This is a genomic window from Micromonospora sp. NPDC049204, from assembly GCF_040647935.1.
Classification (GTDB): Bacteria; Actinomycetota; Actinomycetes; order Mycobacteriales; family Micromonosporaceae; genus Micromonospora.
The window spans coordinates 1-54,927 of the sequence record NZ_JBEZDC010000019.1; the positions used below are offsets into that span (position 1 = coordinate 1).

Annotated in this window: 56 protein-coding genes (1 of these 56 only partly in view); 28 read left to right on the forward strand and 28 right to left on the reverse strand. The window is 72.2% G+C overall.

The genetic code is table 11. The features are described from left to right. Positions 1–218 precede the first annotated feature (218 nt). Together AB0A90_RS28690 and AB0A90_RS28695 are read left to right on the forward strand one after the other, a co-directional pair. Entirely contained in the window at positions 219–1,139 is a 921-nt protein-coding gene (locus tag AB0A90_RS28690) for an RNA polymerase subunit sigma-70 (RefSeq protein WP_357253989.1), read from the forward strand. A 55-nt stretch (positions 1,140–1,194) separates the two neighbouring features. Next, positions 1,195–1,527, forward strand: a complete 333-nt coding sequence (locus tag AB0A90_RS28695; RefSeq protein WP_357253991.1) for a hypothetical protein — start codon at positions 1,195–1,197, stop codon at positions 1,525–1,527. Positions 1,528–1,601: 74 nt separating this feature from the next. Here the strand turns inward: AB0A90_RS28695 and AB0A90_RS28700 are convergent, their stop codons facing one another. Further along, positions 1,602–2,486, reverse strand: a complete 885-nt coding sequence (locus AB0A90_RS28700) for a S41 family peptidase (RefSeq protein ID WP_357253993.1) — start codon at positions 2,484–2,486, stop codon at positions 1,602–1,604. Positions 2,487–2,595: 109 nt separating this feature from the next. Between AB0A90_RS28700 and AB0A90_RS28705 the strand changes: the two genes are divergently transcribed. Then, entirely contained in the window at positions 2,596–3,066 is a 471-nt protein-coding gene (locus tag AB0A90_RS28705) for a DUF3592 domain-containing protein (RefSeq protein WP_357253995.1), read from the forward strand. A 20-nt stretch (positions 3,067–3,086) separates the two neighbouring features. Beyond that, the gene (locus tag AB0A90_RS28710; protein WP_357253997.1) at positions 3,087–3,644 is read left to right on the forward strand and encodes a dihydrofolate reductase family protein; all 558 of its coding nucleotides are present in this window, start codon (positions 3,087–3,089) and stop codon (positions 3,642–3,644) included. 8 nt (positions 3,645–3,652) lie between these two features. On the opposite strand, the gene AB0A90_RS28715 is transcribed toward AB0A90_RS28710, so the two are convergent. Both AB0A90_RS28715 and AB0A90_RS28720 read right to left on the reverse strand, forming a co-directional pair. Further along, the gene (locus AB0A90_RS28715) at positions 3,653–3,838 is read right to left on the reverse strand and encodes a hypothetical protein (protein WP_357253999.1); all 186 of its coding nucleotides are present in this window, start codon (positions 3,836–3,838) and stop codon (positions 3,653–3,655) included. 37 nt (positions 3,839–3,875) lie between these two features. Further along, positions 3,876–4,058 (reverse strand): hypothetical protein, encoded by a 183-nt coding sequence (locus tag AB0A90_RS28720; RefSeq protein ID WP_357254000.1) that lies wholly within the window; start codon positions 4,056–4,058, stop codon positions 3,876–3,878. Between the two features lie 176 nt (positions 4,059–4,234). Between AB0A90_RS28720 and AB0A90_RS28725 the strand changes: the two genes are divergently transcribed. Further along, complete coding sequence (locus tag AB0A90_RS28725; RefSeq protein ID WP_357254002.1) at positions 4,235–4,744, forward strand: hypothetical protein; 510 nt, start codon at positions 4,235–4,237, stop codon at positions 4,742–4,744. A gap of 10 nt (positions 4,745–4,754) precedes the next feature. Here the strand turns inward: AB0A90_RS28725 and AB0A90_RS28730 are convergent, their stop codons facing one another. After that, positions 4,755–5,963, reverse strand: a complete 1,209-nt coding sequence (locus tag AB0A90_RS28730; RefSeq protein ID WP_357254004.1) for an MFS transporter — start codon at positions 5,961–5,963, stop codon at positions 4,755–4,757. A 245-nt stretch (positions 5,964–6,208) separates the two neighbouring features. Beyond that, entirely contained in the window at positions 6,209–6,589 is a 381-nt protein-coding gene (locus tag AB0A90_RS28735) for a hypothetical protein (RefSeq protein WP_357254006.1), read from the reverse strand. Positions 6,590–6,715: 126 nt separating this feature from the next. On the opposite strand from AB0A90_RS28735, the gene AB0A90_RS28740 reads away from it, so the two are divergent. Continuing rightward, complete coding sequence (locus AB0A90_RS28740) at positions 6,716–7,708, forward strand: RNA polymerase subunit sigma-70 (RefSeq protein WP_357254008.1); 993 nt, start codon at positions 6,716–6,718, stop codon at positions 7,706–7,708. Positions 7,709–7,756: 48 nt separating this feature from the next. Here the strand turns inward: AB0A90_RS28740 and bla are convergent, their stop codons facing one another. The 3 genes from bla to AB0A90_RS28755 all read right to left on the reverse strand — a co-directional run bounded on the left by bla (position 7,757) and on the right by AB0A90_RS28755 (position 10,274). After that, positions 7,757–8,671, reverse strand: a complete 915-nt coding sequence (gene bla, locus AB0A90_RS28745) for a class A beta-lactamase (protein ID WP_357254268.1) — start codon at positions 8,669–8,671, stop codon at positions 7,757–7,759. A gap of 75 nt (positions 8,672–8,746) precedes the next feature. Beyond that, positions 8,747–9,448 (reverse strand): DUF4396 domain-containing protein, encoded by a 702-nt coding sequence (locus tag AB0A90_RS28750; protein ID WP_357254010.1) that lies wholly within the window; start codon positions 9,446–9,448, stop codon positions 8,747–8,749. Positions 9,449–9,626: 178 nt separating this feature from the next. Further along, positions 9,627–10,274: an NAD(P)H-binding protein gene (locus AB0A90_RS28755; RefSeq protein ID WP_357254012.1), complete on the reverse strand. Its 648-nt coding sequence runs from the start codon at positions 10,272–10,274 to the stop codon at positions 9,627–9,629. 88 nt (positions 10,275–10,362) lie between these two features. On the opposite strand from AB0A90_RS28755, the gene AB0A90_RS28760 reads away from it, so the two are divergent. Continuing rightward, entirely contained in the window at positions 10,363–10,782 is a 420-nt protein-coding gene (locus tag AB0A90_RS28760; RefSeq protein ID WP_357254014.1) for a helix-turn-helix domain-containing protein, read from the forward strand. Positions 10,783–10,811: 29 nt separating this feature from the next. After that, positions 10,812–11,255 carry a DUF5990 family protein gene (locus AB0A90_RS28765; protein WP_357254016.1) on the forward strand — a complete coding sequence of 148 codons (444 nt, stop codon included), beginning with the start codon at positions 10,812–10,814 and terminating at the stop codon, positions 11,253–11,255. Between the two features lie 18 nt (positions 11,256–11,273). Here AB0A90_RS28765 and AB0A90_RS28770 read toward each other — a convergent pair whose 3' ends face one another. Together AB0A90_RS28770 and AB0A90_RS28775 are read right to left on the reverse strand one after the other, a co-directional pair. Continuing rightward, positions 11,274–12,365 carry a winged helix DNA-binding domain-containing protein gene (locus AB0A90_RS28770; RefSeq protein WP_357254018.1) on the reverse strand — a complete coding sequence of 364 codons (1,092 nt, stop codon included), beginning with the start codon at positions 12,363–12,365 and terminating at the stop codon, positions 11,274–11,276. A 59-nt stretch (positions 12,366–12,424) separates the two neighbouring features. After that, positions 12,425–13,132: a carbonic anhydrase gene (locus tag AB0A90_RS28775; protein WP_357254020.1), complete on the reverse strand. Its 708-nt coding sequence runs from the start codon at positions 13,130–13,132 to the stop codon at positions 12,425–12,427. Positions 13,133–13,292: 160 nt separating this feature from the next. On the opposite strand from AB0A90_RS28775, the gene AB0A90_RS28780 reads away from it, so the two are divergent. Beyond that, positions 13,293–13,961, forward strand: coding sequence for a HEAT repeat domain-containing protein (locus AB0A90_RS28780; protein ID WP_357254022.1), 669 nt, complete (start codon positions 13,293–13,295; stop codon positions 13,959–13,961). Between the two features lie 7 nt (positions 13,962–13,968). After that, complete coding sequence (locus AB0A90_RS28785; RefSeq protein ID WP_357254024.1) at positions 13,969–15,048, forward strand: MerR family transcriptional regulator; 1,080 nt, start codon at positions 13,969–13,971, stop codon at positions 15,046–15,048. 40 nt (positions 15,049–15,088) lie between these two features. Here AB0A90_RS28785 and AB0A90_RS28790 read toward each other — a convergent pair whose 3' ends face one another. Both AB0A90_RS28790 and AB0A90_RS28795 read right to left on the reverse strand, forming a co-directional pair. After that, positions 15,089–16,597, reverse strand: a complete 1,509-nt coding sequence (locus AB0A90_RS28790; protein ID WP_357254026.1) for a DUF1996 domain-containing protein — start codon at positions 16,595–16,597, stop codon at positions 15,089–15,091. 208 nt (positions 16,598–16,805) lie between these two features. Further along, a complete protein-coding gene (locus AB0A90_RS28795; RefSeq protein ID WP_357254028.1) occupies positions 16,806–17,852 on the reverse strand; it encodes a saccharopine dehydrogenase NADP-binding domain-containing protein in 1,047 nt (348 codons plus the stop codon). Between the two features lie 95 nt (positions 17,853–17,947). Between AB0A90_RS28795 and AB0A90_RS28800 the strand changes: the two genes are divergently transcribed. Continuing rightward, a complete protein-coding gene (locus tag AB0A90_RS28800) occupies positions 17,948–18,889 on the forward strand; it encodes a helix-turn-helix domain-containing protein (protein ID WP_357254030.1) in 942 nt (313 codons plus the stop codon). Positions 18,890–18,976: 87 nt separating this feature from the next. Here the strand turns inward: AB0A90_RS28800 and AB0A90_RS28805 are convergent, their stop codons facing one another. The 3 genes from AB0A90_RS28805 to AB0A90_RS28815 form a co-directional block, all read right to left on the reverse strand. Then, positions 18,977–21,028 (reverse strand): glycogen debranching N-terminal domain-containing protein, encoded by a 2,052-nt coding sequence (locus AB0A90_RS28805; RefSeq protein ID WP_357254032.1) that lies wholly within the window; start codon positions 21,026–21,028, stop codon positions 18,977–18,979. A 3-nt stretch (positions 21,029–21,031) separates the two neighbouring features. Next, positions 21,032–21,394, reverse strand: coding sequence for an SCP2 sterol-binding domain-containing protein (locus tag AB0A90_RS28810; RefSeq protein ID WP_357254034.1), 363 nt, complete (start codon positions 21,392–21,394; stop codon positions 21,032–21,034). A gap of 85 nt (positions 21,395–21,479) precedes the next feature. Further along, positions 21,480–22,493, reverse strand: coding sequence for a carboxypeptidase-like regulatory domain-containing protein (locus AB0A90_RS28815; RefSeq protein WP_357254036.1), 1,014 nt, complete (start codon positions 22,491–22,493; stop codon positions 21,480–21,482). Between the two features lie 230 nt (positions 22,494–22,723). Between AB0A90_RS28815 and AB0A90_RS28820 the strand changes: the two genes are divergently transcribed. Together AB0A90_RS28820 and AB0A90_RS28825 are read left to right on the forward strand one after the other, a co-directional pair. Further along, positions 22,724–23,674, forward strand: a complete 951-nt coding sequence (locus tag AB0A90_RS28820; RefSeq protein WP_357254038.1) for an SRPBCC family protein — start codon at positions 22,724–22,726, stop codon at positions 23,672–23,674. Positions 23,675–23,699: 25 nt separating this feature from the next. Further along, positions 23,700–24,872 carry a zinc-dependent alcohol dehydrogenase gene (locus AB0A90_RS28825; RefSeq protein ID WP_357254040.1) on the forward strand — a complete coding sequence of 391 codons (1,173 nt, stop codon included), beginning with the start codon at positions 23,700–23,702 and terminating at the stop codon, positions 24,870–24,872. Positions 24,873–24,893: 21 nt separating this feature from the next. Here the strand turns inward: AB0A90_RS28825 and AB0A90_RS28830 are convergent, their stop codons facing one another. Beyond that, on the reverse strand, positions 24,894–25,913 hold the full coding sequence (locus tag AB0A90_RS28830) for an LD-carboxypeptidase (protein WP_357254042.1): 1,020 nt from the start codon (positions 25,911–25,913) through the stop codon (positions 24,894–24,896). 366 nt (positions 25,914–26,279) lie between these two features. Here AB0A90_RS28830 and AB0A90_RS28835 point away from each other — a divergent pair, with 366 nt between their 5' ends. Beyond that, positions 26,280–26,666: a DUF2267 domain-containing protein gene (locus AB0A90_RS28835; RefSeq protein WP_357254044.1), complete on the forward strand. Its 387-nt coding sequence runs from the start codon at positions 26,280–26,282 to the stop codon at positions 26,664–26,666. A gap of 28 nt (positions 26,667–26,694) precedes the next feature. Here AB0A90_RS28835 and AB0A90_RS28840 read toward each other — a convergent pair whose 3' ends face one another. Then, entirely contained in the window at positions 26,695–28,173 is a 1,479-nt protein-coding gene (locus AB0A90_RS28840; protein WP_357254046.1) for a glutamate--cysteine ligase, read from the reverse strand. A gap of 182 nt (positions 28,174–28,355) precedes the next feature. Here AB0A90_RS28840 and AB0A90_RS28845 point away from each other — a divergent pair, with 182 nt between their 5' ends. Continuing rightward, positions 28,356–28,694, forward strand: a complete 339-nt coding sequence (locus AB0A90_RS28845) for a DUF3817 domain-containing protein (RefSeq protein ID WP_357254270.1) — start codon at positions 28,356–28,358, stop codon at positions 28,692–28,694. A 4-nt stretch (positions 28,695–28,698) separates the two neighbouring features. On the opposite strand, the gene AB0A90_RS28850 is transcribed toward AB0A90_RS28845, so the two are convergent. Both AB0A90_RS28850 and AB0A90_RS28855 read right to left on the reverse strand, forming a co-directional pair. Then, on the reverse strand, positions 28,699–29,559 hold the full coding sequence (locus tag AB0A90_RS28850) for an alpha/beta hydrolase (RefSeq protein WP_357254048.1): 861 nt from the start codon (positions 29,557–29,559) through the stop codon (positions 28,699–28,701). Positions 29,560–29,605: 46 nt separating this feature from the next. Next, entirely contained in the window at positions 29,606–30,154 is a 549-nt protein-coding gene (locus tag AB0A90_RS28855; protein WP_357254050.1) for a hypothetical protein, read from the reverse strand. Positions 30,155–30,296: 142 nt separating this feature from the next. On the opposite strand from AB0A90_RS28855, the gene AB0A90_RS28860 reads away from it, so the two are divergent. The 3 genes from AB0A90_RS28860 to AB0A90_RS28870 are packed head-to-tail and all read left to right on the forward strand — an operon-like array spanning position 30,297 to position 34,321. Beyond that, complete coding sequence (locus AB0A90_RS28860; RefSeq protein ID WP_357254053.1) at positions 30,297–31,421, forward strand: Vms1/Ankzf1 family peptidyl-tRNA hydrolase; 1,125 nt, start codon at positions 30,297–30,299, stop codon at positions 31,419–31,421. Next, a complete protein-coding gene (locus tag AB0A90_RS28865) occupies positions 31,414–33,168 on the forward strand; it encodes a thiamine pyrophosphate-binding protein (RefSeq protein ID WP_357254055.1) in 1,755 nt (584 codons plus the stop codon). Before AB0A90_RS28860 ends, AB0A90_RS28865 begins: the two co-directional genes overlap by 8 nt. A 49-nt stretch (positions 33,169–33,217) precedes the next feature. Then, on the forward strand, positions 33,218–34,321 hold the full coding sequence (locus tag AB0A90_RS28870; RefSeq protein WP_357254057.1) for an iron-containing redox enzyme family protein: 1,104 nt from the start codon (positions 33,218–33,220) through the stop codon (positions 34,319–34,321). Between the two features lie 12 nt (positions 34,322–34,333). Here AB0A90_RS28870 and AB0A90_RS28875 read toward each other — a convergent pair whose 3' ends face one another. Next, positions 34,334–34,564, reverse strand: a complete 231-nt coding sequence (locus AB0A90_RS28875) for a CDGSH iron-sulfur domain-containing protein (RefSeq protein ID WP_357254059.1) — start codon at positions 34,562–34,564, stop codon at positions 34,334–34,336. Positions 34,565–34,744: 180 nt separating this feature from the next. Here AB0A90_RS28875 and AB0A90_RS28880 point away from each other — a divergent pair, with 180 nt between their 5' ends. Then, positions 34,745–36,187, forward strand: coding sequence for a hypothetical protein (locus AB0A90_RS28880; RefSeq protein WP_357254061.1), 1,443 nt, complete (start codon positions 34,745–34,747; stop codon positions 36,185–36,187). 222 nt (positions 36,188–36,409) lie between these two features. Beyond that, complete coding sequence (locus AB0A90_RS28885) at positions 36,410–37,552, forward strand: SigB/SigF/SigG family RNA polymerase sigma factor (RefSeq protein ID WP_357254063.1); 1,143 nt, start codon at positions 36,410–36,412, stop codon at positions 37,550–37,552. A gap of 112 nt (positions 37,553–37,664) precedes the next feature. Here AB0A90_RS28885 and ctaD read toward each other — a convergent pair whose 3' ends face one another. From ctaD to AB0A90_RS28910, 5 genes are all read right to left on the reverse strand, one after another. Next, positions 37,665–39,656, reverse strand: a complete 1,992-nt coding sequence (gene ctaD / locus AB0A90_RS28890) for a cytochrome c oxidase subunit I (RefSeq protein ID WP_357254065.1) — start codon at positions 39,654–39,656, stop codon at positions 37,665–37,667. A 124-nt stretch (positions 39,657–39,780) separates the two neighbouring features. After that, a complete protein-coding gene (locus tag AB0A90_RS28895) occupies positions 39,781–40,509 on the reverse strand; it encodes an STAS domain-containing protein (RefSeq protein WP_357254067.1) in 729 nt (242 codons plus the stop codon). A gap of 136 nt (positions 40,510–40,645) precedes the next feature. Beyond that, on the reverse strand, positions 40,646–41,104 hold the full coding sequence (locus AB0A90_RS28900; protein WP_357254069.1) for a DUF4383 domain-containing protein: 459 nt from the start codon (positions 41,102–41,104) through the stop codon (positions 40,646–40,648). 130 nt (positions 41,105–41,234) lie between these two features. Next, positions 41,235–42,392, reverse strand: coding sequence for a glycosyltransferase (locus tag AB0A90_RS28905; RefSeq protein WP_357254071.1), 1,158 nt, complete (start codon positions 42,390–42,392; stop codon positions 41,235–41,237). Between the two features lie 193 nt (positions 42,393–42,585). Continuing rightward, the gene (locus AB0A90_RS28910) at positions 42,586–43,569 is read right to left on the reverse strand and encodes a glucosyl-3-phosphoglycerate synthase (RefSeq protein WP_357254272.1); all 984 of its coding nucleotides are present in this window, start codon (positions 43,567–43,569) and stop codon (positions 42,586–42,588) included. A 226-nt stretch (positions 43,570–43,795) separates the two neighbouring features. On the opposite strand from AB0A90_RS28910, the gene AB0A90_RS28915 reads away from it, so the two are divergent. The 7 genes from AB0A90_RS28915 to AB0A90_RS28945 all read left to right on the forward strand — a co-directional run bounded on the left by AB0A90_RS28915 (position 43,796) and on the right by AB0A90_RS28945 (position 51,970). Next, on the forward strand, positions 43,796–44,806 hold the full coding sequence (locus tag AB0A90_RS28915; RefSeq protein WP_357254073.1) for a Gfo/Idh/MocA family oxidoreductase: 1,011 nt from the start codon (positions 43,796–43,798) through the stop codon (positions 44,804–44,806). After that, entirely contained in the window at positions 44,799–45,887 is a 1,089-nt protein-coding gene (locus AB0A90_RS28920) for a zinc-binding alcohol dehydrogenase (protein ID WP_357254075.1), read from the forward strand. Before AB0A90_RS28915 ends, AB0A90_RS28920 begins: the two co-directional genes overlap by 8 nt. Before the next feature lie 49 nt (positions 45,888–45,936). Beyond that, positions 45,937–47,715: an ABC transporter ATP-binding protein gene (locus tag AB0A90_RS28925; protein WP_357254077.1), complete on the forward strand. Its 1,779-nt coding sequence runs from the start codon at positions 45,937–45,939 to the stop codon at positions 47,713–47,715. A gap of 74 nt (positions 47,716–47,789) precedes the next feature. Further along, positions 47,790–50,081 carry an accessory Sec system translocase SecA2 gene (secA2, locus tag AB0A90_RS28930; protein WP_357254079.1) on the forward strand — a complete coding sequence of 764 codons (2,292 nt, stop codon included), beginning with the start codon at positions 47,790–47,792 and terminating at the stop codon, positions 50,079–50,081. A gap of 178 nt (positions 50,082–50,259) precedes the next feature. Beyond that, entirely contained in the window at positions 50,260–51,000 is a 741-nt protein-coding gene (locus AB0A90_RS28935) for a GAF and ANTAR domain-containing protein (protein ID WP_357254081.1), read from the forward strand. Positions 51,001–51,233: 233 nt separating this feature from the next. Beyond that, a complete protein-coding gene (locus AB0A90_RS28940) occupies positions 51,234–51,725 on the forward strand; it encodes a DUF2231 domain-containing protein (RefSeq protein ID WP_357254083.1) in 492 nt (163 codons plus the stop codon). Between the two features lie 50 nt (positions 51,726–51,775). Further along, positions 51,776–51,970, forward strand: coding sequence for a helix-hairpin-helix domain-containing protein (locus tag AB0A90_RS28945; RefSeq protein ID WP_357254085.1), 195 nt, complete (start codon positions 51,776–51,778; stop codon positions 51,968–51,970). A gap of 161 nt (positions 51,971–52,131) precedes the next feature. Here the strand turns inward: AB0A90_RS28945 and AB0A90_RS28950 are convergent, their stop codons facing one another. After that, the gene (locus AB0A90_RS28950) at positions 52,132–52,593 is read right to left on the reverse strand and encodes an SgcJ/EcaC family oxidoreductase (RefSeq protein WP_357254087.1); all 462 of its coding nucleotides are present in this window, start codon (positions 52,591–52,593) and stop codon (positions 52,132–52,134) included. A gap of 187 nt (positions 52,594–52,780) precedes the next feature. Here AB0A90_RS28950 and AB0A90_RS28955 point away from each other — a divergent pair, with 187 nt between their 5' ends. Beyond that, the gene (locus AB0A90_RS28955) at positions 52,781–53,539 is read left to right on the forward strand and encodes a class I SAM-dependent methyltransferase (RefSeq protein WP_357254089.1); all 759 of its coding nucleotides are present in this window, start codon (positions 52,781–52,783) and stop codon (positions 53,537–53,539) included. 101 nt (positions 53,540–53,640) lie between these two features. On the opposite strand, the gene AB0A90_RS28960 is transcribed toward AB0A90_RS28955, so the two are convergent. After that, positions 53,641–54,591, reverse strand: a complete 951-nt coding sequence (locus tag AB0A90_RS28960; protein ID WP_357254091.1) for a DUF3500 domain-containing protein — start codon at positions 54,589–54,591, stop codon at positions 53,641–53,643. Between the two features lie 32 nt (positions 54,592–54,623). Next, on the reverse strand, positions 54,624–54,927 hold the 3' portion of the coding sequence (locus tag AB0A90_RS28965) for an ankyrin repeat domain-containing protein (protein WP_357254093.1). 89 nt of this gene lie beyond the right edge of the window; only the last 304 of its 393 coding nucleotides appear in the window; the start codon falls outside the window, past its right edge; it ends in the stop codon at positions 54,624–54,626.

Sequence of the window (54,927 nt, forward strand, 5' to 3'; positions counted from 1 at the left end):
CGTCGTCTGGGCACTGCTGCGCGACGGCCGCGAGTTCCAACCCACACCACCGCTGACCGCGTCTACGGCTTGACTTGGTCATTGAAACTCCTTCGTGGCGTGGTGATTGGTCACAGGTACAGACGACCGAGTCGGCGATCGTCATCGGTGACCGATGACGGATGGGGTCCGCGGTCGTCAGTACGGTTGTGAGGACCACTCAGCCCCGGGGAGATCACATGTCCGACTCGCCTGACGAGCGGGCGGTCTGGCTACAGCGCGCCTTCGACGAGCACCGGCGCGAGCTGCACGTGCACTGCTACCGCCTCGCAGGGAACGTCACCGACGCGGACGACCTGGTGCAGGAGGCCTTCCTGCGTGCCTGGCGGGCTCGCGACCGCTTCGAGGGTCGGGCGTCGGCGCGCACCTGGTTCTACCGGATCGCCACGAACGTCTTCCTCGACAGCCGCAAGGCGGCCGGTCACCGGACGGTTCCGTATGGTGACCCGCTGGAGTGGTCCACCGAGCTCGGTCCCTATCCAGACGCCCTGTTGGCCGACGATCCGCAGACCGGTCTCGCCGCCCGGGAGACCGTCGAGCTGGCCCTGATCGCAGCGCTCATGTACCTGCCGCCGCGGCAGCGGGCGGCCTTCGTGCTGCGCGACGTCTACGGCTGGACGCCGCAGGAGATCGCCGGCGCGCTCGACACCGCCGTAGTGGCCGTCAACAGCCTCCTCCAGCGGGCCCGTCACACCCTCCGGGGGCACGCTCCGTCGGACCCACAGGACTGGCGCCGCCCGCAGCTCACCAGCGAGGACGAAGAGATCCTGCGCCGCTACGCCAACGCGAAGGACCCGGAGACGGTCCGGGCACTGCTCGCCGAGGACGTACGGATCACGATGCCGCCCGAGCCGCCGGTCGTCGGGATCGACGCGGCCGCGGAGTTCCTCGGCCGACCGCTCGACTGGCGTACCTTCCCCACCTCGGCCAACGGGCGCCCGGCACTGATCAACTATCTCCGCCGGCCCGGCAGCCCGCACTATGAGGCGCTGGTCGTCGACGTACTCCGGATCGAGAACGGAAAGATCGTAGAGAGCAACGCCTTCATCGGTGCCCGTCACGTCGCCGCCTTCAGCATGCCCGCCACGCTCGAGCCCTAGACGAGCGACGTTGGAGTACTAAGGGGCAGGAGCAGATCACCGGTACGATTCGGCGATGGGTAGGTTCCTTGCGCTCTTCAACGGCGCGGCTGATGAGGCCGACAAGGTCGAACTCACCGACCAGCAGCAGGCCGAGTTCCTCAACGCGTGGGCGTCCTGGGCGCAGGCCAACGAGAAGGCCATTGTCGACCCCGGTGCTCCGCTGAACGCGAAGAAGCGGGTCACGGCGCGGGGTGTCGAGGACTTCACCGACGCCCTGACCGCCTACGCCATCGTGGAGGCGGACTCGCACGACGAGGCGGTCCGGATCTTCTCCGAGCACCCGCACCTGGGGTTGTTCGCCGGAAACTCGATAGCGGTCCTGGAGTGTCCGCCACCGCCCAGCTGATGCTCGCGCCGCCCGACCGTTGAGCGGCAGGAGGATCGGCTGCGGCTGCTGGCGGGCCGCCGACGAGGTCGCGCCTATGCGTCCCGAATGGCCTTCAGCGCCGTGTCGAGTGCCTGGTCTGCCGGGACGGGCACGTCGGGGAGCACTCCGACGCCTTCCCAGTTGGTGCCGGTGACGCTGTTGATGGTCCGGGCGGTCGGCACGGTCACGAGGATGTGTGCGGTGACCGGGTGACGGGCCGTCGGATGCGCGCCGCCACGTGTCGTCTCACCGACGACGACGGCCCGGCCGTGCGCCTGCAGGGTGTACGCCACGTCCTCGCCCCCGGAGAACGTCATCGCGCTGGTGAGCACGTGGACCGGACGGTCCGCGTAGCGCGGCGCGGGAAGGTGCGCGGTCGTCCAGAACTGGCGGGTGGCGCCGGTGGACCGTTCGTAGAAGTCGTTGAGGTGCACCTGGTCGTCGCGGAAGAAGTAGCTGCACCACATCGCGGCGCCCTCGGGTGTTCCGCCGGAGCAGGCGCGCAGGTCGAGGATGAGCGCGGAGCTGAGGGCGACCAGTTGCATCGCCGCGCCGATCGCGGCGGCGCCCTCGTCGGCGTACGCGATGCGCCGTACGTCGATGAGCCCGACGTTGCCGTCCAGGTGCTCGACCCGGCGGATGCCCTGGTTCTCCGCCCTGAGCAGCGCGCGGAACGCGGCCTGCCCGCCGTCCTCGTCCGCCGGATCGAGCGACTGCGGCTGGTCCGTCCACAGCAGCCGCAGATGCTTGTCCGGGCACACCTGCTGAAGGTGCGCGGTCACCGTTTCGCAGAGCGCCGGCCCGTCCAGGTCGGCGTACTCGCCTGCCGCGAGACGACGCCGGATCGCGGCGTCGATGTCCGCGACCTGCGCGGGAAAGACGTACCCTGCCTCGATCCGGTCCAGGGCCTGTCCGACTACCTTTTCGTTGGAGAGCACGGCGGGCCACGGTAGACCGTGAACGACCTCACGGCCATCGAATTTCGTGGCGGCTGGGTGGTCGTGCCGACCCACCAGTCGTTTGTGGCCCGTGGCTATCCTCTCGGCCATGTCTGACTTTCGCGGGGACACCTCGGGCGTCTCGACGCTCCGGACGGCGCTGACGCTGGTCATCGTCGGAATCCTGGCGAGCGGTATCGGCGTCACCTTCATCTGGGACGACCGGGGCTCCCCGCGGGAGGTGACCACGACGGGCACGCTGACCGGCTCCCACCCATCGGCCCGGCACGAGAAGCGCAAGGGGACGTGGCACGAGTTCCAGTACGTGATCGCCGATGGACGGCAGGTCGCCACCAGCTTCCGGGTCACCCCCAGCGGCTCCCTCGACCGCAACGGTGACAGGGTCAAGGTGATCTATTCGCCGGATGCCCCGCTGGAAGGCCGGTTGTGGGTGAGCCGAAGCGGCCTGGAGTTTCTGCCGGCGGCCGGCGGGCTGGCGCTCACTCTGGGCGCGCTCCGCGTCGTCATCCGCGAGTTGCTGAAGCGACGCCGCCGCCGACAGGCGCCCGCCCGCGCGTAGCGGCGTTAGACTCGCCGGCCATGGGACTCCTGACCTTCAGCCTCAACGTCACCCTGGACGGTTGCGTCGACCACCAGGAGGGGATTGCCGACGACGAGACGCACGCCTTGTTCACCCGTCTCCTGGACGAGAGCGGAGCGATGCTGTGGGGACGCGTCACCTACGAGATGATGGAGAGCTACTGGCCGGCCGTCGCCCGCGGCGACGTGGAGGCGCCGCCGGCCCTCCGCGAGTGGGCGGTCACGCTGGAGGCCAAGCCCAAGTACGTGGTGTCGTCGACGCGCGAGGACTTCCCGTGGGCCAACAGCCACCACCTCACCGGCGATCTGCGCGAGGGCGTGCAGAAGCTCAAGGACGCGACCCCGGCGGGGGTCCTCCTCGGCAGCGGCACGCTCGCGACCGAACTCGACCGGCTGGACCTGATCGACGAGTACAGGCTGCTCGTCCATCCCAGGATCGCCGGCCACGGCCCGACGCTGTACCAGGGCGGACTGCCCGCCACGCGCCAGCTCGAGTTGCTCTCGGCGGAGCCGCTCCGCAACGGTGCGGTGGCCATGCACTACCGCCGCGCGCGCTGAAGGTGGCCTCACGACCGTCGCCGTCGTGCCCACTGCACGACGTGCGCGGCCAGGAGGAGCAGTCCAAGGGCGATCATTCCGCCGCTCACGTACCGGAGCGTTGATGACACCTCCGGCCAGGCGAACAGTGCCGCGATGAGCAGGACGAAGAACGTGAGCATGACAAGTGCGCCAATCGCCTGCCGACGCCGCATCGCGTACCCCCTGGTTCCGGTGTCCTTCGTGGCGCGGTCAGTCTCGGTGCCGCCGCTGGCGTAGCAGGTGGACCAGCACGGCGGCCAGGCCGAGGACGATGATGCCGGCCGACACGGCCACGAACGCGTCCGGATGACGCTCACCGACGGTGCCGGCGAGCACGGATCCGATGACGGTGCCCAGGACGATGAGGAGGATGCCGAGAGTAGGTCGTTTCACGGGCGTCACTCCTGCCTGGCGTCGGGATCGACTTCCCTGGTTGTGCTCGAAGTTGTCCTCGGTCAAACCTCCGGCGCGCCGTGACCGTGGCGCGCCACTCCCAAAAGCGCCCGTCCTAGCCGGAATTGTCCCGTGCGGATGGATCCTCTCTCGTTCATCGGTTAGTGTGCGCGTCCGTGAATCACTCTCGAATTGCTTCCGCACTGTTGATCCTTGCCGCTGCCACCGCGCTGACCGCCTGCGGTGACGGGGACGCGGCGACCACCGCCGGCTCGACCCCGTCTGCCAGCACGTCCGCCGCCGCGACCACGGCCGCTGCCTCCCCTTCCGCCGCGCCGGCGTCGTCGGCCGCCACGGGCTCCACGGCCGACAAAGAACTGTGCACGTCGTTCAGTAAGGCCGCCGACGAGATGAAGGCGGAGCTGCTGAAGATCGCCACGGCAGGTGAGCCGACGGCGGCGGACTTCAAGAAGATCCTTGCCGATCTGGAGAAGAAGACGGTCGCGTTGGCCTCGGCCGGCGGAGACAGCAAGGTGGCCGCTGCCCTCAAGTCGTTCGGCGCCGAGGCGGGCAAGGCCGCGGCGGCCGCCGACCCGGAGTCCGCTGCCGACAACGGGGCCTTCGAGAAGGCCGGCACGGAGCTCACCGCCGCGTGCAAGGCTGCCGGAGCCAACGTCAACTTCTGAGCACGATGATCTAACCCTGTTGCGTGCGACGGGGGTCGTGGTGGCCGTCGTTGGCGACGACCGGGCGGGTCGTGTCCCTGGCGACGGCCACCATGATGAGGGTGCTGAGCAGCGCGGCGACGGGGGCCAGGCCCAGGCCGTAGCGGACGCCGTTCGCCGCCACCAGACCGGTGACCGCCGAGCCGGCGGCGCTGCCGATGGTGAACGCGGTGGCGACCCACGCGAACGCCTCGGCCACGGTGCCCGGCGCCGCGAGCTGATCCACCAGGAGGAAGATGGCGGTCAACGCCGGCGGTAGGGCCAGACCGCTGATCGCCAGCAACACCGCCATCAGCGTGGGGCGCGGTGTCAGCAGCAGCGGCACGAAGCCGAGGGTCAGCCCGGCGGTGAGCAGCGGCAGTCGCCGCGCTCCCGCCGGCCCGGCCCGGGTGTAGAGCAGGCCGCCGATCAGGGCGCCGGTTGCCTGCGCGGCGAGCAACCAGCCGGCCAGGTGCCGGTTGCCGGCTTCCTCCGCGTAGGCGGTGACCGCCACCGCGATGCCACCGACCGCCATCCCCGTGCCGATCACCCCCGCCAGCAGGGCCGCGAACCGGGGTACCCGCAGCGGACCGGCCCAGTGCCGTGCCGCCGGGACTCCCCGCCAGGCCCGCACGGCGGGAGCACGGACGAACGCGGCGGTGCCGACGAGCTGCAGCAGCGCCGCCACCACCAACCCGGCGACCGGCCCGCCGAGCGCCACCGCGAGGAGCGTCGTGAGCGGCCCCACCACGAAGATCACTTCCTGTACGGCGACATCCAACGCGTACGCGGCCGGCACCGCCGCCGGCGGCAGCAGATCCGGCCACAACGAGCGCAGGCACGCCTCCAACGGGGGAGCGCCGAGCCCGGCGACCACGGCACCGACAGGCGCACCCGTCGCGCCGAAGGCGCCGGTGGCCACGAAGCCGAACCCGGCACCGGAAACCACCACCGCGAGGCACAGCACCGGTGGCTGACGCCAGCGGTCCACCGCTCGGGCGAGCAGCGGCGTACCCACCGCCACCCCGGCGGTGTACGCGGCGACGAGCAACCCGGCCGCGGCCAGGCTGAACGACTCCCGCGCGAACAGCAGGAGGGCGAGCGGCCCGGAGGCCGAGGGCAGCCGGCCCACCTGGGCGGCGAGCAGGACCCAGAGCACCTGCGGTGCACGCAGGACCACCCGGATACCGGATGAAGACATGAGACATCGCTCCCGGCGCGATGGAAGGAATCGAAAGGACCCGCTGGCAACTGCCGGCGCGGGTCAGGGAGCGAAGTCGGACCGGTCGTGGTCGTTGCCGTACAACGGCAGAGCGGGCGTGCTCCACCGGGCGTACGAAGCCGCGACCGCCTCCACCGGAACCACGAACTGACCGTATCGCACGACACCGGCCCACGGGGGGGGTGCGTCCTACCCGTCCGCGGCGGCCCGATTGGTCGGAGCGGTCAGCCGCGCGCCCTGCGTCGGGTGAGCACGTCGCGGACGGCGAGCACGACGAGCGAGAGCGGGATGAACACCCACAGCTGGAGCACGGTGTACCGGCGTAGCTCCCCGTCGATGGACGCGCCGGCCAGCTCGGCGTCGAGGGCGCCGGGGCGCATCAGCGCGATCGCGTACGCGGACAGCGGGGCGTAGTTGAGACCCGCGCCGGTCAGCCACATCCCCAGTACCCGGCTGCCGAGGCCGTGCGCCGACGTCAGCACCCAGACACCCCACGTCACCATGACGACCACGCCGACGAGGAACTCGGCCAGGATGATCCAGCGTCGACGGGTGGTGCCCCGGCTGCCGTACATGTCGATTGCCGCCAGGCGACGAACGTTCATCGCAACGATGGTGCCACCGCCGGGCAACCTCCGGAGTCGGGCGGGAAGACCGACGCCGGTGATGAGTTTTCGCGCCCGCACCGGTCACACCCACGACAGGACCTGACGAGGCGGAAGGATGACGTGATGAGTGCGGACACACGGTTGGACGGATTGGGCGAGGTCGACGAGCTGACGTTCTCGGGGCTGGCGGCTCAGCACCGGCGGGAGTTGCACGTGCACTGCTACCGGATGCTCGGGTCGTTCGAGGACGCCGAGGACGCCGTACAGGAGACGTTGCTGCGTGCCTGGCGGGGGCGGCAGACCTACGAGGGGCGGTCCACGTTCCGGGCCTGGCTGTACCGGATCGCCACGAACTCCTGCCTCGACCTGCTGGCCAAACGCCGTCCGGAACCCGCCAGCGGCGGCGAGGTGCGGTGGCTCCAGCCGTACCCGGATCGGCTGCTCGACGAACTGCCCGCGGGTGGCGCGGACGAGCCGGAGGCGCTCGCCGTCGCCCGCGAGACGATCGAGCTGGCGTACGTGGTCGCGGTCCAACACCTCGCGCCGCGCCCACGGGCCGTGCTGATCCTGCGCGACGTGCTCGGGTGGCCGGCGAAGGACGTCGCGGACCTCCTCGGAGACTCCGTCAACTCGGTGAACAGCGCGCTGCAACGGGCCCGCGCCGGCATGCGGGAGCACCTGCCCGCCGAGCGGCAGGACTGGACCGGCGGCGAGGAGGACGCCGGCACCCGCGAGCTGGTGCGCCGCTTCACCGACGCCAGTGTGGCCACCGACATCGATGTGCTCGCCGCCATGTTGCGCGACGACGTCCGCTGCTCGATGCCGCCCACGCCCGGCCTGTCCGTCGGCCGCGACGCGGTGGTCACCAACTGGGTGCAGGACGGGTTCGCCGACCTGCGGGGCCTGCGCGGGCTCCCCACCTCGGTGAACCGGCAGCCGGCCGTCGCCTTCTACCTGTGGCACGCGCAGGAGAGTGCGTACCTGCCGCTGACGATCGACGTCCTGCGCGTCACCGGCGGCGTGATCACCGAGATCGTCACGTTCCACGACGACCAGTTCCCGCGGCTCGGGCTGCCCGAGCGCCTGCCGGCCGACGGCGCCGAACAGGCCCGCTGACGGCGCGGCCGGACCGCTTGACGCGCACACCCTCGGCGACCACCCCGGTCAGAGGTGGGCGACGACGACCCTGGTGGCCTGCGCGATGAGGCCGTCGTCGGGGGTGGCGTCCTTCGTGTCGCGGCTGGAGAGCACGGCGAGCACGATCGGGGCGCGGTCGGGCGGCCAGAGCACGGCGATGTCGTTGCGGGTGCCGTACCCTCCGGTCCCGGTCTTGTCCCCGACCACCCAGCCGGCGGGCACCCCGGCGCGGATCAACGCCGCGCCCGTGGTGTTGCCGCGCAGCCAGCCGCGCAGGACGTCGCGGTCCGCGGGCGTCAGGGCGTCCCCCACGGTGTACGCCCGCAGGTCGCCCGCCAGGGCTCGTGCGGTGCTGGTGTCGCGGCGGTCGCCGGGTGTCGCCTCGTTGAGAGCCGTCTCGTAGCGGGCCGGGTCGGTGACCGTGTCGCCGAGGGCACGCAGCTTCGCCTCGAAACCCTGCGGTCCGCCGAGGTGACGCAGCAGCAGGTTGCCGGCGGTGTTGTCGCTGTAGCGCACGGCGGCGTCGGCGACCGCGCGCAGGCTCATGCCCTCGGCGACGTGCTTGCCGGTGACGGGGGAGTGGGCCACCAGGTCCTGCGCCGAATAGCGCACCACCCGGTCCAGCTCGGTGTCCGTGGTGCCGTCGAGCACCTCGGCGGCGGCCAACGCCTTCCACGTCGAGGCGTACGCGAACCGCTCGTCAGGTCGGCGGTGCACGGTGCGGCCGGTGCCCGTGTCGACGGCGTAGATCCCCAACCGCGCGCCGAAGGTCTGCTCCAGCCGCTGGAACTCCTGCTCGGCGGCCGGCGACGGGGACAGGGTGACCTCCGGGCTCGGTGTGGTGCGCGCCTCGGGTACGTCGCTGGTGCCGCACGCGGGCGACGCCACCAGGGCCGCCGTCGCGGCCACCGCGGCCGTCAGGCGTCGGACAGCGGCAGTCATCATCGTTCCTCCTCGTCAGCCAGCGGTTCGTCTGCGCCGCGGGCGGTGGCCCGCGAGCGGAGCGGCCCACCGCGTTCAGTCGTAGGGGAGTCGGCGCGGTTCGAGTCTCCACCCTCGGCCGAGCTGCCAGGAGGCGGTGGGCCAGGCCGCGATGAAGCCGGCGATCAGCCCCACCTGGCCCGCGAACCAGAAGATCGGGCTGTCGGGCCGCAGCGGTGGCTCGGGAAAGACCACGCGATGCGCGAGCGTCAGCCACACGAACAGCGTCACCTCGAACGCGGTGATGGTCAGCAGCTCGACCCGGGCGACCGTGGACAGGGCGTGCCAGATCCTCCGGACACTGCGGCCGGGTGCGCCCACGTACCGGAAGAGCACGGCTATCGCCACCGCCGCCAGGTAGTCCCCGGCGTAGTCGACCCACAGGCTCTCCTGCGCCGGGTCGGACCTGACGACGTACAGGGCGACCTCGGCGACGACGAAACCGAGGGCGCAGTGGGCGCCGCAGCGGGACACCTGGGTGACGACGATGCCCCGGCGGGGCCTTCGGGGCTGCCCCTCCTGCCGCCTCTGGCTGAACGCCTCCGGTCTGCCCCAGTTCCAGTAGAGGCGCACGGCTGCCGGGCCGACGTAGAGGACGGTCACCAGCCAGACGATCTCCATGACCCGGACCGGCTGACGGTGCCCGCGAAGATAGGTGTCGGCGACGACGATCGCGCAGCTGACGACCCCGAACACGAGCGAGACCCAGGACAGCGCCAGGAGCCAGGTGGGTTGCATCCGCGCCCCTTCCGCACGCGGGGCGACGACGCGCCTCCCGCTGCCGCATCCGGAGGGGGCTCACAGGCCGGCGGCACCGACCGAGGGCACTTCGCAGTGTTCCATGCCGCATCCGCCGGCAGCCGGAGATCGGGTGTTCCCGCCGACCGCGGACCGATGGTTGCCGCTGACCTCGTCGTCAGTTGCCGAGGTTGACCTGCGTCCGGTGGTGATCGCCCTTCTCGATGAGGTCGACGAACCCGAGCGCGTAGTCCGCGGCGGAGATCGCTCCGCCGTCCTCGGGGGCGACCGCGACGTCGTCGCCGAGCCGGTAACGGCCGAGTTGCTCGCTGGGCATGTATGCGCCGAACCTGAGCGCCGGGCTCACGAAGACCCAGTCGAGTGTCGCGGGCGCGGCCGGGAGGTCCTCGATGATGAGCGCCGCCCCGGCGCGGATCTCGTCGTGGAGTTCCGCTGGCACGTGGCTGAGGTCGGCGACGAAGCGTTCCGCCCCGGGCGCGGGGCGCAGCGACGAGTAGCCGCCGACGACGAACAGGGGAACGCCGGCGGCGTCGGCCAGACGTGCGACGGTGCGGTAGACGTCGCGGAAGACGCCGGCCAGGGGGCCGCGTGGGGCGAGTGCGGCCACGACGACGTCCGCACCGTCGATGGACGCCGAGACGGTCGCCTCGTCTCTGGCGTCGCCCTGGCGGTAGGTCACGTTCGGGACCGGCGCCGAGGGAACCGAGCGGCTCAGTGCGGTGACCTGGTGACCGCGAGCCGCGGCCTCCGCGACGATGGCCGAACCGGCGTAGCCGGTGCCGCCGATGACGGTGATGCGAGACACGAGGTGCCTTTCCAGGAGAGGGTTGGCGTCGGGCGACGCGCTGCGATTACCGTACGAGTGCAACTCTCCAACGGGAAGTAGGCACTTTGTGGTAACCACCCCCGGGGCCGAGCCGGTGCTGCGGGGCAGCCCCTACCGCGCGGACTGCCCGACTCGTCACATCCTGGACCGCATCGGCGACCGGTGGACGGTGCTCATCGTAGGCGCCCTCTGGGACGGCAGCGCCCGCTTCTCCGAGTTGCGCCGACGCGTCGAGGGCGTCTCGCAGAAGATGCTCACCCAGACCCTTCGCGGGCTCGAACGCGACGGTCTCGTGCGCCGCACCGTCTACCCGGAGGTGCCGGTCCGCGTCGAGTACGCGCTCACCGAGGCCGGACGTACCCTGCGTGGGCCGCTGCGCGCGCTGGAGGAATGGTCGATCACCCACCTCGGGGACGTGTCGGCGGCGCAGGAGGCCTACGACCGGGCGAATCTGCAAGCGTCGGGCTCCGCGGATCGCGACCACTGACGCCTCGTCGAGAAACTAGAGTCGCCGGCATGCGGATCCGGATCGACGGCACCGACCTGCCCGGGCGGCGCCCCGGTGCGGAGGCCGACGCGCTGCGGCTCGGCAACGTGCACGTCGGGGTCCAACGCACGGCCGAGGTTGTCGATCAGGTGCCGGCCGACGCCGAGCGGGCCGCCTGGGCGTTCGAGGTGTCCAGCCGGGAGGTCGACGGGATGCTGGACGTCGGCGGCCCCTGGGTGCACGGCCGCCCCGGAGCACGCTTCCTGTATCTGAGCTGGGGTGCGGTGACCGAGGACGGCTTCGCGATGTTCCGCCGAGCGAAGCTGATGTTCACCGACATCCCGACCGAGGTGCTGCGCGCCGCACACGAGGGCAGCGGGGTCCTGGTCGGCCGGGTCGGCCTGACCGATGCGACGGGCGGCCCGATCTGCGCCCGGGTCCACCCACCCGCCATCGAATGGACGGTGGAGTGACCCGGCTGGCCGCCGCCGTCAGGCCGCGAAGTCGACGCCGCCGAGGGAGACGGACCGGTACGCGGCGAGACGCTCGGCCTGTGCGGTGACGGCCTTACGCGCGGCGTCCGACAGCGGGTGCCAGGGCTGGACCGCGACCGTGAACGTGCGACCGGACTTGCGGGGACGCCAGGTGCCGACCAGGTCGCCGTCGACCAGGACACCACCGGGGCGACCCAGCACCGGCCACAGCTCCTTCGCGCGGGCGGTGTCCGGCACCAGCGTCGCCCGGTCCTTGGCCTGGAGGAACAGGTCGAACGGGCCGAGGAGACGGGTGACCCGGGTGTCGGCCGATGCCAGCGCCTCCTCGTCGGCGGCCAGCAGCGAGCGCACCTCGCCGGCGACCGTCACCTCGATCACGTCGTCGGGCCAGCGCGCCTTCACGTCCTTCAGCGGTGCGTCGAGATAGTCGGCCACCTGTTTCGGAGTGGCCGGGCCGAGCAGCCGAAGGTAGGCGCGGACGAGGTCGAAGCGATCGCCCGGGGCGGCCGCCTTCCGGAGCCCGGCGATGCGCCGCAAGATCGGTGGCGAGGTGTCGAGTTGCAGCTCCAGCCCGGCCCGCGCGGCGGCGAGCCGGAACGGCATCTCGTAGACGTGCGTGGCGTCGCACGGCCGGCAGAACCGCAGGTACGGCTCGGGCAGCGCCGAGGTCAGGCGACCGGAGACCTCTCCCTTGACCGTCGGCGTGGTGACGATGGCCCGCATGCGGGCGGCCACCTCGTCGAGGGCCGCGAGGTTGGCGATGCCGGCCGCCTTCAACGGCTTGGACGCGTCGTAGATGCGCTTGCCCGCGTCGGCGTCGGAGAAGGGCTCGACCGCGGCCAGCACGTGCCCGACGTCGGCCCGCCGGTAGAGGTGCGGGGCGCCGCGTACCGTCCACAACAGAACCACCTCCGCGCCGGACAGCGCGGTCACGTCGACGCCGCGCACCGCGAGCGCCCACCGGGCGCCGTCCGGACCGGTGTTCTGCACCCCGATGTCCAGGACGGCGGCATCGGTGAGCGCGCCCTCAGTCCGGTCGAGCTGCTGGGCCCGGACCCGGAAGTTCAGCACCTGCTGTCGATCGACCATCCCTGCACCCTAGTTGCGGCGGCTCGGCCCAGGCGCGCAGCGCCCATCCGGCGGGGTCGTCAGGCCACCAGCGATGCGCGGCCGTTGTCCAGGTCGTAGCGGGCGCCCACGACGCGCAGCGCACCCTGGTGCACCTTCTCGGCGATGATCGTGCTGCGAGCGGAGAGCGCCGCCACCTGCGCGGCGATGTTGGCGCGGACCCCGTTCTCCACCGGGTCGCCGGGCTGGTCCAGCACCGGCTCGACGATCGGACGCAGAGCGTCCACGATGACGCCGATGTGTCCGGGTGCCGTACCGCCGCTGTGGATGGCGTCGATGGTGGCGGTGATCGCGCCGCAGCGCTCGTGGCCGAGGACCACGATCAGCAGGCTGCCGAACTCCTCCACGGCGAACTCGACGCTGCCCAGCAGCAGGTCGTCGACGATGTTGCCGGCCACCCGGTTGTCGAACAGGTCGCCGAGCCCCTGGTCGAAGAGCACCTCCGGCGCCACCCGGGAGTCCGCGCAGCCGACGGTGATGGCGAACGGGTGCTGGCCGGCGGAGAGTCGGTGCAGGTCGGCGAGGCCCTGGTGCGGGTGCCGGCCGTGGCCGGAGGTGAACCGCCGGTTGCCGGCCTGTAGCCGACGCAGCGCCTCGGCCGGCGTCTCGACCGGGTTGTCGAGCGGTGCGGCGGCGGCAGCGGACGGGCTCGCTGCCGCACCGATTGCGACGGCGGCGGCGCCACCGGCAGTCAGCAGCGAACGACGGGACAGGTGTGCACGTGCCAAGGCGATCTCCCGGGAAGCTAGGTGTTGCCTCCTTCCTATCAGTTGATACCGACCAATGGATCTACCGTGATCGACAAAAGTTGCCCGGGGCGCCCGTCGTCGGAGGCCTTGACCTTGACACGGTGACAAGGTCTTCAGTGACATCGAGGAGGTGGTCTCGATGACCGGACCGGAGAAGGACACGAACACCGGGCGGGCGCTCCGGGCGCTGGAGCACGGCGACCCGTCGGTGCGGCTGCGCGCGGCGCTGGCGGTCGGCACAGCCCCCGACCCGCGGTTCGTCGACACCCTCGTCGCGCGATGCGCGGTCGAGCCCGAGTTCTCCGTACGCGAGATGCTCACCTGGGCACTGATCCGCCACCCACCCGCACTGACCGTTCCGAAGCTCACCGACCAACTCCGCTCGGAGCGGGCGCAGGCCCGGAGCCAGGCGTTGCACACGTTGTCCAAGATCGGCGATCGGCGGGCCTGGCCGGCGATGACACGGGCGCTTCTGACCGACCCGGACGACGAGGTGGCGCGAAGCGCCTGGCGGGCGGCGGTCGTCCTCGTGCCCCCGGCCGACGAGCCCGAGTTGGCCGACGTGTTGGCGACGCAGCTCGGACGCGGCACGCGGGATACGCGGTTGAGTCTCAGCCGGGCGTTGGTCGCGCTCGGTGCGGTGACGACGCCGATCCTGCGCGTCGCGACGACAGATCCTGACCCGCGGGTACGCGCGCACGCGATCGCCACGCAACGGCTGGCGCGGGACCCGGATGCCCATGTCGGGTTCTCGATCGAGGAGGCAAAGCGTGTGGTGGCCCTCGGCGTGATCGGCGAGAGGGGATGATGCGCAGGTGTTGATCGGTGACGTGGCGCGCCGGTCCGGGGTCAGCGCCCGCATGCTCCGGCACTACGACTCGCTCGGCCTGGTCCGACCGACCGGCCGGAGCGGCGCTGGCTACCGGGAGTACTCCGACGAGGACATCCGGCTGATCTTCCAGGTCGAGAGCCTCCGGTCCCTGGGCCTGTCGCTGCGTGACGTCCGGCGGGCGCTCGACGATCCCGACTTCACCCCCGCCGACCTCGTCGACGACCTGATCCAGCGAACCCGACAGCGCATCGCGGACGAGCTGGACCTGCTCACCCGACTGCGTCGGATCGGTGCCGCCGAACCCGCCGACTGGGAGGACGTCCTCCAGGTCGTCGCGCTCCTACAGGCACTGGGCTCACCGAGCGCGGGCCGGCGTCAGCGCGCGGCCCTGTCCTCGGTCGACGGAGTGCCGGTGCCCGTGGAGGCACTCGTCGAGGCGGCGCTCAACGAGACCGACCCGAACGTCGCCGGAGCCCTGCGATGGGCGCTGGCGCAGTCGGGGGACGGCGGCCTGGCGCTGCTCGCGGACGGCCTGCGCGCACCACAGGCCGAGGTGCGCGAGCGGGCCGTCCAGACCGTCGCCGAGATCCCGCACGACGCGGCGACCGACGTGCTGCGGGACGCCCTCACGAACTCCGACGTCGTCGTCCGCAGGTACGCGGCGCTGGCGCTCGGGGCACGGCGGGTGGTGGACGCGGTCCCGACGCTTGTCGACATGGTCGTCGAGGAGACGAAGGACGCCGAGGCGGCCGACGTGTTGGCCGTGCTGGCGAGCGAACCCGCGGTGGCGGAGCGGATCGCGACCGGGCTCGTCGACTGCCTCGCCCGGGGGACCCTGGCACCGTCCGCGCGTCGGCGGCTGACCGAGGCGCTGGCGGACATCCCCGGCGACACCGCGGAGCGTGCCCTGGTGGACCTGTCCCGGGACGACGACCGCGCCGTCGCGCTGACGGCGACCTCCATCCGCACCCTCCGCACGGGGAGCGGCAGGCGCCGCACCGGGATCGGAGAGATTAGCGACGATCCCGGGCCGGGCACGACGCCGGACGACCCCCTCGCCTGAGCGAGGGGGTCGTCCGGTGGCAACGGTGTGGGCGCGCCGGTCAGCCGCCGGCGAACGTGACCTCGGTGCCGCACTTGGCGTTCTGGTTGAGGCACGACTTCACCAGGGCGCCGAGGCGTGCCGGCTCCCAGGCGTTCATGAAGTCGCCGTGCATGGACGACGGCTTGCCGGAGGAGAGCGTGAGACCGTCACCGCCCAGCGACTGGTAGTTGACCATGAAGGACAGGTCCGGCACGGCCACCGGGTACTTGCCGGTGCAGACACCGTTCACCGGGTCGCCCATGTGCGACTTGTGGTCGGGTGAGTCGATGTTCTTGCCGTCCCAGCAGTCCTTGAACACCAGCTGGAAGATCAGGTTGCCGCCGGGGGCGCAGACCGGCCAGTTGCCGTCGGCGCTGCGGCCGATCTCGGCGCTGCCGGCGCACCAGAACTGATTGCTGCCGGCGTTCTTCGGGGTGTCCACCTGCCGCTTGGCGTCACCCTCGACGACTCGCAGGCCCGGCGGGAAGGGCTTCACGGTCGACGGGTCCTTGACCCGCGAGCCGTAGTAGACGCGCATGCTCTTGATCGGGACCGGCTGACCGTCCTTGCGCAACTCCGGGGTCCAGTAGGCGCTGTTGTCACCCGGGGCGTTGCAGTTGGTCGTCGCGGAGAGCAGCTTGTCGGTCGTGCTGAACGCGTCGACCTTCGGACCGAAGAACGTGTGCATGTGCGAGGCGCCCGGCAGGGCCGGCACGACGATCGGGTCGTCCGGCGCCGAGTTGGCGACCTCGCAGTCGGTGTGGAACTCGGGGACCCGGGTGGTTCCCGGCGTCACCGCCTTCGGGGTGAGGGCGTCGAAGGCGGCCAGTTCCCTGCTCCACCGGGCCTGGTCGACCGGGACCCAGCCGCCGGCCGGAGCGCTCGGCGGGACGGACGTGGAGGCGGACGCCGACGGGGTGGGACTCGGCGCGGACGAGGCGGGGGGCGTCGCCGAGGCGCTCGCCGGCACGCTCGGCGACGAGCCCGCCGCGGGGCCGAACGTGAACCAGTTCAGGTTCACGAAGTCCGACGTCGAGGTGCTCTTCATGACCGCGAAGACGGTCTGCGGGCCGGTCGGCACGCCGGACGCCTTCGCCGTGACCGTCGTCCACTTCTGCCAGCCGCCGGTCTGCGCGATCGGGAAGGTGGCCAGCGCCTGCCCGTCCGGCGCGCCGAGGCGCAGCTCGACCGTGCCGCCGGTGGCGTTGTGCGAGGAGACCCGGGCCGTGAGGTTGGCGCCGGTGATCGACACGCCGTCGTAGCGCAGCCAGTCGCCGCTGGCCAGCCAGCCGACGTTCCGGCCGCCGTCGGCGTCGCCGGTGCCCTCGGTCTGCGCCCCGGATTGTGCCGCGAAGGCCTCGGCCTGAACCCGGCCGGGCACGGCGACCTCTTCGGCCTGGGCGCCGGCGATGTAGATGCCGCTGGCGCCCAGTGCGGCCACGACGGCGGCGGCGAGCGAGATACGAGTGCGGCGGCGACGCTGTCGCGCCCGGTCCGCCGGTGCGACGTGCGCGGGGGGAGTCCGCATTACCAGTGTTGTCCTTTGAGTCGGTGATAACGCTCCGGTCGACAGAAGTATGTGCACGTCAGGAGCCCGCATCAACTCGCGGGGAAAGAATTAAGGAGACCGCTCCGCGAAGGCGCTGGTGGCCGGCTCCGGCGCTCGGGATAACAATTTTTCACACGTGCGGTCTTAAGTTTCTTTTAAGTCTCCGGTGCGCCGGGCTATTGGAATATTACGCATTCTGGGTAACGAGTTCGGGCCGATTTTCGTCGGGGTGCCGGTCGACGGAAACCGACGGTGACAGCGCGCGGAGGAAGTCGGGCGCGTCGAAGATCTCCCCGGCGGAGGCGACACCGCTCGTCCTCGTCTGACCGGCGAGGATGCGGCGGACCGCCTCGACGGCCAGGGGCGCGCTGACCGCGTAGATGTCCCGGCCGGTGGCGACGACGCGCCGTCGCGTGTCGCCGCGCCGCACCACGACGTCGACGGTGAACGTCTGCGCCGAGCGGCCCGACTCGTCGACCGCGACCGGTGCCCGTGCGCCGGCCAGGTCGGTGGCGGCGTCGGCGGCCATGTAGGTGCGGACCTCGGGGATGGCCAGGTGGCTCGGGACGGTCACGACATCGGCCATGGTGAACTCACCGAGCACCCGGCGCCGGCCCAGCGGCGGGGGAAAGTCCCACGCCAGGCTCGGCAGGTCGTGCTCGCCGTCGTGGTACTCCAACCGTCCACCGGTGTAGCGGACCCGGCGGCCGTCACGGCGCTCGCGGGAGACGACCCCGGCGGCGACCGTCCCGGCCGTCGGGTGCCAACTGCTCAGTCCGTACGCGACGTGCGCCTCGTCGGCCGACGTCCAGTCGCCCATCGCCGTGGTGACCAGCAGGTCGCCGAGCCCGCCGAAGAACGCCATCGCCGGGACCACCGCGACGCCGGCCGCACGGGCGGGCTCGCTGAAGTGCGCGAACGTGTCGACGTTGGCCTCGATCTCGGCCGCCACGTCCACGTACGGGATCCCGGCGCGCAGCGCGGCCTCGATCACCGGGGCGGCCGTCGAGGCGAACGGGCCGGCGCAGTTGACGACCGCGTCCACGCCGGTCAGCGCCTGGTCGAGGGAGACCGGATCGTCCACCGACGCCACCCGGTAGGCGAGCCCGGACGCCGCCAGCCTGCTCTCGTCGCGGCCGAGCAGCAGCGGCACGAACCCGCGCTCGCGCAACTCCGTCACCACGAACCGTCCGGTGTGCCCGTACGCCCCGAACACCGCCACACGCTGACTCATCGCTGCCCCCTTGAAAAGATCGACTGGGTACAGCCTCCAGCAGCGGCGGATGACCGGCCAGTGTCGGGAACGCCAAGACCCGTACAGTTTCGGACATGACCTCTGTCGCGATCGCCGCCACTGACGGGATGCTGCACTTCGAGCTGGGCATGGCCTGCGAGGTCTTCGCCCGCGACCCGACCGGCCAGGCGGACCCGTGGTACGAGGTGGTGGTCTGCGGCGCCGGACCGGTCCAGGTCGGCCGATTCCAGCTGGAGCCCGACGACGGGCTGGAGCGACTCGCTCGCGCCGACACCGTGATCATCCCGGCGGTGCAGGATGTCGACGCGGACGTACCGCCCGAGCTGCTCGACGCCGTGCGCGCCGCCCACGTGGCGGGCGCCCGGATGGTCTCGCTGTGCACCGGCGCGTTCGTGCTGGCCGCCGCCGGGGTGCTCGACGGGCTGCGCGCCACCACGCACTGGGCGCACACCGAGGCGCTGGCCGCCCGCCATCCCCGGGTACGGGTCGACCCGGACGTGCTCTACGTCGACAACGGCACCGTGCTCGCCTCCGCCGGCAAGGCCGCCGCCATCGACCTGTGCCTGCACCTGATCCGCCGCGACCACGGCTCCACGGTCGCCAACGCCGTCGCCCGCCGCCTGGTGGTGCCGCCACACCGGGCCGGCGGACAGGCCCAGTACGTCGCCACACCGGTGCCCGCCCGCGACGACCACCCGCTCGCCGCCCTGTTGCCCTGGGTGCTGCGACGACTGGACCGACCGCTGACCGTCGAGGACCTGGCCCGGCAGGCGAAGGTAAGCTCGCGCACCCTGGCTCGGCACTTCCGGTCGGCCACCGGCACCACCCCGCTGCTGTGGCTGTCGACGCAGCGCATCCGCCGGGCGCAGGAGCTGTTGGAGAACACCGACGACAGCGTCGACGTCATCGCCGCGGCGGCCGGCCTGGGCACCGCCACCACGCTGCGTCGGCACTTCCACCGCACCGTCGGCGTGCCGCCGGACGCGTACCGTCGCACCTTCCGGGCCACCGACTGAGCCCTGACCGGGAACGCGCATGACGTCACTCGTCGGGGTCGGGCAGGATGCCCGACTCCTGCCCTGCACCGTCAGCTGAACGTGGCCCTAGCGTTGGTCGGGGCGGTGCCGGGCGAAGGCGTCGGCCTTGCCCCAGCGGCCGGGGATGTCCAGCAGCGCGACCCGCCCGAAGGCCGACGGCAGCGCGGGGTCCACGGCCAGGTGGTCCTCGTGCGGGTTGAGGCCGAGCATGGTGCGCAGGAGCAGCACGGAGGCTCCGCTGGACCACGCCTGCGGGCTGCCGGCGGTGGGATACCGGACCGGGTAGCGGGTGGTGTTGCGGTCGAACCCGCCGAAGGCCTCGGGTAGCCGACCCTCGAAGAAGGTGGCGGCGGACAGGATGCTCTCCGCGATGCGGGCCGCCTCGCTGGCGAACCCGTAACGGCGCAGACCCCACGCGATGAACGAGTTGTCGAACGGCCAGACCGTGCCGTTGTGGTAGCCGAGAGGGTTGTAGCGGCGCTGCCCCTCGGCGAGGGTTCGCACCCCCCAACCGGAGAAGAGCGCCCGACCCATCAGGTGTTCGACGACCTGCGGGGCGCGCTCCGGCGGCACGATGCCGCTCCACAGCAGATGCCCGATGTTCGACGACAGGCTGTCGACGGGAGTGCCGTCGTGGTCCAGCGCGAGGGCGTAGTAGCCGCGGTCGGCCAGCCAGAAGTCCCGGTTGAACCGGTCGTACAGCGCCGCCGCTTCGCGCTCCAGCCGCTCGGCGTAGGCAGGGTCACCCCAGACGGTACGGGCCAGCCGAGCCCCGCGGATCTTCGCGTCGTAGGCGTACCCCTGGGTTTCGCAGGTGGCCCTCGGGAAGCCCGGCAGCCGTCCGTCGGCGTAGGAGATGCTGTCCCAGGAATCCTTCCAGCACTGGTTCTCCAGGCCGGTGGCGCGGTTGCGTCGCTCGTACCAGATGTAACCGGTGGACGTCAGGTCCGCGTAGTCGTCGATCCACGCCAGGGCCGCGCGAGCCTCCTGCTCCAACTCCCGCACCAGCGCGGCGTCGCCACTCCACCGTTCGTACTCGTCGAGCAGCACCACGAACAGCGGTGAGGCGTCCACGGTGCCGTAGTAGGGGGAGTGCGGCTGTTCCTCGAACGCGGCCGACTCCCCGTAGCGCAGCTCGTGCAGGATCCGGCCGGGATCCTCCTCCAGCACGTCGTCGGTGCGGACGCCCTGCAACGAGGCGAGGATCCGTAGCGTCGGCGGGGTCAGCGACGGGGTGACGGGCAGGGTCTGCAGGCAGGTCAGCAGGCTGTCGCGGCCGAACAGGGTCATGAACCAGGGCAGCCCGGCGGCGGGGACGGCCGCGCCGCTGAGCGAGAGCGGCGCGAAGCGCAGCGCCGCCAGGTCCACCAGGCTGCGGTGGTACACCTGTTGCAGCGCGGCGCTCTCGGTGTCCAGGGTGGGGGCCGCCGCGACCCAGGCCCGCAGGCTGGTGGGCAGGGTGGAGTCGTCGGGCCGCTGAGCCCGCAGCGCGGAGCGCAGGTCGACGCCGTCCGGACGCAGCGCCAGCATGGCCACCTGCAACCGCGTCGACCACTGTTCCCCGGGGCGCAGTCGGACCGTGAAGCGGATGCCCTCCGGGTCGAACTCGGCGGGTTCGCTCGCCGACACGACGACCTCACGTCGGTACGTGCCGCGCCGGTAGCCCAGGCGCAACTCGTCCGGACCCACGTGGGTGTAGTGCGTGCCGGTCTTCGCGCCGACGTCGAACTTGATCTCGAAGATGTCGGCGAAGTCGGCGGCCACCTCCAGCCGGATGTCGAGATCCCTGTCCTGGTCGCCGTAGTTGAAGATCGTCAGCGATTCGGTCAGGTCCGGGCCGATGCGCCTGCGCCGGATGGCCGACACGTCGGCCTGCACGTAGTCGACCGCCTCGCCCGGCACCACGAAGAACGTGACCTCGTAGTACTGGCTGTCGTCCACCGACAGCGCGGTCATGCACTCACCGTTGACGAAGAGCATCCAGCGGGACAGGAAGCGGGTGTCGGCGGCGAACAGCCCGACCGGCGTTGCCGGGGACGACTCCACGTCCCCACTGGCGTCGGACACCATGAACGTGTTGCCGTCGATACATGACACGGTGTCCGCGATGTCCCTCATCGGTCACGTCCCACTGTCCGGGCCACTGCTCTGCAACGGCCCCGGTGTCCGCGGAAACAGCCGCCCGAGCCGCAGCGCCAGGCCGAGGTCGCCGTCGACCATGATCTCACCGCGGGTGATCGCCGCCAGGCCGTTCACCTCACCGCGCGCCATCGCCTCCGCGACCGGCGCGGACACCATGATCACGGTGGTGGCGGGGTCGGCGCTGCGGGTCACCCGCATCCGGCCGTGATCGATCTCCAGCAGCCACTGCTCCAGGTCGTCGCCGTCGCGAATGTCGAACCGCACGCTCCCGCACACCTTGCTGAACCGCGGATCCTGGCCGGCGACGGTCAACCGCTCGAAGAAGGCACTGGTCGCCGTCATCCCACCTCCCCGGGCGCTGGTAGAAGCGGATGCCGGCTACCCGGTGCGGCTCGCCGTTAACTCCCGACGGCCTGCCTCGTTCGGGTCATCCCAGGTCGAAGTCCACCACCACCGGCGCCCTCCGGACCCGCACCGGGGTCGCGGCATCGAAGCTGGCCGCGTCGCGGTGCCAGACCGGCGGGGCGTACGCGCAGTCGCAGCGCAGCTTCACCCGCTTCCCGGGGAGCAGGCGCAGGGCGTAACCGCTGCCCACGTCCGCGACGCCGGCCAGATCCCCGCTGGTCGCGTCGAAGGCGATCACCTGGGCGTAGGTGCCCAGCTCGTCGACGCGTACCGCGCCGCTGACCAGCGTGCCGGCGGGCAGCGCCTGGTCCAGGGTCACCGTCTGGTGGGCGCGCACCCGCACCGACCGTGCCTGCTCCCGAGTGCCGACCCCACCGGACCACACGGTCGCCAGCCCGTCCGCGGCGAACTGCACCGGCCAGTGGTACGGCCCGAGGCCGGTGATCGTGTAGCGGCCGTCCTCGTCGGTGGTCGGGCCGTGGTCGCCGTACTTCGGATCCGGCACGTACGGCACCACCATCGCCAGCGCACGATAGATCGGAGCGCCCGTCGCCGCGTCGGTCAGCATACCGGCGATGCTGCCCGGCGGATCGAGCCGGATGTCCGGCACACCGGTCACCGCGCCGGCCCGCACCCGGACCACCCGGGCGCGTTCGCGCTCACCCGTGCCGCCGTGCCGGCCCACCCACTGCCAGCCGTGGGTGCTCGTGTCGTAGGGGCGCACGAGCAGCCGGTACTCCCCGGGGGCCACGCCTTCGGCGATCAGCGTGCCCTGCTCGTCGGCGCAGCCCCCGTGCCGGCCCAGTTGGTCCCCGCCGAGCGTGACCGACGCCAGCGCCGCGGCGTCCACCGGCACGAGCGACGCGCAGGCCCGAGGCACCGGAGCGTCGGTGGCGGCGTCGCGGACCACGGTGCGAACACCGCCGGGCGCGGTCGAGGGAGACCCGGGGGTGCGCGCGCCGGCCGGTTCGGCGGCCCCGACGACGAGCAGTGCGACGGCGGCGGCGGTCAGGTGGCGCGGGAGCGAGTGGCGCATGGGGGATCGTCCTCTCGGCGGCGCGACGGATTGGACTGACGGTATCCGCCCGTCAGTGATCCAAATCGGTCAATGTCGCCATGCTGACTGTTGCGGAACGCGCACCCGCCCGGAATGGACCTTCTGCCGCGAACCAGGCACGGGAGCCACGTTCAGGACATAGCGTCAGGGCGGCGGCCGCGCCGCTGCGCCGGTCGCCGCCGGCTACGCCGACCGGAGGGGGACCGAAGATGGACCACGTCGACAGTGTGCTCCTGCCGGAACTGGACGGACCCGTGCCCGCGACGCTGCCGAGCGCGCTCGGCCTGCTGAGCCTGGCCCTGGGCGTCGGCGCCCTGGCAGCTCCCGGACCCCTCGCGCGACTGACCGGGGTGGACGACTCCCCGGCCGCGCGGGCGGTGCTCCCGGCCGTCGGGGTACGGGAGTTGGGCAGCGCCGCCGGCCTGCTCGGCGGTCGTCGCCCGGCGGGCTGGGCCTGGAGCCGGGTGGCCGGCGACGCCATGGACCTGACCCTGCTCGGCCGCGCCCTCGCCGACCGCAGCGGTGAACGACGCCGCCGGGTCGCGCTGACCACCCTCGCGATCGCCGGCATCGCGGCCGTCGACGTGCTCTCCGCCGTGCGGATCAGCCGAGCCCGACGGGCGCGGGCGCGGATGATCCGGATGGAGATCGCGGTGACCGTCAACCGGTCACCCGCCGAGGCGTACCGGTTCTGGCGCGACCTGGAGAACCTGCCCCGGTTCATGTCGCACCTGGAGTCGGTACGCGCCGACGACCTGCGCCGCTCGCACTGGGTCGCCCGCGGCCCGGCCGGTCACCGCGTCGAGTGGGACGCCGAGATCATCCACGACCAGCCGAACACGTCCATCACCTGGCGTTCGATGGCGGGGACCGGGGTACCCAACGCCGGCCGGGTCCGCTTCGTGCCGGCACCCGGCGACCGGGGCACCGAGGTCCGGGTGGAGTTGCGCTACGCGCCGCCGGCCGGCGCGCTCGGCCGGGCGGCGGCGAAACTCTTCGGCGAGGAACCCGAGCAGCAGGTCCGTGACGACCTGCGCCGGTTCAAGCAGGTGCTGGAGACCGGCGAGGTGGTCCGCTCGGAGGGCAGCCCCAACGGCATCTCCGTACGCCAACAGGCCCTGCAACGACCCGCCCAGCCACTGCCGCCGTCGCGCCGGTGACCGCCCGCTCCGAAAGGGACCGAGGATGAAGGCCAACGCCTGGATGGGCACCGACAAGGTCAAGGTCATCGACGTACCCGACCCGAAGATCATGAACGCCCGGGACGCGATCGTCCGGATCAGCACCACCGCGATCTGCGGCTCCGACCTGCACCTCTACCACGGCTACATCCCCGCCATGCGCAAGGGCGACATCCTCGGCCACGAGTTCATGGGTGAGGTGGTCGAGGTCGGCCCGCAGGTGCGCAACCTCAAACCCGGCGACCGGGTGGTGGTGCCCTTCCCGATCGCCTGCGGGCACTGCTCGTCCTGCCAACGCGGCCTCTACTCGGTCTGCGAGAACTCCAACCCGAACGCGGGGATCGCCGAGAAGATCATGGGCCACTCGCCGGCCGGCATCTTCGGCTACTCCCACCTGCTCGGCGGGTACGCCGGCGGTCAGGCCGAGTACGCCCGGGTGCCGTTCGCCGACGTCGGCCCGCTCAAGGTGCCCGACGACGTCCGCGACGACCAGGCGGTCATGCTCGCCGACGTGTTCCCCACCGGCTACATGGGCGCCGAGATGTGCGACATCAAACCCGGGCAGGTGATCGCCGTCTGGGGCGCCGGGCCGGTCGGCCTGTTCGCCGCGGCCAGCGCCCGGCTGCTCGGCGCGGAACGGGTGATCGTCATCGACCGGTACCCGTACCGGCTGCGGCTCGCCGAGGAGCACATCGGCGCCGAGACGATCAACTACGAAGAGCTGGATGTGCTGGACACCCTCAACGAGCTGACCGCCGGCCGGGGACCCGACGCGTGCATCGACGCGGTCGGCCTGGAGGGCCACCACGGCAATGCCGCCATGTACGCGTACGACCGGGTGAAGCAGGCCGCCCGGGTCGAGACGGAGCGGCCGTTCGCGCTGCGCCAGGCGATCCTCGCCTGCCGCTCGGGAGGGGTGGTCTCGGTGGTCGGCGCGTACGGCGGGTTCGTCGACAAGTTCCCCATGGGCGCGTTCATGAACCGGTCGCTGGTCATGCGGACCGGTCAGTGCCACGTTCAGCGCTACACGAGGCCGCTGCTGGAACGGATCCAGCGTGGCGAGATCGATCCGAGCTTCATCGTCAGCCACCGGCTGCCGCTGCGCGACGCCCCGAAGGGCTACAAGATCTTCCAGAAGAAACAGGACGACTGTACGAAGGTGCTGCTCACGGCCTGATCGACACGCGGGTACCACCGGCTAACGCGGCCGGACCCCGGACTCCACCGTCAGGGTCCCCGCCTCGGCGTCGATCGTGGCCCGCGCGCCGAGCGGCACGGTGAGCTGCCCGTTGCCGTGCCCCAGCCGCAGTCCACCCAGGACCGGCACGCCGAGGTCGTACAGGCGGTCCTTGAGGACCGCCGCCGCGTCCCACTCGCCGGGTTCGCCGACACTGTTGGTGATCTGGCCGATGACCACCCCGGCGACCCGGGACAGGACGCCCACCCGGCGAAGTTCGGTCAGCATCATGTCGATGCTGTACGGGGCCTCGTCCACGTCCTCGAAGAACAGGATCGCGTCGTTGAACTTCGGCGCGTCACTGGCGCCGAGCGAGGTGGAGAGCAGGGTGAGGCAGCCGCCGAGCAGCGGCCCCGAAGCCCGCCCGGGCACCAGCACGGGAGCGGCCGTCTCGGCCGGATCCCGGACGATCGTGACCGGGGCGGTGGTCATCACCGCCTGGCGCAGGGCCTCGGCCGACTCGGGGCCGGTGCGGCTGTCGCTCCAGTTGACCATGGGGCCGTAGAAGGTGACCAGGCCTAGGTCGCGCCAGAGCTTGCCGTGGATGCTGGTGATGTCGCTGAAACCGACGACCACCCGTGGATCCCGGCGCAAACCGGAAACGTCGAGTTCGTCGACGATCCGCTGGGTGCCGTAACCGCCACGGGCGGCGAAGACCGCACGGATCCCCGGGTCGTTGAGCGCGGCGTTGAGGTCGGCGAGCCGCTGCGCGTCGGTGCCGGCCAGATAGCCGTACTTGGCGAAGACGTGCTGGCCCAACTCGACCACCAGACCCCAACTGCGCAGGATCTCGATGCCGCGAGCCATGTTCGTGGGGTCGGGAGTGCTGCCGGGCGACACGACCCGGACCCGATCGCCGGGCGCCAGCGCCGGTGCCCGCAGCACGCGCTTCGCACCACCCGGCGCGGCCTGCGCGGTCCCGTTCTGCACCCCGCCGGCGAGTACCGCGCCACCGGCCGCCGCCGCTCCCATCCGCAGCATGTGTCGACGGGACAGGGGGACCCGCGCGGCCCCCCGGGTCGAAGCTGGGTCTGTTCCAGAAGTGGCCACCGGCGTCCCCTCATCGTGATCAGACGATGTACGAGCCACCGCAGCCTACGACAATTGTTCGTGTCGCACGGGGTCCAGAAGGGACAGCATCTCCAGTGGACGGACGCTGCCCACGGCCAGACCTGGTTCAGGCGGCATCCCGAGTGACGTGACTGTCGGGTTTGTCCGGCCTCGCCCGGCGTTGGCGGGATGTCCGGGTCCGCGTGCGACCCGTTTGTGGCCGGGGAGCCGGGGAACTCGCCCCGTTCGTCCGCCGGCAGGCCGGACGGCATGTCGAGGGAAACGAAGGAGCGGAGCATGGAGTACGAGCAGATGATCGCCACGGTACGACAGCGCGCTGGCCTCGGCGAGAACGAGGCCGTGCGGTCCGTAGAGGCCGTCCTGTCGGTGCTCGGCGAACGGCTCGCCGGGCAGGAGGCCGACCACCTGGCGGCACAGCTACCGGAGCGGTTGAACGGGTCCGTCACGCGCAATCCGCAGGGCCGCCGGTGGGATGTCGGCGAGTTCCTGAAGGCCGTCGGGGACCGCGAGCAGGTCGCGAACGCGGACCACGTGCGTCAGCATGCCCAGGCGGTGTTGCGGACCGTCGCCGAGGCGCTCGATGACGACCAGCGACACGACCTGCTCGCCCAGCTTCCCGGCGGCATCACCGATCTCTTCGGTGTGCCGACCCCACGAGGCTGAGCCCGACGAGGCTGAGCCCCACGGACGCCTACGGGATCGGCCACTCGTGCACCGGTCGGTTGCTGTGCATCAGGTCGATGTAGTGGCGGACCACCTCCCGGAGCGCCTCCGGCCGGTCCAGGTGGTCGGCGGACTCCAACCGGTGCAGCGTCTCCACCTGCCAGGTCGCACCGTTGCGGCTGGTCAGGCAGCGCTGCTCGATGATGCCGAGCAGCCGGTCGCGCTCACCGGGGTCGAGCCCCCAGCGGTCCAGGCCGTGGTGTGCCAACGGCAGCAACCGGCGCAGCACCAACTCGGTGACGGGCAGATAACCCAGGCCGGGCCAGAAGACCTGCGCGTCGATGCCGTGCCGGGCGCAGTTGGTGAAGTTCTCCTCGGCGGCGCTGAACGACATCTGTGACCACAGTGGCCGGTCGGATTCGGCCAGGGCACGGACCAGCCCGAAGTAGAAGGCGCCGTTGGCGATGGTGTCCAGCACGGTCGGACCGGCGGGCAGCACCCGGTTCTCCACCCGGAGATGCGGTCGGCCGCGGGACACGTCGTACACCGGGCGGTTCCACCGGTAGATGGTGCCGTTGTGCAGGCGCAGCTCGGCGAGATTGGGCACCTCGCCGGCCGCGAGGGCCTGCGCCGGGTCCTCCGGGTCGCAGACCGGCAGCAACGCCGGAAAGTAGCGCACGTTCTCCTCGAACAGGTCGAACACGCTGGTGATCCAGCGTTCGCCGAACCAGACCCGGGGGCGTACCCCCTGGGCCTTGATCTCTTCCGACCGGGTGTCGGTGGCCTGCTGGAACAGCGGAATGCGGGTCTCGCGCCACAGCTCCCGGCCGAAGAACAGCGGCGAGTTCGCACCGACGGCCACCTGGACGCCGGCGACCGCCTGGGCGGCGTTCCAGTAGTCGGCGAACTGGGGAGGGCTGACCTGTAGGTGGAACTGGGTGCTGGTGCAGGCCGCCTCCGGGGTGATCGTGTCGGCGGTGACCGCCAGGCGCTCCACGCCGCTGATGGCGATCGGCAGATCCTCACCGCGCGCGGCGAAGATCTGCTCGTTGAGCAGCTTGTAGCGGGGGTTGGCGGAGAGCGTCTCGGCGGTCAGGTGCTCGGGGCGCAGCGTCGGCAGGATCCCGATCATGACCATGTGCGCGCCGATCGCCCGCGCCTTCACCTCGGCGGCGTTCAGGCTGGCCCGGACGTACTCCTCGAAGTCCGCGGTGCCGGTGCCGGTCAGCCGCCGCGGCGGCACGTTGATCTCGACGTTGAACTGGCCCAACTCGGTCTGGAAGCTCGGGTCGGAAATGGCCGCCAGCACGTCGGCGTTGCGCATCGCCGGGTTCGACGCCTCGTCGACCAGGTTCAGCTCGATCTCCACGCCGGTCATCGGACGGTCCACGTCGAAGCGCGACTCGCGCAGCATCTCGGCGAAGACGTCCAGGCAGCGGCGGACCTTGTCGCGGTAGCGGGCCCGATCCTCTCGACTGAAGGTTCGTACGCCGACGTCCTCGCCCATCGTCACCACCCTGTCACCGCTGGTTCCCCTAACCTCGCACGTCCTCGTCCGGCAGGGGAATATCTGAGGCTTCTTTCCTACCCAGTGACGGACCCGGTGACCCCTGTCCCGTTCACGAGGTCCGTCAGGTGGCGGCGCACCGACACCGCTACCATTGCCGCCCGAGAGGTGGTGGCGTGGCGATGCGCGACAAGGTGACCCGACTGTTCGTTGCGGCGGCGATCGCGGAGGCCTGCTCCTGGCTGGCCCTGCTGGTCGGCATGCTGGTCAAGTACGGCCCGCCGGAGAACGAACTGGGTGTCAAGATCTTCGGGCCGATCCACGGCGGCCTGTTCGTCGCGTACGTCGTGTTGACGCTGGCCGTGGCCCGGCTGCACCGGTGGAGCCTGCTGGCCACGGCGGTCGCTCTGGTCAGTGCCGTGCCGCCGTTCGCCACCCTGCTCTTCGAACGCTGGGCCCGCCGCCGGGGCATGCTCGGCGTGGAACGGCGACCCGTCCGCGAGACCGTGCGGATCGGCTGACCACTCAGTCGATCAGGAAGGCACTCAGCACTGCCGCCAGGGCCTCCGGCGCCTCCTCGGCCATGTGGTGACCCGAGTCGACCGACGCAGTGCGCACGTCGTCGGCCCACTCCCGCCAGATCGACGCCGGGTCGCCGTGCAACTCCACCATGTCGTCGCGTTCGGCCCAGACGAACAGCACCGGGCAGGAGATCTTCCGCCCGGCCGCCCGGTCGGCGTCGTCGGCGGCGCGGTCCGGCCCCAGACCCGCCCGGTAGTCCTCGCACATCGCGTGCACCGTCGCCGGGTCGTGGATGGCCCGGTGGTAGTCCGCGTAGGCCTCCTCGCCCATCTGGGCGGGGGAGCCGCCGTACCAGGCATCCGGGTCGGCGTTGATCAGCGGTTCCGCCGGCTTGTCGGTCTGGCCCAGGAAGAACCAGTGCCACCAGCGGGCGGCGAACCGGGCGTCGCAGGTGGCCAGCGCCGCGCCGATCGGCACCCCGTCGAGCACGCCGAGGCGACTGACCCGCTCCGGGTGGTCCAGGGCGGTACGCATCGCCACGTACGATCCGCGGTCGTGACCGACCACGGCGGCACGCTCGTGACCGAGCACGTCGAGCAGCGCGATGACGTCGCGGGCCATCGCACGCTTGGCGTACGCGCTGTGGTCGGGCGTCTCCGCCGGCTTCGTCGAACCGCCGTACCCCCGCAGGTCCGGGCAGATCACCGTGTGGCGCTCGGCGAGTAGCGGCGCGACCCGGTGCCAGGTCGCGTGGGTACGGGGATGGCCGTGCAGCAGCACCACGGGCGAGCCGGCGCCGCCGCGGCGCACCCGCAGACGGACCGGGCCGACATCGATCTCGTCGAGGGTGAATCCGGGAAACATGGACGTGCCGATGCCCTCCCGAGCGGGCCCGAAACACGGAGGCGGCTCAGGTCAGCGCGGAGCAGGCCGTGATGCCGGCGACCAGCAGCGCGCCCAGGACCGCCTGCAACAGCAGCGGCGGCCCGAGGTGCGACCAGAGCGTCGCGGTGCGCGGGGTGAGCAACTGCCCGGTGGTGAGGTTGACGATCCGCTCGATGCGCGGCGGCAGCTCCGGGTCGCGTTGCGGGCGCAGGGTGAGCTGCACCTGGTCCGCCGGGTGCAGGGCGCTCTGCGGCAGGTGCCCGTGCAGCTCCACCTCGCAGAGCTGGCCGGCGGTGTTGCGCAGGCGCACCGGGACGACCAGGTATTCCGGACCCTGCTTGAGTTCCTTCCACCGTCGGCGGGTGCCGCCACCGCCGAAGGAGAACAGCGAGCGCAGCAGCAGGGCGGGCAGCCGGGCGATCGCCGCCGCGGCGAGCACCGCCACCAGCACCGGCTGACCGATGCGGACCTCGCGGGTGTAACCGTCGAGCAGGCGGACCAACCGCCCGGTGACGATCCTTTCCGTCGGGTGCACGATCCGTCGGCTTTCGAGTCCGCTGTCCATTCCCACCACCGAGAGTCCGCTTGTGTGTACAGATCGTATCGACGTCCTGAGTTGAACGACGTGAATGAAACCTGGTCACGGGCTCACGGCTGCGAGGTGACATCCCGGGCGACCCGGGTAAGCGGGGGGCCGAGCTGGAAAGGGGTCGAGCATGCAGCTGTCCTTCCTGCGCCCGCTCTACGACCGTCCCGGGCCGTGGTGCTCGGTGTATCTGGACGCCTCCGCCGACACGGAGGACGCCCATCCCGCGCTGGACCTGCGCTGGCGTGCCCTGCAACGTCGCCTGACCGAACAGGGCGCCGACGAGGCGAGCATCGCCGCGTTGGACCGGGTGATCCGTGGCCACGACCCGATGGTCGGGGACTACGGCCTCGCGGTCTTCGCCAGTCACGGGCGGGTGGTGCTCTCCGAGTACCTGTCCGCGCCACCACTGCGTGACCTGGCCAGTTTCGCGCCGCTGCCCCACGTGATGCCGCTGCTCGCCCAACGCGGCGAACAGGTGGCCTGGGTACGGGTGATCGCCGACCGGCTGGGCGCCGACGCGATGGCGGTCAGCGCCGGCGGGGTGCCCCGGCGGGCGCACGTCGCCGGGCGCGACGCGTACCCGCTGCGGCGGACCAAGCCCGGCGGCTGGTCCCAGTCGCGCTACCAGAGGGCCGCCATGGAGGCCTGGCACCAGAACGCCGGTGACGTCACCGCCGCCACGGTGGAGCTGGCGGACCGGGTCGGTGCGGACGTGGTGGTGGTCGCCGGCGACGTCCGGGCCACCGGGATGATCGCCGCCCAGATGCCGGAGCGCTGGCAGGACCTGGTGGTCCGTACCGATGCCGGATCGCGGGCCGGTGGCGCCGACCAGACGATGCTCGACGACCTCACCGTGCAGACCATCGCGGAGGTCGCCGACCAGCGGATCAGCGCCGCGCTGGACCGGTTCGGGGTGCAGGAGGACGTGGGCGCCGGCCTCGACGCGGTCGTCTCGGCCCTGCAACGCAACCAGGTCGACACGATGATCATCGTGGACGATCCGTCGGCCGACGGCGAGCTGTGGATCGGCTCGGAGCCCACCGAGATCGCCGTCGACGCGGGGCAGTTGGCCGCGATGTCGGTGGCCGAACCGCAGCGAGTACGCGCGGACGCCGCGCTGGTCCGCGCGTTGGTCGGCACCGACGCGGCGCTGACCGTGCTGGGTCCGGACGAGGCTCCCGAGCTCACCGACGGCGTCGGCGCGGTGCTGCGCTACGTCGACCCCAGCACACCGGGGCGCGGCAATGGCTGAGCGCCGGGTGGCGGACCTCGTGGTGGAGCGACTCCTGGCCTGGCGGGTGCCCCGCGCCTTCGGCTACCCGGGCGAGGCGATCGCCCCGCTGGTCGAGGCGTTGGACCGCACCGGCGGCGAACCGGCGTTCGTCCCGGCCCGGCACGAGGAGACCGCCTCGTTCATGGCCACCGGGCACGCCAAGTTCACCGGCGGCATCGGGGTCTGCCTCGCCACCCAGGGACCCAGCGCCGTGCAACTGCTCAACGGCCTCTACGACGCCAAGCTGGACAGCAAGCCGGTGGTGGCGATCGTGGGGGAGGACATCTCCGGGCCGCTCGGCGGCGCGCACCAGGAAATCGGGTTGAGTCGGCTCTTCGGCGACGTGTGCAACCAGTTCGTCCGCTACGGCCGCAACCCCGAGGACGTGGCCGCGCTGCTGGACCAGGCGTTCCGTACGGCGGCGGCGACCCGCAGCCCGACCTGTGTCGTGCTGCCCCGGGAGTTGCAGGAAACCCTGGTGCCCGACGTGCAGACGTCCGCCGTCGGGGTGGTCTCGGCCACCCCCGGTGAGCCGTTGGCCCGGGTGCTGCCGCACGAGGCGGACCTCGACGCCGCCGCGCAACTGCTCGGTGGCGGCCAGCGCGTCGCGATCCTGGTGGGCCAGGGCGGGCGGGACGCGGCCGCGGAGATCATCGAGGTGGCCGACCGGCTCGGCGCCGGGGTGGCCAGTTCACTGCTGGGCAAGCCGGTGCTCGACGAGCGGCTGCCGTTCCACACCGGGGTGCTCGGCGAGGTCGGCACCCCGGCCGCCGCCGAGCTGATGGGTGGCTGCGACACCCTGCTGATGGTCGGCACCAACGACCCGTGGACCGACTACTTCCCGATACCCGAGCAGGCCCGCACCGTGCAGATCGACATCGACGGCCGCCGGATCGGCACCCGCTACCCGGCCGACGTGCCGCTGGTCGGCGACGCCGCCGAGACGTTGCGGGCGTTGCTGACCCGACTGCGTGGTCGACCCGAGCAGCAGTGGCGCGCCACCGTGGAGAGTTCGGTGGACCGGTGGCGGGAGGTGGCCGCCGAGCGGGTGGCCGCGCCCGCCGACCCGGTCAACCCGCAACTCGTACTCCAGGAGTTGTCGGCCCGTCTGCCGAGCACCGGAGCGGTCGCGGTCGACGTCGGCTCGGTCCTCTACTGGTACGCCCGGCACCTCACCCTGCCACCCGGGGTGAACGCGCAGCTCTGCGGCACCCTGGGCTCGATGGGCTGCGCGCTGCCGTACGCGGTGGCCGCCAAGCTCGCCGCCCCCGACCGGCCGGTGATCGCGCTGGTCGGCGACGGGGCGATGCAGCTCAACGGCCTCGCCGAGCTGATCACCGTGTCCCACCACTGGCAGAGCTGGCGTGACCCACGGTTGGTGGTGCTGGTGCTCAACAACCGGGACCAGAACGGCATGGGTGGCGGACGGCAGCCGTCCTCCGACCCGGCCAACCGCCGCCCCGACGTGCCGTACGCCGGTTGGGCCCGCCTGCTGGGGCTGCACGGTGTGCGGGTGGACCGCCCGGAGCTGGTCGGCGCGGCCTGGGACGAAGCCCTCGCCGCGGACCGTCCCTGCGTACTGGAGGCGGTTGTCGACCCGGCGGTGTCGCTGGCGCCGCCGGAGCCGGCGTTCGCCGACCTGCGCGGCCTGTACGCCGACGGCGCCCCGGCCCGGAAGGTCCGGGAGCAGGTGGAGGTCACCGCGAACGCCGAAGACCTCGTTTAGCCGCCCTCGGCCAGGGCATCAGAAGCGGCCCGACGACGCTGGAGGTCCCATGTCCGAGCCCGCTGACCGCCGCTATGGTCCGGCGGCCCTGCCGCAGTCACGCGGCCCGGTCTCCGCCGCGGTGCTCGACGCACTCCGATGCCCGCCGCACGACCTGCCGGCGGGGCTCGGCGCCGACCTCGACCCCACCGACCCGATCACGGACGAGGACCTTCAGCTCACCCTGTTCCTCTGCTACGAGCTGCACTACCGGGGTTGGTGCGGGGTGGACGAGGCGTGGGAGTGGCAGCCGACGCTGCTCGCACTGCGCGCCGAAGCCGAACGGCCCTTCGAGGCGGCCCTGCGCCGGCTGGTCGGCGCACCGTCGGTGCCGGCCGCCGGGGTGGCGGCCGGCCTGGCCGAACTGGTCGCGGCCGACAACGGCCCGCCGCTGGCCGCGACGCTGCAACGCCGTGCCGACCTCACCCAGTTCCGCGAGTTCGCCACCCACCGCTCCGTCTACCACCTGCGCGAGGCGGACCCGCACAGCTGGGCGCTGCCCCGCCTCGGCGGGCCGGCCAAGGCCGCCCTCGTGGAGATCCAGACCGACGAGTACGGCAACGGCCGGCTGGACCGGATGCACGCCGAGCTGTTCCGGCGCACCCTCGAACGGCTGGGGTTGGACACCGCGTACGGCGCACACCTGGACGCGGCACCCGCGGTGACCCTGGCGACCAACAACCTGATGTCGCTGTTCGGGCTGCACCGGCGCTGGCGCGGCGCACTGCTCGGGCACCTGGCCGCGTTCGAGATGACCTCCTCGCTGCCGAACCGCCGCTACGGCAACGGGCTGCGCCGGCTCGGCCTCGACGAGGTGGCCACCCGCTTCTACGACGAGCACGTCGAGGCCGACGCGGTGCACGAGCAGATCGCCGCCCACGACATGTGCGGTGGCCTGGTCCGGGTCGAGCCGGCTCTCGCCCCCGACGTGCTGTTCGGCGCGGCGGCCGGGCTGGCGGTGGACCGGCTGTTCGCCGGGCACCTGCTGGACAACTGGGCCGCCGGCCGCAGCTCACTGCGGTCGCCGGCGCCGCCCACCGTGCCGCCGACCGTCTCGCTCACCGCGACGGCGTCGGCCGTAGTGGTCCCGCCGGCCCGGCCCGTCGTCGTCTGAACGGCCGGCGCGTCAGGACTGCCGGTCGGCGCCGGCGCGGAAGTTGATCGCCTTGTGGGTGCCGTCGCAGAACGGCTTGAGCGCCGACTTGCCGCACCGGCACAACGCCACCGTGCCCCGGCGCGCGTCGATGTGCTCGCCGTCCGGCGTGACAAGTGCGAAGTCGCCGCGGACCAGTAGCGGTCCGTCCTCGTACGGGGTGATGGTGGCGGCGGCTGGCTCGCTGGTGTCGTCGGTGCGCATGGCCCCGGAAGTGCCCGCCCTGACCCAGGCGAAACCCGTGCCGACCGCCGTCGAAGAGGCGACTCCGGCGGATCGTCGCCGAACGGCGGTGATGACCGGCGCACCCCGCTGACCAGCGGAATGTGCTGCCGGGTGGGTGATGCCCCGTTTGAACCCCATCGGTACGGGAAGCCGGGCCGCGTGGTGAGCGAACGAGGCAAGGTGGGGCCGGTGCACAAGGTGCACAAGGGGCTCACGGCCGATGGCGCCGGTCTCGCCGGCGACCGGGTCGTGGCCGCGGGCAGCGCCGCCCGGGTGTTGGTCGCCGCCACCGCCCGGGCGCTGCGCGGGGAGGACTGCGCCGACCTCGGGCACACCGGGCCGACGTCGCGCTTCCCGGGCGCCCCGGAGCCGGTACGCCGCGCCGCGGTCACCCGCGCCGCCGGTCGGGTCGCGCTCACCGTGGCCCAGGTCGACGAGGTGGACGGCGCTCGGGTGGCCCGCTGGTTCGTCGACCAGTATCCCCGTCGGCGCTATCCCGGCGTGCTGATCGGCTCGCCGCACGGCGCGGCGGCACACCTCGCGGTGGCCCTCGGCGTGCCGTGGCTGCCGGCCGGTTTCGAGATGACCGTGCACTGGTCCGACGGCGCGGTGGACCGTCCCGCGGACGCGCTGGAGCACGGCGCGGCACTCGCCGCCCGGTTGCTCGCCGGCAACGCCGACCTGCACCTGCGCCAGGTGCACTGCCCGGCCAGTCGAGGCCCGCTGACCGGGGCGACGGTGTCACTGACCGCCGCGTGGCGGACCCTGCCGGCCGCGTACGCGCAGTTTCTGACCGACCGGCTGCTCCCGGGCGCCCCGGTGCTGCTGGTCCGTGACGCGCGCACCTGGCCGGTGCTGGAGCGCGGTTCCGGCCACAGCTTCCAGGTCGGCTGCCCGGCCAGCGGGCTGGACCCGGTCGACTTCCACCCGGACAGCCACGCGCTGCGGCAGGTGCTGCGCTCCGTCGGCGGCGACGCGGCCCGCTGGGACCCACCGGAGGTCTCCGTCCCGTCCGGTTACGCCGAGCAGGACGTCGACCCGGGCTTCGAACCGGCCGTGCGGGACTGGTCCGCCGGGCACCAGCACCCGCTGCACCGGATGCTGGTGCCCCGCCCGGCGGCCCTGAGCGCGGGCGTGGCCGACCTGTACCGGCGGTGGTTGCGCGGCGCCGGCAAGACCGGCGACCGGTTGGTGGTGGAGTGCGGCCGGCTGCTCGACCCGTGGCAGGTGGTGCGGGCGGGGCTGGTGCCGTACTGGTGTGAGAACGCCACCCGGCGCAGCGTCGACGAGGCCGAGTGGTGGCTGGCCGGCAGCGAGGCCTTCAGCTCGGTGGACGTGCTGCCCGAGCCGCCCGGGATGCGCTCACCGGCGCTGGCCGGGCTGCCCCAGTGGCTGGCGGTGGCCGGTTTCGGACGCCGCCGTCGGGCGTTGGACCGGACCACCGCCCGGGGCTACCCGGTCACCTCGGTGCCGACCCGTCGGGCCACCGAGGTGCTGCGGGCGCAGCCGTACGACCTGCCCCTGCCGCCCCCGCTGGGGGTCGCAGAGGCGCTGGCCGTGCTCCGCGACAGTGGCGGCCACCAGGGGTTACTCGTCTCCTGAGGCGGACACGCCGAAACTTCCTCGCGAACCCGGGGTCCCGTGATTGAGTACCTACGGAGCGGGAACATCGCTGGCTGCGACGGCCTGATTGCGCTGCGTAGAGGCGGTGTCGCCCGCTGGCATCCCAGTCACTGACCCACTTTTCCGGCCCGGTGCGTGGCTCGGCCACGCGCACGACCGGTTTCCCGATCCGGGCGGGGGACCTTCCTGAGGGAGGCGCGGATGTTCGGACAGACGAGCACGACCACGACCACACCACCACCCACCGAGCGAGGTCTGGAGGATCTCGACGCGGCGGCAATGGCGTACGCGGCCCGGATCGCCGGGCTTCCGCCAGAGCGGCGGGGGGAGGCCCGCGACGACCTGGTGCGCTTCGCGCTGCCGTTCGCCGGGCGGCTGGCCCGCCGGTACCGGGGGCGTGGGGAGCCACTCGAGGACCTGGAGCAGGTCGCCCGGCTGGGGCTGGTCAACGCCGTCGACCGGTATGACCCGGAACGGGGCTCGTTCACGGCGTACGCCGCGATCACCATCGTGGGCGAGATCAAACGGCATTTCCGGGACCGCACCTGGGGCGTCCACGTGCCCCGCCGACTGCGTGACCTGATCCTCGAGGTCGGACAGGCCACCGCCGCACTGACCAGTGAACTGTCCCGGGCGCCGTCGGTGGCCGAACTGTCGGCCCGACTGGAGACCCCGCAGGAGGAGATCCTCGCCGCGTTGGAGTCGGCGGCCGGCTACAGTCCGGCCTCGCTCAACGCCCCGGTCGGTGGTGAGAGCTCCGCGGAGTTCGGCGACCTGGTCGGCGAGTCGGACAACGCCCTGGAGTCCGTCGACGACCGGGTCACGGTGAGCGGACTGCTGCACCGACTGCCCTGGCGCGAGCGGCGCATCCTGGCGATGCGCTTCTACGGCAACCAGACCCAGGCTGAGATCGCCGCCCGGTTCGGCATCTCGCAGATGCACGTGTCCCGGCTGCTGTCGCGGGCGCTGACCTGGCTGCGTCAGGCGATGCTCGCCGACGCGCCGCCGCCGTGGCAGAACGGTGCCGCCGAACCCGACCCGGGCAAGACCCGGATCTCGGTGAAGCAGAACGGTGACCGTGTGGTGGTCGAGGTCGGCGGCGAGATCGACCGCGACGGCGCGGACCAGTTGCGCCGGGCCATGTTGGAGGCGGTCACCGGCCAGCCCAGCGAGGTGGTCGTCGACCTGGTCGGCGCGGGTGGGTTCGACGCCGGGGGGATCGCCGCGCTGATGGCCGGGCACGAGGCGGCGGAGCGGACCGGCGTACCGCTGCGGCTGACCCGGGTCCAACCCGCGGTACGCCGCTCGCTCACCGCCGCCGGCCTGGCACCCGTGCGGGACTGAGCCACCGCGCTGGCTCCCTCCGTCCCGCGAGATGCGGGCGGCACGCACGCACGCACCGACCGACGCGACGAGGGCCGACACCACCAGGTGCCGGCCCTGCGTCGTACGTCGGTCAGTCCTGCTCGGGGTTGCCGTCGCTGTGCGGGTGCCGCCAGCGTTCGTGCGGCTTCGGCGCGTCGTCGGCGTCCTTGGGCGCGTCGCTGTCCTCGAAGCTCGGCCGACGGACGCCTTCGGGCTCCGGCACGTCCACCGGCCTCGCACCGGATCGCGATGCCGGCTGGAAGTCGGTCGCCTCCCGGGCGCCGTGCGCGCCCTCGGCGGCCGGTGACTCCGGCGTGTGGTGCTCCATCCGCAGTTCCTCGGCGAAGTGCTGCGGCGGCTTCGTGGTGCGCTGCGGCAGGTCCCGGCCCAGATCGGCGACGAGCGGGCCGTACTTCAGGTCGAACGCGGGGCGCTCGGAGCGGATCCGGGGCATCCGGTCGAAGTTGCGCAGCGGCGGCGGGCAGCTGGTGGCCCACTCGAGGGAGTTGCCGAAGCCCCACGGGTCGTCGACGGTCACCACCGCCCCGTACCGCCAGGACTTCCACGCGTTGTAGATGAAGAACAACGTGGACAGGCCGAGGATGAACGCGAAGATGCTGGAGATCGTGTTCAGCGTGGTGAAGCCGTCGCTGGGCAGGTAGTCGGCGTACCGGCGGGGCATGCCCTCACTGCCCAGCCAGTGGTGCACCAGGAAGGTGCCGTGGAAGCCGATGAACATGGTCCAGAAGTGCGCCTTGCCGAGCCGCTCGTCGAGCAGCCGCCCGGTCATCTTCGGCCACCAGAAGTAGTAGCCGCCGAAGAGGGCGAAGACCACGGTGCCGAAGACCACGTAGTGGAAGTGCGCCACCACGAAGTAGCTGTCGTGGGTGTGCCAGTCCACCGGCGGGCTGGCCAGCAGCACCCCGGTGAGGCCGCCGAGCAGGAACGTGACCAGGAAGCCGATGGCGAACAGCATCGGCGTCTCGAAGGTGAGCTGCCCCTTCCACATGGTGCCGATCCAGTTGAAGAACTTCACACCGGTGGGCACGGCGATCAGGTAACTCAGGATGCTGAAGAACGGCAGCAGCACCTGGCCGGTGGCGAACATGTGGTGCGCCCACACCGTCATGGACAGCACGGTGATCGCGATGGTGGCCAGCACGATCCCGGTGTAGCCGAAGAGCGGCTTGCGGGAGAAGACCGGAATGATCTCGGTGATGATGCCGAAGAACGGCAGCGCGATGATGTAGACCTCGGGGTGGCCGAAGAACCAGAACAGGTGCTGCCAGAGCATCGGGCCGCCGGTGGCCGCGTCGTACACGTGCGCGTTGAGCAGCCGGTCGGCGGACAGCGCCAGCAGCGCGGCGGCCAGCAGCGGGAAGACGAGGATCACCAGCACGCTGGTGAACAGCATGTTCCAGGTGAAGATCGGCATCCGGAACATGGTCATCCCGGGTGCGCGCAGGGTGAGGATCGTGGTGATCAGGTTGACCGCGCCGAGGATGGTGCCGAGCCCGGAGACGACCAGGCCGAGCACCCACATGTTCGCGCCCACCCCGGGGCTGTTCTCGACGCTGCTCAGGGGGTTGTACGCGGTCCACCCGAAGTCCGCCGAGCCGCCCGGCGCGAGGAACCCGCCGACCACCATCAGCCCACCGAACAGGTACAGCCAGTAGGCCAGCGCGTTGAGGCGGGGGAACGACACGTCCGGCGCGCCGATCTGGATCGGCACGATGAAGTTGGCGAACCCGAACGCCGCGGGCGTGGCGAACAGCAGCAGCATCACCGCGCCGTGCGAGGTGAAGAGCTGGTTGTACTGCTCGGAGGAGAGGAACTGCATCCCCGGGCGGGCCAGTTCGGCGCGCATCAGCATCGCCTGGAGCCCGGCCAGCAGGAAGAACCCGAAGGACGTCAGCAGATACAGCAGACCGATCTGTTTGTGGTCGGTGGTCGCGAGAAATTTGATCAACGAGCCGCCGGGGACCGGTGCTCGTACCGCTCCGGGGAACCCCCCGAAGCGGGCCGGTGCCAGGATCGCCGGGCCCCGATCGCGACCGGGTTCCGTGGTTACCCGCTTGGGCATGGCTGCTCACCCCGTCGTGACGGCAGAAAGGACGGGCGTGCCTACCCGACCCTTGCACCATGTAACCAGCCCGAAGCGGTAATTTCGGTCAGATCGCCAGTACCGGCGCGAGCACCTCGAACGCTCAGGTCGCCGGAAGCATCGCCCAGACGGCCTTGCCCGCACCGGCCGGCACGCTGCCCCAGCGCTGGGTCAGCTCCCGTACCAGCAGCAGGCCCCGCCCACCCTCGGCGTGCAGATCCGTCCCGCCCGCCCGAGCCTGGGCGCTGCTGCCGTCCACCACGGCGAGGTGCAGGTACGGCCGGCGCAGGGTCACCGTCACCTGCATCGGCGTGCCGGCGTGCCGGACCACGTTACCGACCAGTTCGCTGAGCACCAGCGAGGCCGGGCCGGCCGCGTCCGGCAGGTTCCACCGCGCGCACGCGTCGGTGACCAGGTCCCGAGCCCGCCGGCAGGCCCCGGCCACCGGCTCCAGCCGGGCCCGCATCCGCAACGTGGACGTCGTGCCGGCCACCCGGGTCGCCTCGGCGCAGTCCGGCGACGTCGGGACCACCCGGCAGGTGGTCGACTCGGCCAGCCACCGCGCGGCCACCGGCGTCGGGGAGCAGAGCACGACCGGCACCGACGGCCACTCCTGAGCCCGGCGGGCGGTCGCGACGAAGACCGACAGCGCCAGCCGGTCGCGAACGTCGACCTCGGCCATGTCGACCACCAGCGCCTCCGTCTCCTCGACGAGGGCTCCGTTGAGCGCCTGGTGCACCGACCGCATGGTGCCCAGGTCCAGTGCGCCGCTGAGCCGGACGACCGCCACCGGTGCCGTGGTGCGCACGTCGCAGGTGATCCGGCTGGACATCGGCGCCCTCCATTCGCTGCTGGGTCGGGATCTGCCAACTACCCGACGCCCCGCCGCGTCAAACGGGATGGGCGGCGAGGCGAGCCAGGTCACGCACCGAAGCGGCAGGTCACGGGCGGTGCCGGCGCCGGCATGGTCACGGCCGGTGCCGGCTGTTGCCGACACCCAGCGCGATCATGCCGGCGCCGAGTCCCAGGTGCAGCCAGCCGTCGGCGTTGTTGACCGGCAGGACGTTCGCCCCGGTGTCGTGGTCCACCGCCAGCCCGTACAGCCACAACACCAGGTAGACGGCGCCGCCCCCGATCAGGAACGCCCGGGCGCCGGTGACCGTCCGGGCCAGCACCAGACCCGCCACCCCGAACGCCACGTGCACCAGGTTGTGCAGCACCGACACCTGGAAGACACCGAACAGGTACGCGCCCGAGTCGTGGCCGGCGAAGCGCAGGGCGTCCATGCCGCTGGTGATCCCCGGCACGAAACCGAGCGCGCCGACCAGCAGGAACAGCACCCCCACCGATGCCGCCGCGCGACGTACCGGCGGCTTGCCGTCAGCCGGGTTGGGGCGCGCCCGGGAGTGCGCCATCGATCCGACCATCACCGGCTCCTCGCTGCGCCGCGGGCATGAGGCTGCCGGGCTACCCGCTGCCGCCACCGCCAAACCCGCGCCACCGTTGCGGCCGTGTCGCCGGTCCGGCCGCGCCACCGGTCCGGCCGAGTCGCCGCCGTCAGGCGGGGAGCAGCCTCGGCGCGCTGGCCAGCTGGCGGACCCGCTCGTACAGCTCGACGTAGCGCTGCGCCATGACCGCGGGGGTGAACCGCTGCGCGGCGACCCGCCGGCACTCGTCGGGCTCGAGCAGTTCGGCGGAGAGTACGAGGTCGTCCAGCTCCTCCTCGTCGGTGGTGAGCAGACCGGTGCGGCCGTGCTCGATCAGCTCCGGCAGGCAGCCCCGGGAGGTGGCCACCACCGGCGTGCCCAGGGCGAGGGACTCGACGACCGCCGTGCCGCCCGGCTCCTCCCAGCGCAGCGGGAACAGCGACGCGCGGGCGCTGGCGAGCAGGTCGTCGCGCTCCTGACCGGCCACGGTGCCGACCCAGCGGACCAGGTCGCCGTCGACGTGGGGCGCCACCTCGTCGAGGAAGAACCGCACGTCCGGGTTCTGCCGGGCCTCGTCGCCGGCCGCGGCCAGGTCGGCCGGCCGATGGTACGGGCCGACGGGACCAGCCAGCACCAGCGGAACGCCGATCCTGTGCGCGAGCCGGGCACCTACGTCCTGCCCCTTGCCCGGGTTTATCCGGCCCAGGATGAGCAGGTGCTCGCCCTTCTCCGGTCGGGGCCGCCGATCGGCGTCGACGGCGAGCGGGGTGGACAGGTGCACGTGCCCCACCGAGTGCTCCCGCAACGCCAGCGGAGCGCGGGCCAACTGCGACGCGGAGACACCGTTGACCCGGACCCGGTCGCCGCCGTCCAGACCGCCATAGAGCGCCGGATGCTTGGCCAGGTCCCAGTGCAGGGTGTGCAGGGTCGGCGGGCCGGCCGGTCCCATCGCGGCGAGAGTGGCCAGCCCGACCGCCTCGACGTGGTCGTGCACCAGGTCGATATCGTCGCGGGAGTGCAACTCCCGCACCACCCCGGCCAGGTGCGCCTGGGCGATCCCGCAGACCTGGTTGTACGGCCGCTGCAACGCGGCGAACTGCCCGTCGGCGAAGACCGACACCTGTTCGTCCACCGGCAGGGTGCTGCTGCCCACCGAGGCGAGCACCACCCGTACGCCGAGTCGCCGCAGCTCCGGCACCAGCGTGGCGATCACGTTCTCGATGCCGCCGTAACCGGGTGGTGGCACGGACAGCCACGGGCCGGCGTTCATCAACACGGTCAGGCTCATCGCGCCCGTCCCTTCCTGCCGCTCACGGTGCCCCCGGTTCGCGACTGCGGGGCTCGCAGGACCGGCTCACTCCTCGCGCTCACGGTGCCTCCGGTTCGCGACTGCGGGGCTCGCAGGACCGGCTCACTCCTCGCGCTCACGGTGCCCCCGGTTCGCGACTGCGGGGTTCGCAGGACCGGCTCACTCCTCGCGCTCACGCGGCGGCCACCCGGCGGCGGGGCACCCGGTGGCGTAGCTCGGCCAGTGGGGGGCGCTCCTCGATGGACACGTCGCTGACCACGATCTCGCGGTCGAGGTTGGGCAGCGTGTCGGAGCCGCCGCGACGGAACTGGGTCAGCAACGACTCCGGCACCAGCCCGGGAGTGGCCCAGCCGCGCCGCTGCAACCGGGACCAGGCGGTCAACATGATCTGGGCGGACATCCGGCCGAGGGCCGCCGTGTCCTGGTGCCGGTGCTTACGCTCACCGAGGTCGACCTGCGCCATCGCGTCCAGGCCCACCAGGTCGAGCAGGTCGATCATCATGGCCGTCTCCACCCCGTACCCGGAGACGAACGGCACCTGGGACAGCACGTCCCGGCGGCCCGCGTACTCGCCGGCGAGCGGCTGCACGAAGCCGGCCAACTCGGGCCAGAACAGGTTGAGCAGCGGCCGGGCCATCAACTCGGTCACCCGGCCGCCGCCGTCCTGCTCCACGTTTGCGGCGCCCACCAGTGGGCGGTGATAGAAGCCCTTCACGAAATCGACCGACGGGTCGGTCAGCAGCGGGCCGAGCAGTCCGCTGACGAAGTGCGGGCGAAACTCCCGCAGGTCGGCGTCGATGAATGCGACCACGTCACCTTCGGCGGCGGCCAACCCGGCCCAGAGCGCGTCGCCCTTGCCGGTGAGTCGGGGCAGCCCTCGGGTCATCGCGTCCTGGCTGACCACCTCGGCGCCGGCGGCGCGGGCCACCTGCGCGGTCCGGTCGGTGGACCGGGAATCCACCACGATCAGCTCGTCGACCAGGGCGACCCGATCCATCAGGTGCTCCCGGATGGTCGACACGATCGCGCCGACGGTGGCCTCCTCGTTGCGGGCCGGCAGCACCACGCTGACCCGCGTCGTTCCCTTGGCACGCAGCAGCCGACGTGCCGGCCAGTCGGCCGCCGACGTCGTCCGGTACGTGGCCCACGCCTCCACCACCGGTGACACGCTTGTTGTCGTATCCCGCACGGGCACCCCTCCGTTCGTGCGTGGAAAAACCAAAATTGGTTGTTCCCAATCGCCAGCACGCTCTAACCGCTTTTCCGGCAACAGCTTGATCACAACGGTGACATGACCGCGTTCCCAGGGGATGAACGTTTGATTGCGCACACCCCAGGGGACTGCTCCCACCGCACATGAAAGGTCTTCGAAGGGGTGTCGAATGCGTGTAAGCCGGGTGGGTCTGGTCGGAGCCGGTGGAGTGGCACAACGCCACGCGCGGGTGCTGACCGGATTCGACGACGTGGAGTTGGTCGCGGTCACCGACGTCACACCGGAGGCGGCGTCCGCGCTGGTCGCGCAGCACGGCGGGCGGGCCTGCGCCGACGTCGCCGAGCTGCTGGCCACCGGCCCGGACGCGGTCTACATCTGTGTGCCGCCGTTCGCGCACGGTCCGGCGGAGGAAGCCGTGATCGAGGCCGGCGTGCCGATGTTCGTGGAGAAACCCGTATCGGTCGACCTGGGTACCGCCGAGCGGATCGCCGACCTGGTGGCCCGCAGCGGGCTGCGCACCGCGGTCGGCCACCACTGGCGTTACCTGACGGTGCTCGACGAGGCCCGCGCGTTGCTCGCCGACCGTCCGGTGCGGATGGTCAGTGGCGCCTGGCTGGACAAGGTGCCCCCGGTGGCGTGGTGGTCGCGGCGGGACCGCTCCGGTGGCCCGGTGGTCGAGCAGGCGGCACACGTGCTCGACCTGATCCGCGTGCTGGCCGGCGAGGTGACCGAGGTCACCGCGTACGGCAACGGCACGCCGCCACCTGTCGACGGCGCCGACATCGACTCGGTGACCACCGCCGCCCTGCGCTTCGCCGACGGCGCGGTCGGCACGCTCAGCGCCGCCTGCGTGCTGGGCTGGAAGCACCGCGCCGGGTTGGAGATCCTCGCCGACGGGCTGGCACTCGCGCTGAGCGAGGACGGCCTGACGATCCGCGACGCCGACGGGGAACGACACGTCCCGGCCGACCCGGACGCCGCCCGGGTGGCGGTGGACCGTGCCTTCGTCGACGCCGTACGGGGCATCGGCGACGACGTGCGCGTCCCGTACGCCGAGGCCCTCGCGACCCAACGGCTGGCCCTCGCGGTGGCCGACTCGGCCCGCACCGGCGCGACCGTGCGGCTGACGACCCCGAGCCTGCCGGCGGTCCTCGACACGGGGGTGACCGTCGATGCGTGACACGGTCGTGGTGGTCACCGGTCCGGGCCGCGTGGAGCTGGTGGAGCAGGACGCCGCCCCGCTGCGCCCCGGCACGTTCCGGGTCGAGACGCTGTTCAGCGGCGTCTCGGCCGGCACCGAGCTGAGCTACGTCAAGGGCACCAACCCCTACCTGAACGTCACCTGGAACGCCGACCTGGGGCTGTTCCAGCCGGGAGCGGCGAGCACGCCGTACCCGGTGACCCGGCTGGGGTACATGCAGGTCGGCCGGGTGGTGGAGAGCGAGACCCCCGCCGTCGCGGTGGGCACGGTCGGCGCGATGACCTACGGGCACCGCACCGGCTGGCTCGCCGACCCGGTCGCCGAGCGGTTCGTGGCGCTGCCCGACGACCTGGACCCCCTGCTCGGCGTCTACGTCGCGCACATGGGTCCGATCTGCGCCAACGGTCTGCTGCACGCCGCCGCCGACCTGCACGGCGCCGACGTCCGCTCGCTCGGCGACGGGGTACGCGGCCGACGGGTCGCCGTGGTCGGCGCGGGCGTGGTGGCGCTGCTGACGGCGCTGTTCGCCCGACGAAACGGCGCCGCCTCGGTGGTGGTGCTCGATCCCACCCCGCACCGCCGGCAGGTCGCCGAGGCGCTCGGTCTGGAAACCCTCGACCCGGACGCGGACGACCCGGCGGTCGTGCTCAAGACCCGGTGGGCGCACACCGCCGGTGACCGCGGCGCCGACGTGGTGTTCCAGTGCCGGGGGCAGGCGTGGGCGTTGCAGCTCGCCCTGCGGCTGCTGCGGCCCCAGGGCACCGTCATCGACCTCGCCTTCTACCAGGGCGGGGCGGACGCGGTCCGGCTCGGCGAGGAGTTCCACCACAACGGCCTGTCGCTGCGCTGCGCGCAGATCGGCCGGGTGCCGCGCGGACTCGCCCCCACCTGGGACCGGGAGCGGCTCTCCGCCGAGACCGTCGACCTGCTCCGGACCTATGGCGACGTGGTCCGCAAGCACCTCGTCTCCGCCGTGGTGCCGTTCGACCAGGCGCCGACCCTGCTCACCGACCTGGCCGACCGTCGCCGCCAGGAGCTACAGGTGGTGCTGTCCGCCTGAGGTGCCGGAGCGGACCCGCCGGGTGACCGGGCCGGCTACCGTTCGCGGAATGAGCACCTCGCGAGGCCGGCCGGACGGCGACACGTCGCACGGCCGGCCGGTCGGTCTGAGCGCACTGCTGCCGTATCTGCGGGAGCACCGCGGCACCCTGGTCGTGGTGGGCGTGTTGTCGCTTGTCGGCGCGGCGGCGTCGCTGGCCCAACCGCTGCTCACCCGGTCGGTGCTCGACCGGATCAGCGCCGACCAGCAGGTCTCGGACCTGGTGGCGGTGCTGGTGGCCCTCGTGGTGCTCGCCGCGGCGATCGGCGGGCTGCGCGACTACCTCCTGCAACGCACCGCCGAGGGGTTGGTGCTGGGCACCCGGCGGCGGCTGGCCGGGCACCTGCTGCGGTTGCCGATCGCCGAGTACGACCGGCGGCGCACCGGTGACCTGCTCTCCCGGGTCGGCTCGGACACCACCCTGTTGCGCGCGGTCGTCACCGCCGGGCTCTTCGAGACGGTCACCGGGACGGTGATGGTGGTCGGCGCCGGCACCGCCATGGTGCTTCTCGACCCACTGCTGTTCGGCGTCACCCTGCTCGGGGTGGCGCTGGGGCTGGGGTTCGCGGCCACCTTCGCCCGGCGGGTCCGGGCGTTGGCCCGCACCGCCCAGGAGCGGATCGGCGAGATGACCTCGGCGGTGGAGCGGGCCATCTCGGCGGCCCGCACCATCCGGGCCAGCCGGGCCGAGACCCGGGAGACGGAGACCGTCACCGGCAGCGCCCGGGAGGCGTACGCGGCGGGGCTGCGGGTGGCCCGGGTGCAGGCGGTGGTCGGGCCGATCGGCTCGCTGACCGTGCAGGGCGCCTTCCTGCTGGTCCTCGCCATCGGTGGGGCCCGGGTGGCCGCCGGGGCGATCACCGTGGGTGACCTCGTCGCGTTCGTCATGTACCTGTTCTTCCTGGCCCTGCCGCTGGCCCAGGTGCTGCGGGCGTACACCCAGTTGCAGTCCGGCCTGGGCGCCCTGCAACGGATCGAGGAGATCCTGGCCGTGCCGGCGGAGGGCGCGGCGGACCGGCCGGCGCCGGCCGGCGCGACGGCGACCCCGCGCGAGCCCGCCCCCATGATCGAGTTCGACCGGGTGGGGTTCGGCTACCCGGGCGGCGAGCCGGTGCTGCGCGAGGTCAGCTTCGCGGTGCCCGCCGGCACCCGTACCGCGTTGGTCGGGCCCTCGGGCGCCGGGAAGTCGACGCTGCTCGCGCTGGTCGAGCGCTTCTACGAGGTGAGCGCCGGGGCGGTCCGGATCGACGGCAGCGACGTGCGGGACCTGCCCCGCGACGCGCTGCGCGCCCGGCTCGGCTACGTGGAACAGGAGGCCCCCGTCCTGGCCGGCACGCTGCGGGAGAACCTCCTGATCACCACCCCCGATGCCACCGACGACCGGTTGCGCGGCGTCCTCGACGAGGTCAACCTGAGCCACCTGGCCGAGCGCACCGCCCAGGGGCTGGACGTCCAGGTGGGCGAGGGCGGGGTGCTGCTCTCCGGGGGTGAGCGGCAGCGGCTGGCCATCGCCCGCGCGTTGCTCGCCAGCCCGCCGGTCCTGCTGCTGGACGAGCCGACGAGCAACCTCGACTCACGCAACGAGGTCGCGCTGCGCCGTGCCATCGACGCGGTGGCCGTCCGCCGCACCCTGTTGATCGTGGCCCACCGGCTCGCCACCGTGGTCGACGCCGACCAGATCGTCGTCCTCGACGGCGGTCGGGTGGTGGCCGTCGGCACCCACGCCGAGCTGACCGCCACCGACCCGCTCTACCGGGAACTCGCCGCCCATCAGCTGCTGGTCGGCTGACACCGACGGATCCGGTTCAACTTGCCGGCGGCCGGGCCGCGCAAGCCGCTTCGAATCGCGTACCGTTGCCGCTCATGGGTGTGTCGCAACGGTTCAAGAGCAAGTTCCGGCGGTTCCTCCAGCGGCCCGGCTCGACCGTGGATCTCGCTCCGCTGGAGAAGCTGCTGCCGGCGATCGAGGCGCGTGCGGACGAGCTGGCCGCGCTCGACGACGCCGAGTTGACCGAGGCCGCGGGTGCCGCCGTCGGCTACGAGGAGATCTGCGCCGTCGGCCGCGAGGCCGCCCGCCGGGGCCTCGACCAGCGGCCGTACGACGTGCAGCTGCTCGGCGCGATGTCGCTGCTCTCCGGCAAGGTCGCCGAGATGGCCACCGGTGAGGGCAAGACGCTGACCGCCACGATCGCCGCGTACGGGCATGTCCGGCTCGGCAACGGGCCGGTGCACGTGCTCACCATCAACGACTACCTGGCCCGCCGCGACGCCCAGTGGATGGAGCCCGTCTACACCCTGCTCGGCCTCACCGTGGGCTGGGTCAACGAGGCCTCCACCCCGCAGGAGCGGCGCGAGGCGTACGCCTGCGACGTCACCTACGTCTCGGTCAGCGAGGCCGGCTTCGACTACCTGCGCGACCAGCTCGTCACCGACGTCGACGACCGGGTGCAGCCGCCGCTGAGCACCGCGATCGTCGACGAGGCCGACTCGATCATGATCGACGAGGCTCGGGTGCCGATGGTCCTCGCCGGGGCGGTGCCGGGCGAGCAGGACCCGGTGCACGCCGCCGCGGCGCTGGTCCGCGGGCTGCGCAAGGGCAAGCACTACACCGTCGCCGAGGACGGGCGCAGCGTGGCGTTCACCGCCGCCGGCCTGGCCGCCGTCGAGGCCAAGCTCGGCATCGACCTGTACGACGAGGAGCACGTCACCCAGCTCTCCGCGGTCCACGTGGCGCTGCACGCGCACGCCCTGCTCAACCGTGACGTGGATTACATCGTCCGGGACGGTTCGGTCGAGCTGGTCGACGAGATGCGCGGCCGGGTGGCCCAGCGCCGCCGCTGGCCGGACGGGCTCCAGGCGGCGGTCGAGGCCAAGGAGGGCCTGGACGCCACCGCCGAGGGCGAGGTGCTCGGCACCATCGCCGTGCAGGCGTACATCGCGCTCTACCCGAAGGTCTGCGGGATGACCGCCACGGCGGTGCTGGTCGGCGACCAGTTGCGGGAGTTCTTCGACCTCGAGGTCGCGGTGATCCCGCCGAACACCCCGTGCATCCGCGAGGACGAGCCGGACCGCATCTACGCCACCCGGGCCGAGCGGGACGAGGCGCTGATCGACGAGATCCAGCGCTGGCACGCCAAGGGACGGCCGATGCTGGTCGGCACCCTCGACGTCAAGGAGTCCGAGAGCCTGGCCGCCGGGCTCAACGCGGCCGGGGTGCCCTGCGTGGTGCTGAACGCCAAGAACGACGACGAGGAAGCGGCGATCATCGCCGAGGCCGGCGCGTACGGCGCGGTGACCGTGTCCACCCAGATGGCCGGCCGGGGCGTCGACATCCGGCTCGGCGGCAGCGACCAGAGCGACCAGGAGCGGGTCACCGAGCTGGGCGGGCTCTACGTGATCGGCAGCGGCCGGCACGACAGCCGCCGGGTGGACGACCAGCTGCGCGGTCGGGCGGGCCGGCAGGGCGACCCGGGAGGTTCCGTCTTCCTGGTCAGCCTGGAGGACGACCTGGTCGTCCGGCACGCCGCCGACGCGGTGCCGCCGTCGCCCCGGATGAACGCCGACGGCCTGGTCACCGACGAGCAGGTGGACTACGCGGTGGAGCACGCCCAGCGGGTCGCCGAGGGCGTCAACCACGAGATCCACCGCAACACCTGGCGCTACAGCGTGGTGATCGAGCAGCAGCGCAAGGCCCTCGCCGCGCGCCGGGAGCGGCTGCTGACCAGCGACGTGGCTGCGGTGATGCTGCTGGAGAAGGCGCCGGAGAAGGCCACCGAGATGGACGAGGACCTGCTGGCCCGGGTGGCCCGGTCGGTCGCGCTCTTCCACCTGGACCGGCTCTGGGCCGAGCACCTGGCCGAGTTGTCGGAGGTCCGGGAGGGCGTGCACCTGCGCGCGCTGGGCCGGCTCGACCCGCTGGACGAGTTCCACCGGGCCGCCGTGCCGGCGTTCAACGACCTCGTCCCGGAGATCGAGGCCCGCACCATCGCCACCTTCAACGAGACCGAATTCGATGAGGACTGGCAGCCCGACGACGGCACCCTGGTCCGGCCCACGGCCACCTGGACGTACCTGGTGCACGACAACCCGTTCGGTTCGGAACTCGACCGGCTCATCGCCTCCATCGGTCGACGACTCAGCGGAGCCTCGCGCTGATACACGCAGTCGGGCCCCTGTCACCGCGCGTCCGGGTGGCAGGGGCTCCGATTTGCGCCGTTTCGGCCCTGGTATCGCGGGTAGTAGCACTGTTCGGTTGAGTCGGGAGAGAGCAGACGATGACACAGGTGACGATGCCCGCCGGGCAGGCGCGAGGGTGCACGGAGGCTGCGAACCGGTGAACCTCGACACGCGGGAACCGGTGGTGCAGAGTCTCGGCGTCCTGGAAACAGCCGCACTGTTGCGGGAACTGACCGCCGGCCTGATCGCGCTGACCGATTTCGATGAGGCGTTGCTGGCGCTGGTCCGGGTCACCCGCGACGCGGTGGCCGGGGTGCGCTGGTGCGGGTTCACCGCCCTGCGCGCCGGCGAACCGGCAGGCGTGGCTGCCTCCGACGAGCGGCTGGCCGGCCTGGACGACCTGCGGCACGGCCCGGACTCGCCGGCGATGAGCGCGATCCGCCGCCGGGAGATGATCCTCGCCGCCGACCTGGCCGGTGAGCCGCGCTGGCCGGTCTGGACGGCGCGTGCCCGCGACCTTGGCGTCCACGGGGTGATCTCGGCCCCGGTCGACATCGACGACCAGGTGATCGGGGCGATCAACCTGTACGCCGGCTCACCCGACGTGCTCACTCCCCAACACCAGTTGACCGCGATGCTGCTCGCCGAACATGCCGGCCTGCTGCTGGCCGCCGTCCGCGACCGCGGCCGACAATCCGCTCTCGCCGGGGAACGGGACGCCGCGCTGCTGCAGGACGGGGTCGTGGGCCAGGCCATCGGCGTGATCATGACCCAGCGGGGGTGCCCAGCGGTCGAGGCCCTGGAGGTGCTGCGTACCGCCGCGTCGTCGTTGGACATCCCGCTCCGCGAGGTGGCCGAGCGACTGGTCCGGACGGTCTCCCGCCAGCGCGACACCTGACCACCGGCCGATTGCCGCCCGCTTTCGGCTGATCGACTCGGGTTTTCTGACGTCGGGGTGTCCGGGGCCTGCCGACGGCCCGATTTCCCGGAAACCCGAGGCGATCACGCGGCCTGGCGCCCTCGGGTGCCCGTTCTCCCTGCTGGCGGGGAGTCGGGCGGCATCGTTTCACGGCGAGTGGTCTCGGGTAGCACTCTGGGTCAGGTGCGCTGCGCCGACCCGGGGGAGGATCCATGCAGAGCCGGCTGCGGGTGCAGGGCCACCCGATCCAACCGATGCTCGTGACGTTCCCGCTCGGGCTCTTCGTGAGCGTCGCCGTCTTCGACCTCACCGACCTCCTCGGCGGGCCGGCGTTCCTGGGTGCGGTCGGCTACTGGACGACCGTCGCCGCTCTCGTCGCCGCCGCGCTGACCGCGGTGGCCGGCATGGTCGACCTGTGGGACGTGCCGGGTGACCGCACCCGCCGCACGGCGGTCGCCTTCAACCTGGTGAACACCGCGATGGCCGCCATGTTCCTCCTCACCTGCCTGGTCCGGTCGCAGTCCCCGGAGCGTGGCGCGTCCGCCGCGATCCTGGTCACCGAACTTGTCGCGTTGGCTGTCGGCGGGATCGGCGTGCACCTGGGCGCCCGGCTGATGCGCCAGTTCGACACCGGCCGCGCGGAGGCCGGCGGCCTGGAGACGCTCGCCGGCTCCTCGGTGGAGATGTCCCGCCCGCGCCCCTGATCGGCCGCGCCGGACCGGCCGGTGTCGGAGCGGCTCTCTATCATCCGCGCATGACCTCGCCGCTGGACACACTTCCGAAGATCGGTGCGCCCGCGACGCGTGCCCTGCACGGCGCCGGCTACACCACCCTGCGCCAACTCGCCGGCGTCCCCCGGTCGGACCTGGCCAAGCTGCACGGCATGGGGCCGAAGGCGCTCGGCATCCTCCAGGCCGCCCTCGAAGAGCACAACCTGGGGCTCGGCTGAGGCCGGTCGCTGCCGGCCGCCACCGCCCGCACTCGACGACCGACCGGCGCTTGCTCCTGCCTCCCTGCGGCCGTCCTGGGATCGCCGACGTGGGAGCGGGATGCGCTCGCCGGTATCGGGCCGGACAGGCGGACAGCTGCCGTCGTCGGTGTGGTTGCGGGTCAGGAGCGACTGCTGGCCTCGACCATGGCGGCACGCATGTCGGCCGTGTGTTCCTCAGCGAGGTCCGACCGGCCGTGGTACTGCGCCGGGGTGTTGTGGAACAACGCGACACGCCACGTGCCGTTGTGCTGCACCGCGACCAGCGACTGCACCGCGTTCACCGCCGGGTTCACGTCTGTGTGGCCCGGCGGGACCATCCCGACCCGCGCTCGCAGCAGCGCGACCGCCGGACCGAGTGGACGTACCTCCTGCACTCTCCACACGTAGGAGGCGGTCGGGTGGTCCGTGAAGATCGGGACCAGGTGTTTCTCCAGCTCCGACGCGTCGACTTGGCTGCCGTCGAAACCGATGAGCGAGGCGTCGTCGGTGAACAAGGAGGCGTACCGCCGCGCGTCGCGGTCGTTCCACGCGCTCAGCAAGTCCTCGTAAAGCCGCCGTATCGCGGCATCTTCCTCAGCCATGCCTCGCATCCTGCCACCCGGAAGGGACGGCGCAGTGGCCAGCGCCACGCCGCATGCCTGGCGAGCGCCGGCGAAGCGGTGTCCGACGATTCCAACAGTGCCAGACGACGGCGGCGGGCGACGCGGCCTGCGGACCCCGCGGCAAATGGGTTGCCGGCCTCGTGGCTGGACGGCAAGGCTGGCCGTCATGAGCGCCGAACGTGACGTCGAGGAACTGATCGCGGAGGCGGCCGCCGCGCCGGTCGACGGCTGGGGCTTCGATTGGTTGGCCGGCCGGGCCACCGAGGAACGCCCACCCTGGGGGTACGCCAAGCTGGTCGCAGACCGGATGGCGCGCGCCGACGCGGCGCTGGACGTGGACACCGGGGGCGGCGAGGTGCTCGCCGAGGTCCCGCACCCGCCGAAGGTGCTGACGGCCACCGAGGGCTGGCCGCCGAACGTCGAGGTCGCCAGGCGGACCCTGCGCCCGCTTGGCGCGACGGTGGTGGCGGTCGCCCCCGACTCGGCGTTGCCGTTCCGCGACAATGCCTTCGACCTGGTGGTCAGTCGCCACCCGGTACGCACCGACTGGGCAGAGACGGCCCGGGTGTTGCGCCCGGGTGGGACGTACCTGTCGCAGCAGATCGGGGCGGGCACCATGCGGGAGTTGAGCGAGGCGATCCTCGGTCCACTGCCGCCGCCGAGCCAGCGGCATCCCGAGCAGGCGATCGCCGCGGCCGAGGCCGCCGGCCTGCGGGTCGTCGACCTGCGTCGGGCCACGCTGCGCGCGACGTTCTCCGACATCGGGGCGGTGGTGTGGTTTCTGCGCAAGGTGATCTGGACGGTGCCCGGGTTTACCGTCGACCGCTACCGCGACCAACTGCGCGCCCTGCACGACCGCATCGCCCGCGAGGGCCCTTTCGTGGCTCACGCCCAGCGCTTCCTCGTCGAAGCGACCCGCCCCTGACCCCCAAGCGCCGCCGATCATGGAGTTGTGGTGCCGAACAGAAGTCGCGCACCGGGGCAAGCCACCCACCACAACTCCATGATCGACGCCAGCTGGGGGTGTTAGTGGGGTTGGGACTGGTGGTGGGTGGCCAGGATGTCGGCGCCGAAGTCGCTGGCGGGGCGGCGGAGCACGGTGTGCGCGTGGTTGCCGTCGGCGCTGGTGTTGTCGTACTCGATCAGCAGGTCGTCGCCCTGCACCCGGTAGTAGTGCCGCTGGCCGGGCCTCGTCGGGCCGGCCCAGGCGAAGTGCAGCTGACCGCCGTGCACGCGCGCCGCCTCCCGGACGGCCAGCTCGGGTGGCAGCCGATCCAGGTAGAGCGCGACGATCTGGTCGAGCAACGCGCGGCCGGTCGGCCTCAGTCGGTCCGCCGGCACGCCGAGCGGTTCGAGGGGTCCGTCGACCCGTCCCCGGGTGGCGCTGATGATGTCGGCCGGCGCCTCGTCGGCGATGATCGCGGCGCCCCGCTCGGCCGGCCCCAGGGCGTCGAGCAGGGCGCGGGCCAGGTCCTCCTCGACGCCCAGCGGCCGGGAGACCGGGCGGCCGGCGTACCGGACCGTGGCCGGGTTGGCGCCGAAAAAGATCGGCGCGGGGGAGACCTGGTCGTCCACCACTGTCATGGTGACCGACAGGTGGTGGCCTTCCAGCCGCCACGCCCACCGGTCGTCGCGCGCCGGATCGCCGAAGACGGCCACCCAGTAGTCAGCGCTGTGCCGCCCGCGCCGCCAGTCCTCGGCCCGGTCCAGCACCTCCTCCAGCGCGAAGATCGCCATCGCCTGCGCGTACGCCGAGGGGCTGAGCGCGGTGGCCAGCAGCCGGTGCGCGGCCTTGCGACCGGCGACGTCGAGCGCGGCGAGGCAGACGCCGGGTCGGGGTCGGGGCCGGTATTCCAGCCACCGTCGGGCCGACTCGTCGTCGAACGGGTGCACGGCGCTGTCCTGGGCGGCGGGGTCGAGCGCGGCCAGCAGCGCGGTGCCGGCCGCGCGCATCTGCTCGGCTAGAGGATCTTCCACCGACCCTGTATACCGGCCGTTCGGCGTCGCTGTCAGCCGGCGCGCAGTAGCTGCGTCATCTGCGGCAGGTCGAAGAACGCCGCGGTGTCCAGGGCCGACGGGTTACCGTGGGCCGGATCGGCGCCGGCGGCGAGGAGCGCGCGGACCGCCTCGGTGCTGCTGCGGAAGACCGCGGCGGCCAGCGCGGTCTGACCGCGGTCGTTGGCCCGGGAGTGGTCGGCGCCGCGATCGAGCAGGGCGGCCACCGTGTCCGGGTGGGCGTGGTACGCGGCCAGGATCAGCAGCGTGTCGCCCTTGTCGTTGGTGAGGTTGACGGGCAGGCCGGCGTCGAGCTGC

Coding starts and splice junctions, on each gene's coding strand:
- AB0A90_RS28795 (WP_357254028.1), bottom strand. CDS start 17,852: ATGAGTCAGCGTGTGGCGGTGTTCGGGGCGTACGGGCACACCGGACGG.
- bla (WP_357254268.1), bottom strand. CDS start 8,671: ATGACTGCCGCTGTCCGACGCCTGACGGCCGCGGTGGCCGCGACGGCG.
- AB0A90_RS28870 (WP_357254057.1), top strand. CDS start 33,218: ATGTCCGAGCCCGCTGACCGCCGCTATGGTCCGGCGGCCCTGCCGCAG.
- AB0A90_RS28850 (WP_357254048.1), bottom strand. CDS start 29,559: ATGTTTCCCGGATTCACCCTCGACGAGATCGATGTCGGCCCGGTCCGT.
- AB0A90_RS28695 (WP_357253991.1), top strand. CDS start 1,195: ATGGGTAGGTTCCTTGCGCTCTTCAACGGCGCGGCTGATGAGGCCGAC.
- AB0A90_RS28810 (WP_357254034.1), bottom strand. CDS start 21,394: ATGACGGCGACCAGTGCCTTCTTCGAGCGGTTGACCGTCGCCGGCCAG.
- AB0A90_RS28925 (WP_357254077.1), top strand. CDS start 45,937: ATGAGCACCTCGCGAGGCCGGCCGGACGGCGACACGTCGCACGGCCGG.
- AB0A90_RS28825 (WP_357254040.1), top strand. CDS start 23,700: ATGAAGGCCAACGCCTGGATGGGCACCGACAAGGTCAAGGTCATCGAC.
- AB0A90_RS28865 (WP_357254055.1), top strand. CDS start 31,414: ATGGCTGAGCGCCGGGTGGCGGACCTCGTGGTGGAGCGACTCCTGGCC.
- AB0A90_RS28875 (WP_357254059.1), bottom strand. CDS start 34,564: ATGCGCACCGACGACACCAGCGAGCCAGCCGCCGCCACCATCACCCCG.
- AB0A90_RS28800 (WP_357254030.1), top strand. CDS start 17,948: ATGACCTCTGTCGCGATCGCCGCCACTGACGGGATGCTGCACTTCGAG.
- AB0A90_RS28900 (WP_357254069.1), bottom strand. CDS start 41,104: ATGGTCGGATCGATGGCGCACTCCCGGGCGCGCCCCAACCCGGCTGAC.
- AB0A90_RS28950 (WP_357254087.1), bottom strand. CDS start 52,593: ATGGCTGAGGAAGATGCCGCGATACGGCGGCTTTACGAGGACTTGCTG.
- AB0A90_RS28735 (WP_357254006.1), bottom strand. CDS start 6,589: ATGAACGTTCGTCGCCTGGCGGCAATCGACATGTACGGCAGCCGGGGC.
- AB0A90_RS28860 (WP_357254053.1), top strand. CDS start 30,297: ATGCAGCTGTCCTTCCTGCGCCCGCTCTACGACCGTCCCGGGCCGTGG.
- secA2 (WP_357254079.1), top strand. CDS start 47,790: ATGGGTGTGTCGCAACGGTTCAAGAGCAAGTTCCGGCGGTTCCTCCAG.
- AB0A90_RS28845 (WP_357254270.1), top strand. CDS start 28,356: ATGCGCGACAAGGTGACCCGACTGTTCGTTGCGGCGGCGATCGCGGAG.
- AB0A90_RS28820 (WP_357254038.1), top strand. CDS start 22,724: ATGGACCACGTCGACAGTGTGCTCCTGCCGGAACTGGACGGACCCGTG.
- AB0A90_RS28750 (WP_357254010.1), bottom strand. CDS start 9,448: ATGCAACCCACCTGGCTCCTGGCGCTGTCCTGGGTCTCGCTCGTGTTC.
- AB0A90_RS28885 (WP_357254063.1), top strand. CDS start 36,410: ATGTTCGGACAGACGAGCACGACCACGACCACACCACCACCCACCGAG.
- AB0A90_RS28715 (WP_357253999.1), bottom strand. CDS start 3,838: ATGCGGCGTCGGCAGGCGATTGGCGCACTTGTCATGCTCACGTTCTTC.
- AB0A90_RS28905 (WP_357254071.1), bottom strand. CDS start 42,392: ATGAGCCTGACCGTGTTGATGAACGCCGGCCCGTGGCTGTCCGTGCCA.
- AB0A90_RS28740 (WP_357254008.1), top strand. CDS start 6,716: ATGAGTGCGGACACACGGTTGGACGGATTGGGCGAGGTCGACGAGCTG.
- AB0A90_RS28895 (WP_357254067.1), bottom strand. CDS start 40,509: ATGTCCAGCCGGATCACCTGCGACGTGCGCACCACGGCACCGGTGGCG.
- AB0A90_RS28730 (WP_357254004.1), bottom strand. CDS start 5,963: ATGTCTTCATCCGGTATCCGGGTGGTCCTGCGTGCACCGCAGGTGCTC.
- AB0A90_RS28815 (WP_357254036.1), bottom strand. CDS start 22,493: ATGCGCCACTCGCTCCCGCGCCACCTGACCGCCGCCGCCGTCGCACTG.
- AB0A90_RS28690 (WP_357253989.1), top strand. CDS start 219: ATGTCCGACTCGCCTGACGAGCGGGCGGTCTGGCTACAGCGCGCCTTC.
- AB0A90_RS28710 (WP_357253997.1), top strand. CDS start 3,087: ATGGGACTCCTGACCTTCAGCCTCAACGTCACCCTGGACGGTTGCGTC.
- AB0A90_RS28765 (WP_357254016.1), top strand. CDS start 10,812: ATGCGGATCCGGATCGACGGCACCGACCTGCCCGGGCGGCGCCCCGGT.
- AB0A90_RS28830 (WP_357254042.1), bottom strand. CDS start 25,913: ATGCTGCGGATGGGAGCGGCGGCGGCCGGTGGCGCGGTACTCGCCGGC.
- AB0A90_RS28920 (WP_357254075.1), top strand. CDS start 44,799: ATGCGTGACACGGTCGTGGTGGTCACCGGTCCGGGCCGCGTGGAGCTG.
- AB0A90_RS28705 (WP_357253995.1), top strand. CDS start 2,596: ATGTCTGACTTTCGCGGGGACACCTCGGGCGTCTCGACGCTCCGGACG.
- AB0A90_RS28940 (WP_357254083.1), top strand. CDS start 51,234: ATGCAGAGCCGGCTGCGGGTGCAGGGCCACCCGATCCAACCGATGCTC.
- AB0A90_RS28790 (WP_357254026.1), bottom strand. CDS start 16,597: ATGCGGACTCCCCCCGCGCACGTCGCACCGGCGGACCGGGCGCGACAG.
- AB0A90_RS28840 (WP_357254046.1), bottom strand. CDS start 28,173: ATGGGCGAGGACGTCGGCGTACGAACCTTCAGTCGAGAGGATCGGGCC.
- AB0A90_RS28805 (WP_357254032.1), bottom strand. CDS start 21,028: ATGAGGGACATCGCGGACACCGTGTCATGTATCGACGGCAACACGTTC.
- AB0A90_RS28835 (WP_357254044.1), top strand. CDS start 26,280: ATGGAGTACGAGCAGATGATCGCCACGGTACGACAGCGCGCTGGCCTC.
- AB0A90_RS28945 (WP_357254085.1), top strand. CDS start 51,776: ATGACCTCGCCGCTGGACACACTTCCGAAGATCGGTGCGCCCGCGACG.
- AB0A90_RS28780 (WP_357254022.1), top strand. CDS start 13,293: ATGACCGGACCGGAGAAGGACACGAACACCGGGCGGGCGCTCCGGGCG.
- ctaD (WP_357254065.1), bottom strand. CDS start 39,656: ATGCCCAAGCGGGTAACCACGGAACCCGGTCGCGATCGGGGCCCGGCG.
- AB0A90_RS28915 (WP_357254073.1), top strand. CDS start 43,796: ATGCGTGTAAGCCGGGTGGGTCTGGTCGGAGCCGGTGGAGTGGCACAA.
- AB0A90_RS28770 (WP_357254018.1), bottom strand. CDS start 12,365: ATGGTCGATCGACAGCAGGTGCTGAACTTCCGGGTCCGGGCCCAGCAG.
- AB0A90_RS28955 (WP_357254089.1), top strand. CDS start 52,781: ATGAGCGCCGAACGTGACGTCGAGGAACTGATCGCGGAGGCGGCCGCC.